The sequence below is a fragment of the Parafrankia soli genome (assembly GCF_001854695.1).
Lineage (GTDB): Bacteria > Actinomycetota > Actinomycetes > Frankiales > Frankiaceae > Parafrankia > Parafrankia soli.
On sequence record NZ_MAXA01000252.1, the window covers coordinates 1 to 43,016 of the forward strand.

At 72.3% G+C, this 43,016-nt stretch carries 36 protein-coding genes and 4 pseudogenes; 12 read left to right on the plus strand and 28 right to left on the minus strand.

Annotated elements, in window-relative coordinates:
- Positions 1 to 454: 454 nt before the first annotated feature.
- The 3 genes and pseudogenes from BBK14_RS28620 to BBK14_RS42455 all read left to right on the plus strand — a co-directional run.
- A complete protein-coding gene (locus BBK14_RS28620) occupies positions 455 to 1,807 on the plus strand; it encodes a PhoX family protein (RefSeq protein ID WP_071066315.1) in 1,353 nt (450 codons plus the stop codon).
- 173 nt (positions 1,808 to 1,980) lie between these two features.
- A complete protein-coding gene (locus BBK14_RS28625) occupies positions 1,981 to 2,619 on the plus strand; it encodes a DDE-type integrase/transposase/recombinase (protein WP_071066335.1) in 639 nt (212 codons plus the stop codon).
- A gap of 55 nt (positions 2,620 to 2,674) precedes the next feature.
- Positions 2,675 to 2,881, plus strand: a pseudogene (locus tag BBK14_RS42455) (GNAT family N-acetyltransferase); the annotation flags it as partial.
- Positions 2,882 to 2,896: 15 nt separating this feature from the next.
- Here the strand turns inward: BBK14_RS42455 and BBK14_RS28630 are convergent.
- The 7 genes from BBK14_RS28630 to BBK14_RS28660 form a co-directional block, all read right to left on the minus strand.
- A complete protein-coding gene (locus BBK14_RS28630) occupies positions 2,897 to 3,253 on the minus strand; it encodes an ArsR/SmtB family transcription factor (RefSeq protein ID WP_198541462.1) in 357 nt (118 codons plus the stop codon).
- Positions 3,254 to 3,335: 82 nt separating this feature from the next.
- Positions 3,336 to 3,458, minus strand: coding sequence for a hypothetical protein (locus BBK14_RS41480; protein WP_255565658.1), 123 nt, complete (start codon positions 3,456 to 3,458; stop codon positions 3,336 to 3,338).
- A 101-nt stretch (positions 3,459 to 3,559) separates the two neighbouring features.
- Positions 3,560 to 4,756, minus strand: a complete 1,197-nt coding sequence (gene fahA, locus BBK14_RS28640) for a fumarylacetoacetase (RefSeq protein ID WP_071066318.1) — start codon at positions 4,754 to 4,756, stop codon at positions 3,560 to 3,562.
- A complete protein-coding gene (locus BBK14_RS28645; protein WP_071066336.1) occupies positions 4,753 to 5,664 on the minus strand; it encodes a hypothetical protein in 912 nt (303 codons plus the stop codon). The genes fahA and BBK14_RS28645 overlap by 4 nt, the downstream gene beginning before the upstream one ends.
- On the minus strand, positions 5,661 to 6,884 hold the full coding sequence (locus BBK14_RS28650; RefSeq protein ID WP_071066319.1) for a homogentisate 1,2-dioxygenase: 1,224 nt from the start codon (positions 6,882 to 6,884) through the stop codon (positions 5,661 to 5,663). Before BBK14_RS28650 ends, BBK14_RS28645 begins: the two co-directional genes overlap by 4 nt.
- Positions 6,885 to 6,954: 70 nt before the next feature.
- A complete protein-coding gene (hppD, locus tag BBK14_RS28655) occupies positions 6,955 to 8,160 on the minus strand; it encodes a 4-hydroxyphenylpyruvate dioxygenase (RefSeq protein ID WP_071066320.1) in 1,206 nt (401 codons plus the stop codon).
- 128 nt (positions 8,161 to 8,288) lie between these two features.
- A complete protein-coding gene (locus tag BBK14_RS28660) occupies positions 8,289 to 9,146 on the minus strand; it encodes an MmyB family transcriptional regulator (RefSeq protein ID WP_071066321.1) in 858 nt (285 codons plus the stop codon).
- A gap of 53 nt (positions 9,147 to 9,199) precedes the next feature.
- Between BBK14_RS28660 and BBK14_RS28665 the strand changes: the two genes are divergently transcribed.
- Together BBK14_RS28665 and BBK14_RS28670 are read left to right on the plus strand one after the other, a co-directional pair.
- Positions 9,200 to 10,261: an aldo/keto reductase gene (locus BBK14_RS28665; protein WP_241831916.1), complete on the plus strand. Its 1,062-nt coding sequence runs from the start codon at positions 9,200 to 9,202 to the stop codon at positions 10,259 to 10,261.
- A 114-nt stretch (positions 10,262 to 10,375) separates the two neighbouring features.
- Positions 10,376 to 11,350 (plus strand): intradiol ring-cleavage dioxygenase, encoded by a 975-nt coding sequence (locus BBK14_RS28670; RefSeq protein WP_071066322.1) that lies wholly within the window; start codon positions 10,376 to 10,378, stop codon positions 11,348 to 11,350.
- 12 nt (positions 11,351 to 11,362) lie between these two features.
- On the opposite strand, the gene BBK14_RS40790 is transcribed toward BBK14_RS28670, so the two are convergent.
- The 6 genes from BBK14_RS40790 to BBK14_RS28700 form a co-directional block, all read right to left on the minus strand.
- On the minus strand, positions 11,363 to 12,277 hold the full coding sequence (locus BBK14_RS40790; protein WP_241831917.1) for a hypothetical protein: 915 nt from the start codon (positions 12,275 to 12,277) through the stop codon (positions 11,363 to 11,365).
- The gene (locus BBK14_RS28680) at positions 12,256 to 13,194 is read right to left on the minus strand and encodes an NAD(P)-dependent oxidoreductase (protein WP_241831918.1); all 939 of its coding nucleotides are present in this window, start codon (positions 13,192 to 13,194) and stop codon (positions 12,256 to 12,258) included. The genes BBK14_RS40790 and BBK14_RS28680 overlap by 22 nt, the downstream gene beginning before the upstream one ends.
- A gap of 136 nt (positions 13,195 to 13,330) precedes the next feature.
- On the minus strand, positions 13,331 to 14,398 hold the full coding sequence (locus tag BBK14_RS28685) for a hypothetical protein (protein WP_241831919.1): 1,068 nt from the start codon (positions 14,396 to 14,398) through the stop codon (positions 13,331 to 13,333).
- Complete coding sequence (locus BBK14_RS28690; RefSeq protein ID WP_071066323.1) at positions 14,395 to 17,724, minus strand: AAA family ATPase; 3,330 nt, start codon at positions 17,722 to 17,724, stop codon at positions 14,395 to 14,397. The genes BBK14_RS28685 and BBK14_RS28690 overlap by 4 nt, the downstream gene beginning before the upstream one ends.
- Positions 17,725 to 17,803: 79 nt before the next feature.
- Positions 17,804 to 18,967 carry an exonuclease SbcCD subunit D gene (locus tag BBK14_RS28695; protein WP_071066324.1) on the minus strand — a complete coding sequence of 388 codons (1,164 nt, stop codon included), beginning with the start codon at positions 18,965 to 18,967 and terminating at the stop codon, positions 17,804 to 17,806.
- A 22-nt stretch (positions 18,968 to 18,989) separates the two neighbouring features.
- Positions 18,990 to 20,816, minus strand: coding sequence for an ATP-binding protein (locus BBK14_RS28700; RefSeq protein WP_198541463.1), 1,827 nt, complete (start codon positions 20,814 to 20,816; stop codon positions 18,990 to 18,992).
- 314 nt (positions 20,817 to 21,130) lie between these two features.
- Here BBK14_RS28700 and BBK14_RS28705 point away from each other — a divergent pair, with 314 nt between their 5' ends.
- Positions 21,131 to 21,565, plus strand: coding sequence for a hypothetical protein (locus BBK14_RS28705; protein WP_131802442.1), 435 nt, complete (start codon positions 21,131 to 21,133; stop codon positions 21,563 to 21,565).
- 267 nt (positions 21,566 to 21,832) lie between these two features.
- Positions 21,833 to 23,050, plus strand: a complete 1,218-nt coding sequence (locus BBK14_RS28710) for a WD40 repeat domain-containing protein (protein WP_020461304.1) — start codon at positions 21,833 to 21,835, stop codon at positions 23,048 to 23,050.
- Positions 23,051 to 23,081: 31 nt separating this feature from the next.
- On the opposite strand, the gene BBK14_RS28715 is transcribed toward BBK14_RS28710, so the two are convergent.
- The gene (locus BBK14_RS28715) at positions 23,082 to 23,396 is read right to left on the minus strand and encodes a hypothetical protein (protein WP_198541464.1); all 315 of its coding nucleotides are present in this window, start codon (positions 23,394 to 23,396) and stop codon (positions 23,082 to 23,084) included.
- Between the two features lie 175 nt (positions 23,397 to 23,571).
- On the opposite strand from BBK14_RS28715, the gene BBK14_RS28720 reads away from it, so the two are divergent.
- The gene (locus BBK14_RS28720; protein ID WP_071066326.1) at positions 23,572 to 23,913 is read left to right on the plus strand and encodes a hypothetical protein; all 342 of its coding nucleotides are present in this window, start codon (positions 23,572 to 23,574) and stop codon (positions 23,911 to 23,913) included.
- Between the two features lie 273 nt (positions 23,914 to 24,186).
- Here BBK14_RS28720 and BBK14_RS37895 read toward each other — a convergent pair whose 3' ends face one another.
- Positions 24,187 to 24,435 carry a hypothetical protein gene (locus BBK14_RS37895; RefSeq protein WP_157904357.1) on the minus strand — a complete coding sequence of 83 codons (249 nt, stop codon included), beginning with the start codon at positions 24,433 to 24,435 and terminating at the stop codon, positions 24,187 to 24,189.
- Between the two features lie 345 nt (positions 24,436 to 24,780).
- On the opposite strand from BBK14_RS37895, the pseudogene BBK14_RS28730 reads away from it, so the two are divergent.
- Positions 24,781 to 25,987 (plus strand): annotated as a pseudogene (locus tag BBK14_RS28730) (RNA-guided endonuclease InsQ/TnpB family protein).
- A 36-nt stretch (positions 25,988 to 26,023) separates the two neighbouring features.
- Here the strand turns inward: BBK14_RS28730 and BBK14_RS28735 are convergent.
- From BBK14_RS28735 to BBK14_RS40795, 8 genes are all read right to left on the minus strand, one after another.
- Positions 26,024 to 27,148 (minus strand): restriction endonuclease subunit S, encoded by a 1,125-nt coding sequence (locus tag BBK14_RS28735; protein WP_071066328.1) that lies wholly within the window; start codon positions 27,146 to 27,148, stop codon positions 26,024 to 26,026.
- Positions 27,141 to 28,835, minus strand: coding sequence for a class I SAM-dependent DNA methyltransferase (locus BBK14_RS28740; RefSeq protein WP_071066329.1), 1,695 nt, complete (start codon positions 28,833 to 28,835; stop codon positions 27,141 to 27,143). Before BBK14_RS28740 ends, BBK14_RS28735 begins: the two co-directional genes overlap by 8 nt.
- A gap of 77 nt (positions 28,836 to 28,912) precedes the next feature.
- Positions 28,913 to 29,386 carry a hydrogenase maturation protease gene (locus tag BBK14_RS28745; protein WP_071066330.1) on the minus strand — a complete coding sequence of 158 codons (474 nt, stop codon included), beginning with the start codon at positions 29,384 to 29,386 and terminating at the stop codon, positions 28,913 to 28,915.
- A complete protein-coding gene (locus BBK14_RS28750) occupies positions 29,377 to 30,666 on the minus strand; it encodes a Ni/Fe hydrogenase subunit alpha (RefSeq protein ID WP_071066331.1) in 1,290 nt (429 codons plus the stop codon). The genes BBK14_RS28745 and BBK14_RS28750 overlap by 10 nt, the downstream gene beginning before the upstream one ends.
- Positions 30,656 to 31,321, minus strand: a complete 666-nt coding sequence (locus tag BBK14_RS28755; protein ID WP_241831920.1) for a ferredoxin reductase domain-containing protein — start codon at positions 31,319 to 31,321, stop codon at positions 30,656 to 30,658. The genes BBK14_RS28750 and BBK14_RS28755 overlap by 11 nt, the downstream gene beginning before the upstream one ends.
- On the minus strand, positions 31,293 to 31,580 hold the full coding sequence (locus BBK14_RS28760; RefSeq protein WP_071066342.1) for a hypothetical protein: 288 nt from the start codon (positions 31,578 to 31,580) through the stop codon (positions 31,293 to 31,295). The genes BBK14_RS28755 and BBK14_RS28760 overlap by 29 nt, the downstream gene beginning before the upstream one ends.
- On the minus strand, positions 31,567 to 32,613 hold the full coding sequence (locus BBK14_RS28765) for a 4Fe-4S dicluster domain-containing protein (protein WP_241831921.1): 1,047 nt from the start codon (positions 32,611 to 32,613) through the stop codon (positions 31,567 to 31,569). Before BBK14_RS28765 ends, BBK14_RS28760 begins: the two co-directional genes overlap by 14 nt.
- Positions 32,540 to 32,752, minus strand: coding sequence for a hypothetical protein (locus BBK14_RS40795; RefSeq protein ID WP_241831922.1), 213 nt, complete (start codon positions 32,750 to 32,752; stop codon positions 32,540 to 32,542). The genes BBK14_RS28765 and BBK14_RS40795 overlap by 74 nt, the downstream gene beginning before the upstream one ends.
- Positions 32,753 to 33,012: 260 nt before the next feature.
- On the opposite strand from BBK14_RS40795, the gene BBK14_RS28770 reads away from it, so the two are divergent.
- Complete coding sequence (locus tag BBK14_RS28770) at positions 33,013 to 34,401, plus strand: phosphoribosyltransferase family protein (protein WP_071066332.1); 1,389 nt, start codon at positions 33,013 to 33,015, stop codon at positions 34,399 to 34,401.
- 34 nt (positions 34,402 to 34,435) lie between these two features.
- Here the strand turns inward: BBK14_RS28770 and BBK14_RS28775 are convergent, their stop codons facing one another.
- Together BBK14_RS28775 and BBK14_RS41800 are read right to left on the minus strand one after the other, a co-directional pair.
- Positions 34,436 to 35,482, minus strand: coding sequence for a fructose 1,6-bisphosphatase (locus tag BBK14_RS28775; protein ID WP_083391314.1), 1,047 nt, complete (start codon positions 35,480 to 35,482; stop codon positions 34,436 to 34,438).
- Positions 35,410 to 36,105: pseudogene (locus BBK14_RS41800) on the minus strand (PEP/pyruvate-binding domain-containing protein); the annotation flags it as partial. The gene BBK14_RS28775 and the pseudogene BBK14_RS41800, both read right to left, overlap by 73 nt.
- On the opposite strand from BBK14_RS41800, the gene BBK14_RS28780 reads away from it, so the two are divergent.
- Positions 36,096 to 36,536, plus strand: a complete 441-nt coding sequence (locus tag BBK14_RS28780; RefSeq protein WP_071066333.1) for a DUF2267 domain-containing protein — start codon at positions 36,096 to 36,098, stop codon at positions 36,534 to 36,536. The pseudogene BBK14_RS41800 and the gene BBK14_RS28780 overlap by 10 nt on opposite strands.
- Here BBK14_RS28780 and BBK14_RS28785 read toward each other — a convergent pair.
- The 3 genes from BBK14_RS28785 to BBK14_RS28795 are packed head-to-tail and all read right to left on the minus strand — an operon-like array spanning position 36,457 to position 41,400.
- Positions 36,457 to 37,623 (minus strand): LLM class flavin-dependent oxidoreductase, encoded by a 1,167-nt coding sequence (locus tag BBK14_RS28785; RefSeq protein ID WP_157904358.1) that lies wholly within the window; start codon positions 37,621 to 37,623, stop codon positions 36,457 to 36,459. The genes BBK14_RS28780 and BBK14_RS28785 overlap by 80 nt on opposite strands.
- The gene (locus BBK14_RS28790; protein ID WP_071066334.1) at positions 37,620 to 39,476 is read right to left on the minus strand and encodes an ABC transporter ATP-binding protein; all 1,857 of its coding nucleotides are present in this window, start codon (positions 39,474 to 39,476) and stop codon (positions 37,620 to 37,622) included. The genes BBK14_RS28785 and BBK14_RS28790 overlap by 4 nt, the downstream gene beginning before the upstream one ends.
- A complete protein-coding gene (locus BBK14_RS28795; protein WP_071066343.1) occupies positions 39,469 to 41,400 on the minus strand; it encodes an ABC transporter ATP-binding protein in 1,932 nt (643 codons plus the stop codon). Before BBK14_RS28795 ends, BBK14_RS28790 begins: the two co-directional genes overlap by 8 nt.
- Before the next feature lie 1,405 nt (positions 41,401 to 42,805).
- Between BBK14_RS28795 and BBK14_RS39330 the strand changes: the two are divergent.
- Positions 42,806 to 43,016: pseudogene (locus tag BBK14_RS39330) on the plus strand (transposase family protein); the annotation flags it as partial.

Consider the following 43,016-nt stretch of genomic DNA (forward strand, 5'->3'; position numbering starts at 1 on the left):
GGTGATGACGGGGCGGATCAGCTCCCACGCCTCGTCCGATAGGTCACTGGGGTACGGCCTGCGCTCGCTCACGCCTTCCAGCGGAACGCACCGACCGCCGAGCGCAAGACGACCAGCCCCACACCCAGAGATCAACTCAAGCTGAGGCCCGGCGAAAGCGTGCAGAACACCCACCGAGAGCCTGGCCTGCCACCCTTTCCCGGGACACAACAGCCCCTACCGAAGCACCCAAAGTCGGGTAACGTAAAAGTTACTCACCGCATAACCGGGATCCAAGGGTGCAGGGAGTCATCGCTTGTATATAAATCTGCTATACATATTTTCTCCTTTGAAGAAAATATGTATACTGTACATCGTTGCAACATCGGACGTTCGGCGTGTGTTAAACAAGGATTCCTAGGTTTACCCATCGGACTCGGACGGGAGTTCGCTAATTCAACAGGGGAGTCATTCGATGRCAGAAGATTCGCAGGTCGGGCCGCAGCGGCGTGGGCTTCTAAAGGGAATGGCAGTGCTGGGCGGCGCCGCGCTGGCCGGGCCGTTCGGCTCGCTTTCCGCGCGTATTGCCTCCGCCGCCCCGGTCGCGGGAGGCGGGTATGGTCCGCTCTACCCGGCCGCCGACCGGACGACGGGACTCGAGCTGCTGCGGCTGCCCCGTGGCTTTGAGTACGTGACCTTCGGGTGGACCGGCGATCCGATGACGGACGGCACCGCGACTCCCGGCGCGCACGATGGAATGGCCGCTTTCCGACGCAACGGAAAGATTCACCTGGTCCGCAATCACGAGCGCGGCACCGGCGCTCCGATCGGCGAGGGTGGGATCCCGACCTACGACAGCACCGCCGCAGGCGGCACCACGACGGTTGTCTTCGACCCGGACCAGGCGAAGTACATCGAGACCCGGCCGAGCCTCGCCGGGACGATCCGCAACTGCGCGGGCGGTCCCACGCCCTGGGGCACCTGGCTCAGCTGCGAGGAGACGACGACCATCAGCCCGAAGCGGCACGGGTATGTGTTCGAGGTCCCGGCTGACGGAGTGTCCGACGCGATGCCGATACCCGCCATGGGGCGGTTCAGTCATGAGGCGACCGCGGTCGACCATCACGGCTATGTTTATATGAGCGAGGATGCCACGCCTGGCGGTTGGTACCGCTTCACGCCGAACACCCAAGGCCGGCTCGCCGACGGGGGGAAGCTGGAGATGCTCGCCATACGAGGCGAGTTCCGGAAGAACCTGCGTGGCGCGGTCGGCACCGGTACCACTCTGCCGGTGGAATGGGTACCGATCGCGAACCCCGACCCGGACACCGGCAACGGTGTGGTGCAGCAGGGTCTGGCACTGGGGGCCGCCGAGTTTGCCCGGCCGGAAGGCCTCTGGTACGGAAACCGGCTGGTCTACATGACCGCCACCAGCGGCGGTGCGGCCGGGCAGGGACAGGTCTTCGCCTACAACTCCGACGCGATGACCCTCACCTGTGTGTTCGAGTCACCGGCCGCCAACGTGCTCAACTTCCCCGATAACATCACGGTGAGCCCGCGCGGTGGCCTCGTCCTGTGCGAGGACGGGAGCGGCCGGGAGTTCCTGCACGGTTTGTCCACGGACGGTCTGATCTTCCAGTTCGCTGAGAACAACGTCGTGATCCCCGTCGACAAGGCAGTCAACGGCATCAGTGGCGACTTCACCGGTTCCGAATGGTGCGGGGCCTGCTTCGACAACGACGGCGGCGGAAACTGGCTGTTCGTGAACATCCAGTCGCCGGGCATCACCTTCGCCATCACCGGGCCRTGGCGTCAAGGCATCCTGTAGCATCTCGCACCTGACCGGGACGGCATCTCCTGCGAAACGGACCCGGCGCCAGGTGATCACCTGAACGGAGCGGGGGTCCGGGTCGAATCGGCCCGGGCCCACCCTTGTTAAAGCGGCTCTGTTGCCTCCGGCCAGGGCAGGACTTCGCGCTGGTGGTCGAGCATGATCAGGTGATGGGTCGAGGCGCGGTTGCTCCGCCGGTCTCGGAGTTCGCGGGGTTCCGGTTCCCACCGGAGATGATCGTTCTGGCGGTCCGGTGGTACCTGCGGTTCGCGCTGTCGTACCGGGATGTCGAGGAACTGCTCGCCGAACGCGGCACCGACGTCGATCACGTCACCGTTTACCGGTGGGTGCAACGGTTCACGCCCCTGCTCGTAGACGCGGCCCGGTGGACCTACCTGTACCGGGCCGTTGACCAGCACGGCCAGGTCATCGACGTCCTCGCCAGCACCCGCCGCGGCCAGGCCGCCGCCCGCCGGTTCTTCACCCAGGCGCTGTCTCATGGCCGCCGGCCGGTTGAGGTCACCACCGACAAAGCACCTGTCTACCCGAGGCTCCTCAACGAGCTGCTTCCCGAGGCCTGCCATGTCGACGCCGCCAGAGAGAACAATCGGATCGAAGCCGACCACGGCCGGCTGAAAGCACGGCTGCGGCCGATGCGCGGGCTGAAACGGCTGCGCTCTGTCCAGACGATCAGCGCCGGACACGCTCTGGTCCAGAACATCCGCCGCGRCCACTACGACCTCGCCACCCACACCGGCCCGCATCTGCGGCTGGCCGCCACATTCACCGAACTCGCCCAGGCCGTCTGACCACTGCTCACCGGGCCACTGGCATGCCCTGCTTCCTCCGAACGCGTCAGCGCCTCATCGAATCACTATTGACCCCGCGGCCGCCGACGACAGGGCGATCCGCTGCTACAAGAAGGTCGGTTTCCTGCCCGTCGGAATCATGCGCAGGTATGAGCGCGGGCCGGACGGTTCTTTCCGTGATGGGCTACTCATGGACCTGATCAGCGATGATTTGGAGGCTGGATACGGAGCGCGCCGCGGCGTGACCCTCCACCCTTCATAGCTTCCGCGGGAGGAGTCACCAGGTGTCCTCCTGCCGAGATCGCGGGGCAAGCCGCTCCCGTAGTGGCGCCGCGGTGTCAAGGTGGTGTTCCGGTGCGTCCGGGCGATCGTCCCAGTGAGCCCGGAACGGCTCGAGCCAGCGGGCGAGCTCCCGCAGCGGCGCGGGCTCCAGGAGGTAGAGCCGGCGCTGTCCGTCGGGGCGGACAGTGACGAGCCCGGCCTCACGCAGGATCCGCAGGTGCTTGGACACGCCGGGCTGGCTCAGCCCCAGCTGTTCGACCAGTTCGTTGACGGGCCGGGGGCCGGCGCGGAGCAGCTCGAGCACCCGGCGGCGGTGCGGGTCACCCACCGCGGCCCAGATCACAGGTTCCACAACTCGACTATCACCAAAAGGTTATATTGCTGTCAAGCGATTACTTTTCCGTGACGGACGTCCCGGAAAGTCGTCTGCGCCGCTATGCGTCCGCGGGCTCACCGATCTCGAAACTGAACGCCGTGTTCGCGCCGTCGACGGAGTCGACGGTGACGTCCACCGGATGGGTCGTGCCGTCCGCCGGGTCGATCAGCGCGCACTGCATCTCGACACCCTCGCGGAACGGCCCGTGTCCCGCCGGCGACAGGACCCGGGCAGGCGAGCTCCCTCGTCTGACGGGACCGGTGCCTGCCGGCCGGCGGGTGCTCACCGGGCCGGGCGGATCGTTCCCGTCACCTCACCGAAGCCGATGCGCACGCCGCTGTCGCCGGGGGCGGTGGCCCGGATGGTGATGGTGTCGCCGTCCTCGAGGAACGTCCGCTCGGTGCCGTCGGGCAGTCGCAGCGGCTCGGTGCCGTTCCAGGTGAGCTCCAGGAAGGACCCGCACTCGTCGCGGCGCGGGCCGGAGACGGTGCCCGAGGCGAAGAGGTCGCCGGTGCGCAGCGCCGCGCCGCCGACGGTGAGATGCGCCAGCTGCTGCGCGGGCGTCCAGTACATCTCGGCGAAGGGCGGGCGGCTGACCACGAAGCCGTTCCAGCTCACCTCCAGCCGCAGGTCGAGGCCCCACGCGCCGTTGTCCCGCAGGTAGGGCAGCGGTTCGGGCTCCCGCGGCGGCGGCTGGAACCGCGCGGCCGCCAGCGCGTCGAGCGGGACGACCCAGGGCGAGACCGACGTCGCGAAGGACTTCCCGAGGAACGGCCCGAGCGGCACGTACTCCCACGCCTGGATGTCCCGCGCCGACCAGTCGTTCACCAGCACCACGCCGAACACGTGGTCGGCGAACGCCGCCGGGGTGACCCGTTCACCGAGCGCCGACGGCGTCCCGACGACGAAGCCGACCTCCGCCTCGATGTCGAGGCGGGTCGTCGGGCCGAACGCCGGCGGCTGGCCGTCGGCGGGCCGGCGCTGCCCGCGCGGGCGGACGATCTCGGTTCCGGAGACGACGACCGTGCCGGAGCGGCCGTGGTAGCCGACAGGCAGGTGCCGCCAGTTCGGGTTCAGCGGATCACCGCCGGGGCGCAGGATCCGTCCGACGTTGCTGGCGTGGTGCTCGGAGGCGTAGAAGTCGACGTAGTCGGCCACGTCCACCGGCAGGTGCAGCCGGACCGCGTCACGCGGGATCAGGCTGGGCCGCGCCGCCGCTTTCTGGGCCGGGTCGGTCAGCAGGTCGGTGATCCGCGCGCGGACTGCCGTCCAGTGGCGCCGGCCCCGGCTGAGGAACTCGTTCAGCCGGGGCCGGGCGAACACCGGGTCCCCCAGCGCGGCGGCGAGGTCCAGCATGTGGTCGCCGATGGCGACGCCGATCCGGGGGCTCCCACCGTCGGCGGAGAAGGCGCCGTAGGGGAGGTTCTGCAGCGGGAAGTCCGAGCCCTTGGGTACCGGCACCCACGAGCGGGCCGTCACGCCGACGCCTCGGTCCCGGCCGACGCCGTCGCCCCGGACGGTGCCGCGGAGCTGACGAGGCCGAGTCGGCGCAGGTCGTCGACCGGTGCGTCTGTCCGGCACGAGCCGTATGCGACGAGGGCCCGGCGTGCGGCGCGGGCCAGCTCCGGCGGCACCGCGCGGGCCTCGGCGACGAGCGCGGCCTCGTCCGTGCGGTCGAGGATCTCGCTGACCGCCGGGAGGCCGGCGCCGTCGACCGCGCGGCAGGTGGCGAGCACCAGGTTGAGGAACCCGTGGTGGGTGAAGCCGGTTCGCCGGTCCCGGTAGGGCAGCGCGTGGTGGAGCCCGGCGGTCGCCTTGAACGGCACGCCGCCGCGCGCGCAGGCGACCACGAATCGGGCCACTTCCGCGGACGGGGGGAACTGTTCCGCGCGCGCCCCGCCGCACCGGATCTTGACCCCGTGGCCGGCGGCCGACACCCGCGCCAGGGCGTCGCGATCCCCGCGCGGCGTCTCGACGAAACAGGGCACGGACGGTGGCACCGCCGCCAGCGCGGCGAGGTCACCCAGCAGCCCCTCGACCCCGACCAGCTCGACGGGCGGGTCGCCCTCAAGGCGGGCCAGGGCGGTGTGGAGCGTGCTCGGCTCCAACGGGCTGACGAGGCCCAGCGCGAGACGCCCCTCGGCGGCGGTCCCGTCGAGACGCCCGCCAAAGGCTCCACGCCCGCGCGCACCGGCGGCGAGCGCTTCGAGGAGTTCGTCGACGCGGGACGCGGCGCACAGGAAGTGGCCGGTCAGGACGCCTGTGGGGTCCGCGCGGTCGTGCCGGTGCCGGCGGAGGGCGGCGGGCATGGGCAGTTCCTCGGGCGGGAACAGCCCGGCGTCGTCGACCAGCCCGGCGAACAAGCCCGGCGGCGGATGGCCGGTCACCCTGCGCCGCCCCGCGCCGCCGCGTTCGCCGCCCACGTCCAGGCGTAGTCGGGGTCCTCGCAGGCGAGGCCGCCCTCGCCGAGCTCGAGTGGGGCGAAGGTGTCGACCATGACCGCGAGCTCGTCGACGAACTCCACGCCGATGCTCGCCTGCACCGCCCCGGGCTGCGGGCCGTGGGTGTGCCCGGCGGGATGCAGCGAGAGGGAACCGGGCCCGATCCCGGAACCGCGGCGGGCTCCGTAGGCACCGCCGGTGTAGAAGATCACTTCGTCGGAGTCGATGTTGGCGTGGTAGTACGGCGTCGGGATCGCGTCGGGGTGGTAGTCGACCTTGCGGGGCACGAAGTTGCAGACGACGAAGTTACGGCCCTCGAAGACCTGGTGCACCGGCGGTGGCTGGTGCAACCGGCCGGTGATCGGCTCGAAGTCGCCGATGTTGAACAGGTACGGGTAGAGGCAGCCGTCCCAGCCGACGACGTCGAACGGGTGGGTCCGGTAGGTCAGCACCGTGCCGGCGACGCCGCCGGTCCCGGCCCCGGGCCCGCGGTGCTTCACGTACACCTCGACGTCCGTTCCCTCCTCGAGCAGCGGCCCGGCCGGGCGGCGCAGGTCGCGTTCGCAGTAGGGGGCGTGCTCGAGGAACTGGCCCGAGGCCGACAGGTAGCGCTTCGGCGGGCGGATGTGGCTGTTCGCCTCGATGATGTAGGCGCGCAGCGGCTCGTCGCCGCTCGGCGTCCACCGGTGCGTCGTGCCGCACGGGACGACGACGTAGTCGCCGGGGCCGGCCGGCAGTGTGCCGAACACGGTGTCGACGCGGGCGGTGCCGGCCTCGACGTAGACGCACTCGTCACCGGTGCCGTTGCGGTAGAGCGGTGAAGGCGCGCCGGCGGCGACGTAGCAGAGCCGGACGTCGGTGTTACCCAGGAGCAGCCGCCGCCCGGTGACGACGTCGAGGCTCCGCCATCCCTCGGCCGCGGTGAGGGTGTGGGTGCGCAGGTGTCGCGGCCGCAGCGGGTGGTTGGCGACAGTGCCGAGGGCGGGCGGCTCCCACGGCCGGGCCGCGCTGATCGCCGCCGGGATCTCCCGGTGGTACAGCAGTGACGAGTCCGCGGAGAAGCCCTCCGATCCCATCAGCTCCTCGCTGTACAGGCCGCCGTCGCCGCCGCGGTGCTGCGTGTGCCGTTTGGGCGGGACGTCCCCGGTCCGGGCGTAGTACGGCATCGTCGGGTCCTTTGCGTCGGGTCCTTTGCGTCGGCTCCTCAGAACATCTACTCCGCAGAACCTCGGCACCTCAGAGGTTTCCCCGCCGTTCCTGCTCGCGTTCGATCGCCTCGAAGAGGGCCTGGAAGTTGCCCTTGCCGAAGCCGAGCGATCCGTGCCGCTCGATGAGTTCGAAGAACACCGTCGGACGGTCCCCCAGCGGCCTGGTGAAGATCTGCAGGAGGTAGCCGTCCTCGTCGCGGTCGACCAGGATCCGGCGGCGCCGGAGCTCCTCGACCGGTGCCCGCACCTCGCCGACGCGGGCCCACAGCGCGGGGTCGTCGTAGTAGGTGTCGGGAGTGTCGAGGAACTCGACGCCCTCGGCCCGCATCGCGTCGACCGAGGCGAGGATGTCACCGGTCGCCAGGGCGAGGTGCTGCGCGCCGGGACCGCCGTGGAACTCCAGGTACTCCGCTATCTGCGACTTCCGCCGGCCGGGCGCGGGCTCGTTGAGCGGGAACTTGACCCGGTGGTTGCCACTGGCGACCACCTTGCTCATCAGCGCCGAGTACCGGGTGGCGATGTCGCCGCCGACGAACTCGGCCAGGTTCGTGAAGCCCATGACCCGGTTGTAGAACGCCACCCACTCGTCCATGGCGCCGAGCTCGACGTTGCCCACGACGTGGTCCAGGGCCTGGAACAGGCTGCGCGGCGCACCCGGCCGCCGGACGTGCCCGGAGCGGCGCTCGACGTAGCCCGGCAGGTAGCACCCGGAGTAGCGCGACCGGTCGACCAGGGTGTGCCGCGTCCGCCCGTAGGCGGCGATGGCGGCGAGACGCACGGCGCCGTGCTCGTCGCGCAGCTCGTGCGGCTCCTCGAGCACCCGCGCACCCTGGGCGCGGGCGTGCGCGATGCACCGGTCGACGTCGGGCACCTCCAGCGCGATGTCGACGACGCCGTCGCCGTGCCGGCGGTGGTGGTCGAGCAGGGGGCTGTCCGGGCTCACTCCCCCTTGGAGCACGAACCGCACCGCGCCGCTGGTGAGAACGTAGGAGCAGTGATCGGGCTGGCCCGTCTCCGGCCCGGAGTAGGCGACGAGGTCCATGCCGAACGCCGACTGGTAGTAGTGGGCCGCCTGGTTGGCGTTGCCGACCACCCACACCACCGCGTCCCAGCCGGACACCGGGAACGGGTCGCCGGCCGGGTCGTGCTCGACGAGACCGACCAGCTGTCGGAGCTGGTCGACGTCCAGCTCGGCCGAGCGCTCCTGGCCGGTCAGCGTCACTTCGGTGCTCATGGACGTCCTCTCGGCCGGGCGGGAGTCGAGGCGGCGGCGCTGGCGCGCGAACGCGAGAGTGACACTACCTTGAGTGACGCGACGCCCGCCTGATGTGACGACTCGCCGGGTGTGATGAGACGGGGTGGTCAGTGACCGGCGACCTCGCCGGTGGTCAGGTCCTGGGTTCCGATGACCCGCAGCAGATCGAGCTGGTCGCGCGCCGGGCTGCCCGGTCGCGGGTAGAGCACGACCAGCGTCTGGGTGCCCGCGTCGCTGGTCAGCGTCTCGCACAGCAGGTCCACGGCGCCCACCGCCGGATGGATGATCCGCTTGTGGTCGGCGCGGCGCACCATGACCTCGTGCTCCGCCCAGAGCCGCGCGAACTCCTCGCTGCGGCCCAGCAGATCGGCCACGAGATCCTCCACATCCGCGTCGCCGCGGCGCCGGCCGTGGGTCGCGCGCAGGTCCGCGACGTGCGTGCGGGACAGCCGCTCCCAGTCCTCGCGCGGGAACCGCGACCGGACGTCCGGCTCGGCGAACCAGAGCCAGGTGTTGTTGCGGGCCCGTCCCGGGCGGGCGGAGATGTCGCCGGACAACGCGACCGACATGCGGTTGCGCGCCAGGACCTCGCCGATGTCGGAGACGACGAACGCGGGAGTGTCGGTGAGCCGGTCGAGGATGTACAGCAGACCGGGCGAGACGTGCGCGGCGGTGGACGTCCGCGGCGGGGGCGGCTGGCCCGCGAGGTGGAACAGGTGGTCGCGTTCGTCGTCGCTCAGGCGCAGCGCCCGGGCCAGCGCGGCCAGCAGCGGCGCGGACGGCCGCGGCCCGCGGGACTGCTCGAGGCGGGTGTAGTAGTCGGTCGACATGACGGCGAGCGCGGCCACCTCGTCGCGGCGCAGCCCCGGGGTGCGCCGGCGCACCCCGGGGGGCAGGCCGACGTCCGATGGCTGCAGCTGCGCGCGGCGCCGGCGCAGGAAGTCGGCGAGCCCGGAGCGATCCATGCCACCAGCGTTCCCCACACCCGGCGGCCGAGCCAGGGACCGGCGATCCCACGATGAACGGTCCCTGCCGCGGCGTCGCCCGCCGCAGCAGACTGGCGGCCATGACGCGGACGGCGATGACGACAAGGCGGCTCGGGGCGACCGGGCCGGAGGTGGGTGCGCTCGGGCTCGGTTGCATGGGCATGTCCGGCATGTACGGGCCGGCCGACGACGACGAGAGCATCGCGACGATCCTCGCCGCGGTCGACGCGGGGATGACCCTGCTCGACACCGGCGACTTCTACGGCATGGGGCACAACGAGCTGCTGGTCGGCCGTGCCCTGCGCCAGCTCGACCGGGACGCGGTGACGGTGAGCGTGAAGTTCGGCGCGCTGCGCGACGCGGTCGGCGGCTGGGGTGGTTTCGACGCCCGGCCGGCGGCGCTGCGCAACTTCCTCGCCTACTCGCTGGTGCGCCTGGGCACCGACCATGTGGACATCTACCGGCCGGCCCGGCTCGACCCCGCCGTGCCGGTCGAGGACACCATCGGTGCCATCGCCGAGCAGGTCAAGGCCGGCCTGGTCCGGCACATCGGCCTGTCGGAGGTCGGCCCGGAGACGATCCGGCGGGCGGCGGCCGTGCACCCGATCTGCGACCTGCAGATCGAGTACTCGGTCCTCTCCCGCGGCATCGAGGACGAGATCCTGGCGACCTGCCGCGAACTGGGGATCGCGATCACCGCGTACGGGGTGCTCTCCCGCGGGCTGATCGCCGGCACCGGCCCGTCGGGGCACAGCAGTGACTTCCGGGCGCACAGCCCGCGCTTCCAGGGCGCGAACCTCGACCACAACCTGGGGCTCGTCGAGCGGCTGCGGCCGGTCGCCGAGCGCCACAACGTCTCCGTCGCGCAGCTGGCCATCGCCTGGGTCGCCGCCGCCGGTCCGGACGTCATCCCGCTGGTGGGGATGCGCCGCCGCAGCCGCATCGACGACGCCCTGGCCACCGCGGCCGTCACCCTGTCCGAGCAGGATCTGGCCGACGTCGACCGGGCGGTGCCCGCCGGGTCGGCCGCGGGGGGACGGTACGAGGACGCCCAGCTCGCCGCCCTCGACAGCGAGCGTCCCGCCGAGCGCTGACGCGGCCCGCCAGCCCGCCCACGCACAGGTGGTGCACAGGGAACGCACAGCGTAGGCATCGCCGGGCCCGCCATGATCGAGCCATCAGGTCAGCCGATCGCAGATGGAGGGCACATGGCGGATCACCGGAGTCCCAGCCGGACGCGGGCGTACGAGGGGCGCCCGCTGGCCCGGCCCCACGAGGAGATCGTCGACCAGGGCCTCGCCTTCGACGTCGGCACACTGCTGAGCCGGCGGCGGATGCTGGCCTTCTTCGGCCTCGGCGCCGCGTCCGCCGGCCTGGCGGCCTGCGGCTCGGACTCCGCCGGATCCACGGCCTCAGCCACCTCGGGGACGTCCACCTCGGGGACGTCGGCCGCGACAGCGAGCGCGGCGGCCGGGGAGATCCCCGAGGAGACCGCGGGCCCCTACCCGGGCGACGGGTCCAACGGGCCGGACGTCCTCGAGCAGAGCGGTGTGGTCCGCAGTGACATCCGGTCCAGCTTCGGCGACTCGACCGGCACCGCCGAGGGCGTCCCCATGACACTGGCGCTGACGGTTCGCGACCTCGCGAACGGCGGCACGCCCTTCGCCGGGGTGGCCGTGTACGTGTGGCACTGCGACCGCGAGGGCCGCTACTCGATGTACTCCGACGGCGTCACCGACCAGAACTACCTGCGCGGGGTCCAGGTTGCCGACTCCGCCGGCACGGTCCGCTTCACCAGCATCTTCCCGGCGTGCTACACGGGGCGCTGGCCGCACATCCACTTCGAGGTCTATCCCGACCAGGCCAGCATCACCGACTCGACGAAGGCCATCGCCACCTCGCAGGTCGCGCTGCCGCAGGACGTCTCCGAGAAGGTCTACGCGCAGACGGGCTACGCGGCCTCCGTGAACAACCTGGCGCAGGTCAGCCTGGACAGCGACGGGGTCTTCGGCGACGACGGGGCCGCCACCCAGCTCGCCACCGTGACCGGCGACGTCTCCGCCGGGTACGCGGTCTCCCTCACCCTGGGCGTCGACACGTCGACGGCCGCGGGCGGCGGCCAGGTCTCCGGCGGTGGGGCGCCGGGCGGCGCACCCGGTGGCCGGGCACCCGGCGGGCGCTGACGGCCGCCGGGATCAGCCGCGCAGCTCCCAGCCGTTGCCGGCCGGATCGCGGCAGATCACGATCCGCCGGCCGTCGAAGTCACCCGCGGTGAACGGGATGCCGGCCGCGCTCAGGCGGGCCTCGATCGCGGCGCAGTCGGCGCCGACCTCTATCGCCGTGTGCGCCTTGGCCGCGGGAACATGGTCGGGGTCGAGGCTCAGATGGACCTGTGTGCCGTCGTCGGCCTCGAACCACCGCGCACCGCGGCCCAGGGCCGCCGGCGGCGGCTCGAGCCGCCGGTAGCCGAGCACCCCCACCAGGAACTCCGCCTCGGCGTCGGCGGCATCCGGCGGGACCCCGAGGTTGGCATGATGAAATCTCGGCACACGCCGGAGTGTGACACAGAAACCGCCTCCGGCGGCGCGGGATCTCAGCCGCCGAGCGGGCGGCCGACGAGCCCGGCCCGCTCGGCGACGAACTCCTCGACGCTGCGCGCCGGCCGTCCCGTCACCTGTTCGACGGTCGTGGTCGCCCGGTCGTAGCGGTTCTGGCGGTGCAGGCGCGTCGTGGTCGCGGGTGAACGCGAACAGGTCCGTCTGGGGCGCCACCAGGTTCGCCCACTCGTCGGGCGGGACGTCCACGTAGGTCACCTGGCGGCCCAGCGCCCGGGAGAACTCCGCGGCGACCCCGTCCATGTCCTGCGAGCGCGGCCCGGTCAGCTCGTACACGTACTCGCGGTGCGCCGCCGGATCGGCCAGGATCTCCGCGGCGACCCGGGCGACGTCCGCGGCGGCGATCGGGGACGTCCGACCGCGGCCGAACGGGAGACGGATGGTCCCGTCGTCCGCGATGGACCGGGCGGCCAGGACCGTGTGGTCCGGGTCCGCTCCGGCGCGTCGCTCCGGCGTGTCCCGGCCGCCCCCGGTCAGGCCGGGTGCGGGGGCCATTCCAGGCCGGACAGCGAGGCCAGCGCGTGCACCAGTGCCTGGGCGCCGTCACGGCCGCGGTCCTGCGCCTGCAGGGCCACGTAGAGCTGGTTGGCGAGCGCCAGCCCCGGCAGGGCGAGCCTGGCCCGCCGCGCCTCGGCGAGCGCGATGCCGAGATCCTTGACCATGTGGTCGACGAAGAACCCGGGCGCGAAGTCGCCGCCCACCACCCGCGGGGCGAGGTTCGACAGCGACCAGCTGCCGGCGGCACCGCTGCCGACCGACTCCAGCACCCCGGCGACGTCCAGCCCGACGCGGCTGGCGTACAGCAGTCCCTCCGACATCGCGACCATGGTGCTGGCGATGAGGATCTGGTTCACCATCTTCGTGTGCTGACCGGCGCCGTGATCACCCTGCCGGACGATCGTGGCGCCCATCGCCTCGAGACCGGGGCGGACCGCCTCGAACACGCCGGCCGGGCCGCCGACCATGATCGAGAGTGTGGCGTTACGGGCGCCGACGTCGCCGCCCGACACCGGCGCGTCCAGCGCGTGCACCCCGATCTCCCCGGCGACCCGGCCGATCTCGACCGCGAGCGCGGGCTCACTCGTCGTCATGTCGACGAGAACCGCCCCGGGCCCGGCACCGACGAGCGCGCCGGCGGGGCCGAGCAGCACCTCGCGGACGTCCGCGGGCAGGCCCACCATCGAGAACACGACGTCGCTGCCGGCCGCCACCTCGGCGGGCGAGTCGGCCCAGGTCGCCCCCGCGGCGAGCAGGCCGTCCGCGCTGTCCCGGCTGCGGGTCGTGACCGTCACCCGGTAGCCGCGGCGCAGCAGGTGCCCGCACATGGACGCCCCCATCACCCCGGTGCCGATCCACCCGACCCGGGTCGACTCGGGTGACATCGACTCGGGTGACATCGACTCGGGCGACACCGGCGAGGAACCTGCGACGGACAAGACGACCCGCTTCCTGTGCGACCACGCACGACTGCGTCCCACTGCCACCTCGTACGACCCCGTACGACCCATGAGTTCGTACCACCCGGCCCCGCCGCCGGGGGCGGCCGGCTCAGGCCACCGCGGCGCGGCGCAGCGCGCGGTACAGCAGCTGGGGATCGCCCATCCGGCGGCGCAGCGCCCGTTCCAGACCGGCGATCGGGTAGAGGTTCTGGGGGGCGCGGGCGTCCTTGAACTCGGTGGAGGCGAAGCGGCGCAGCGTCACCTGGCTCTGGTCGGCCAGCGCGATCGCCTCGGCGGCGGACATGTCCGCGCCGCACTCGACCCGCACCACACCGGCCCACGGCGCGCCCGGCCCGCCGGGCAGCCGCAGGTACCAGCTGTGCCTGTCCCAGCTGGAACCCATCAGGAAGACCGGGGTGCGCTGGCCCGGGCCGAGGGTGCCGACCATCGCGTGCTGGCGCGGCGGAAGGTATGCCGACTGATGGGTCTTGACGAAGCCCAGGGTCCGCGGCAGGTGCTGGCGCCCGCGCAGCGGGCCGTCGACGACCAGCAGGTCGGTGCCGGCGTGGTGGCCGGCGCCGGTCGTGTGGTCGCCGAGCCGGGCGCGGGCCGCGGCGGCCGACTCCACCTCGAGCTCACCGAGGGCCCGCTGCAACGCCAGGCTCAGCCCGACCGGGTCGGTCGCGCGCGTCCGGCGGACGGGATAGTCGCCGGCGGTCGTCCGGACGTCCCCGGCATGCTCGGCGGCGGTGAACGTCCCCCGGTTCACCGCCGCGACGGCCAGGTGGGCCCCGGCCTCGCAGCAGCAGACGACGCCACTGGCATAGGAGGCGCACAGGGCCGGCAGCGCCGACGTCGCCTGCTCGCCGGCGGGCACGCTGTCGTGGATCCAGGCGCGTGCCTCGACGCGGCGCACCCCGTCGACGAACAGCACCGCGCCCGGCGGGGCCGTGCCGGGAGCGGGGTCACGCGGCGCCCACGCCGACTCGGGCACCTCGACGTCCAGCACGACCGGGGCGCTGGACTCGACGAGCTCCTCCTCGCCGAGGCTCGTCCCGTAGCCGGGGTCCCAGGCGTCGACGCTGAACTTCATCCGGCCCGCCGGCACTGCGGGGGCGGCGAGCGGGGCGGGTACGGCCGGCGTGGCCGGCCCCGGGCGTGGTGGTGCCTCGGTCAAGTGCGCTCCCTGACGACGGTCGACGTCCGCTGGTCCCGGTTCACCGCGAAGCGTACGGGGACCCGCTCGGCCAGCGCCTGGACGTGGGTGACCAGGCCGACCATCCGGCCGCCGCCGCTCGCAAGGCTCTCCAGGGTGCTCGCGACGACGTCCAGGGTGGCCTCGTCGAGGGTGCCGAAGCCCTCGTCGAGGAACAGCGAGTCGAGCGTGGCCGCGCCGCCGGCCGCCATCGCCCGCAGCTGGGAGGACAACGCGAGAGCCAACGCCAGGCTGGCCTGGAACGTCTCACCGCCGGACAGGGTCCGCACCGGCCGACGCGAGTCGGCGTCGGCATGGTCGACGACCACAAACTCGCCGTCCTCGTGGGTCAACTCGAACTGCCCACCGGACAGCTCCGACAGCGTCACCGACGCCTCCTCGACCAGGAGGTCCAGCGCGGCGGCCACCATCCAGCGCGGGAACCGGTCGGAGCGCAGCAGCTGGCCGAGCTGGCGGGCGACCTGGTCCGCCTCGCGCGCCGTCGCGACCTCGGCGGTGAGCCGGGCGGCCTCGGCACGGCGCTCGACGACCCGGCCAAGCTCCGCGCGGGCCCGTGCCAGCCCTTCCGCCACGGCGGCGGACGCACCGGCCGAGGCCGGCCCCCCGGCGGGGTCAGGCTCGGGGCCGTCGGGGCGAAGGTCGTGGGCGGCGAGCAGCTCGCCCAGCGCGGTGTCGGCGTCGTCACGGCGCCGGCGGGTGGCCTCGGCCTCGACGGTGGCCGCGGTGAGCAGGTGGTCGCGGGCCGTCGCCTGCGCGCGGGACCAGTCGGTCAGCTCCGTCCAACCAGCCAAAACGTCCTCGCCGTCGACCGCGGGGGCGCCGAGCGGGACGAGGCCGTCGCGGGCCGCGGCCAGCGCGGCGCCGGCCGCGCCGAGCGCGTCCCGGGCCTGCTCGAACGCCCGCTCGGCGGCGTCGGCTTCCGCCCGGGCGCCGCGTAGCCGCTGGTCGGCCTGGCCGGCCGCGGCGGTGAGCCGGTCGAGCTCGGCGAGCGCGGCCGCGACCTCGACGGCGCTCGGCGCGCCGGCGAGCGCGGCACGCAGCGCCTCGGTCTGGTCGTCGAGGGTCGCGACGCGGGTGGCGGCCCGCTGCTGGGCCCGGGCCGCGGCGATCCGCTCCTCGTCCGCCCGGGCCTGCCCGGCGGTGGCGAGCGACAGTGCCTGCCGCGCGGCGGCGAGAGACGCCGCGGCGGCGGCCGACCGCTCGGCGGCGGCGTCACGCTGACCGGCCCGGTCACGGGCGAGGCCGGCGGCCCAGGTGACGAGCGCGGCCCAGTCGGCCTCCAGGTCGGTGCCCGCCAGGCCGGGAACGCCGAGGGAGACCAGCGGGTCCCGGGCGGTGTCGAGCGCCCGCCGTGCCCCGGCCGCCTCGTCCCGGCAACGGGTGACGACCGTCTCGGCGGCCGCCGCGGCGTCGCGGGCCTGGCGCAGGGCCAGGTCGGCGCCGGTGACGGCGCCGTCGAGCCGCTCGACGTCCGCGAGGAGGTCGGCGGCGCGGCGGGCGTCCGGCGCGTCGGCGAGCGCGCGGCGCAGCTCCTCGACCCGTTTGGTCAGCTCCGCGAGCCGGGCCTCGGATTCCAGCGCCGCCCGGGTGGCGGCGGTCGCCTCGGCGGTGCGGGCGGCGACCTCACCCTCGGCGGCGGTGACCGCCTCGTCGGCCGCACCGATGCCGAGGGCCGGCAGCGGCGGCGGCAGGGTCGCGACGGGCCGCGCGCAGACCGGGCAGTCCTCCCCCACGGCCAGGTGCGGTCGCAACGCGGCGGCCAGATCGGCGCGGGCGGCGGTGTCCCGGGCGGCGGCCGCGCGGTGCCGGGCGTGGCGGGCCGTGTCCAGGGCGGTCTCGGCCCGGCCGAGCGCGTCCCGGGCTGCGGCGTGCGCGGCTGCCGTGCCAGCCTGGCCGGTCAGCAGCTCGGCGAGCAGCTCGTGATCGCGCAGGGCCCGTTCCAGCGGGCCGCGCGGCGGTGCGGCGGCCCGCTCCTCGCGGACGGCGGTGTCGGCCCGCTCGGCCGCCTCCCGGCGCTCGACGGCCTCGGCCCGCGCCGCCTCTGCGCCGCGCAGCCGATCGGTCAGCGCCGCCAGCCCGACCGGCGGGCGCACACCGGCGAGCAGCCCCAGCTCGGCTTCGAGCCGGCTCATCTCGGCGGCGGCGGCCTCGGCGGTCTGCTCGGCCGCGCGTTCGGTGGTGGTCGCCGACGCCAGCCCGCCGCGCGCCTGCGCGAGCGCGGCGTCCGCGGCGGCGAGGGCCGCCCCGGCCGCGGTCTGCTCGGTGACGGCTTCCGGTCGGGCCGCGAGCAGGCCGGCGAGTGCCTCGTGGTCGTGGGCGTACCGGTCGAGCGGGCCGCGGGACGGCGCCGCGGCGAGCCGTTCCCGGGCGGTGCTGTCCGCCCGCTCGGCCTCCTCGCGGTGCCGGCGGGCGTCCGCGGCGGCGGCCCGGGCGGCGTGCAGCCGGCCGGTGAGATCCGCCAGCCCGTCCGGCGGTCGGACGGCGGCGAGCCGGTCACGCTCAGCGGCCAGCCGGGTGACCTGGGCGGCGGCGTCGGCGGCGGCGGTGTCCAGCCAGGCCAGCTCCGCCAGCGCGGCGGCCACCTCGGCGGCGAGCCGGGTGAGCGCGCCGACCTGGTCGGCCGCGGTGGCCTCGGCGGCGGCGGTCGCGTCCGAGTACCCGGCGAGCTGCTCGGCGAGGACGTCCGCGCGCTGGCGCTGGTCACTCGCGCGGGCGTTCGCCGCCGCGCGGATCGTGTCGTAGACACCCAGCCCGAGCAGCCGGGTGAGGATCGCCTGCCGCTCGCTCGGCTTCGCCCGCAGGAACTCCGCGAACTCGCCCTGCGGGAGCACCACGCAGGTGCAGAAGTGCTCGAAGGTGAGCCCGAGCAGCTCCTCGACCGCCGCCGTGACGGCGGGCGCGCCCGCGGCGAGGACCTCCGTCGGCTCCCCCGGCCCGCCAGCGCCGGCCGGGTCGACCAGCCGCTCGAACCGGGCGTTGCGCACGGTCACCCCGCCGCGGGMGGAGCGGCGCAGCTCCCGCGCCACCACGTAGCGGGCACCGGCCGCGTCGAAGACGAGCCGCACCGTGCCCCGGGCCGCGGTCGGCGCGAGCGCCAGGTGCACCGTCGCGCGGTTGTTCCAGCGCGGCACCGAACCGAACAGCGCGAACGTCAGCGCGTCGATCAGCGTCGACTTGCCGGCGCCGGTCGGGCCCACCAGCGCGAAGTAGTCGGCGTCGGTGAGGTCCAGCACCGCCGGTTCCCGGAACGACCCGAAACCGGCGAGGTCCAGCTGTACCGGGCGCATTCAGTCCCCTCCCAGATCCCTCGGCCGGCGCCGGCTCGGACGTCCCATCAGTCGCTTGGTCACTCGGTCACTCGGCCACTTATTCGCCGCTGGAGACCTCGTCGTGCAGCCGGGCGAACAGCGCCTCGACCCGGGGGTCGTCGAACTGTTCGGCGGCGCAGTACTCCCGGAACAGGTCCGCGGGGCTGCGCCGGGCCAGCGCCGCGGCGCTGGGGCGCGATCCACCGAGGGCCACCCGGAACTCCGGGTCGATGCCGACCTCGAGCGCGTTCGGCAGCAGCTCCTGGACCTCGTCGCGCAGCCCCGCGCGGGCCGGTTCGCGCACGACCACCCGCAGCAGGTCCTCTGCGAGCTCCGGGGCCTGCGCGGCGAGCTCCGCGACGGTGCCCCGGACCGTCCGCAGCCGCCGGCCGGCCGTCAGCGCGATGTCGGTGACCCGGGCGGGGACGCCGGGGCTCGCCTCGACGAGGCACACCACGTTCGTGTTCTCCTGCTCCCCGAAGTCGACGGCGAGCGGCGCGCCGGAGTACACCACCGGGCACGGCGCGGCGAGGGTCTGCCGCCGGTGCAGATGTCCCAGCGCCACGTAGTGGGCGTCGGCGGGGAACGCCGCCGCGGACACGTGATACTCGAAAATCGACTGGGCCAGCCGCTCCCCGCCGCCGAACAGGCCGTTGGTCACCGTCAGGTGGGCCAGGACAAGGTTCACCGCGTTGTCGTCGAAGCCGGCGCGCAGCTGTTCCAGCAGGGCGCGCACGACCTGGTCGTAGCGGGCCGCGGTCTGGTCGGGCGTCTGGGTGACCAGGTCGGCGGCGCGGACGGCGTACCGCTGGGAGACGAACGGCAGCGCCGCCACGGTCACCGGTTCACCGGTGCCGGGGGCGCGGAAGGTMACCACCCCGCCGTCGGCGGCGGTGCGCGGCGTTCCTACCAGGGTGATCCCGGCGGCGGACATCAGCGGCCGGTAGGCGTCGAAGGTCGGCTGGTGGTCGTGGTTGCCGGCGATCACGACCACCTCGGCCCCCGTGCCGCGCAACGCGACGAGCGCCTGCACGGCGAGCTGCTGGGCCGCCGCCGGCGGGGCCGCGCTGTCGTAGACGTCCCCGGCGACGAGCACCGCGTCGACCTCGTGCTCCCGGGCGATCCCGATGATCTCCCCGAGCACCGCGCGCTGCTCGTCGAGCCGGTTACGTCCCTTGAGCGTCTTGCCGAGGTGCCAGTCCGAGGTGTGCAGGAACTTCATGGCGGTTCCTAACGGCCGGAGGTCAGAACGGCGGAACCTCGTCGGAGGGGTTGGGTAGAAGGTCGAACGGATTGCGGGGAATCGTGCCGGGCGCCGGTTTCCCGGGCTGGCCGGGAACCGAGCCGGACGGCGGGCCGGCGGTTTCGGGGGGAGGGCCCGCGGTCTCGGAGTGCCGGGTCGCCCAGGCGGGGAACGGGAACTCCACCGCGAGCGGCACCGGGATCTCCGGCTGCGAGACGAACATCGTGCCCGGCTTGGCCAGTGTGGCCCGGGCGCGCTGCCCGGGCGGCAGGAACCCGTACTCGGGCCGGCCCGCCTCGGCCGAGTCGAGCCGGCCGACCACCTTGATCGAACTGTTGGCGATGATCCGCCGCTCGACCTCGCTCGCCGTCTGCTGCGCGCCGATCAGGATGATGCCCAGCGAGCGGCCGCGCTCGGCGATGTCGAGCAGCACCTCCTTGATCGGGCTCGCGCCCTCCCGCGGGGCGTACTTGTTCAACTCGTCGATCATCGTGAACAGCAGGCTGCCGGGACCCGCCTCCTCCTTGCGCCGCGTCTCCGCGGCGAGCACCACCCCGACGACGAACCGCTGCGCCCGCTCCGGCAGGTTGTGCAGGTCGACCACGGTCACCTGCTGGTCGGCCGTGGAGACCTTGCGACGCGGGCTGTCCGCCAGATCCGCCCGGATCAGTGACCGCAGTGAACGCAACGACGAGCGGAGCCGGCGGACGAACGCGTTGACCGTCCCGGCGCCCGTCACCGGCCCGGCCCAGTCCCGGCGCGTCTCCTCGTCGGTCAGCCGGTCGACGATCAGGTCGACCAGCTCGGAGTAGGTCCGCACCAGCTGGCCGTCGATGCTGACCGCCCCGTCGGCGCCGGCGGGCACCGCGTCCGTGCGCAGCCGCAGGGCCACCTGGTGGACGACGATCGTGTACTGGTTGCGGTCGTCCTCGGCGTCGGCGAACACGTACGGCAGCAGCTCGCCCGCGCAGAACTCCTGGATCGTCCACCAGAACGCGGCCACCCCGGTCTTCCTGGAGGCGACGTTCGGCTGGCCGGAGATGTCGTCGGGCAGCGGCGGGGCGAAGAAGCCGACCGAACGGAACGGCTCGGCGGGCAGATCGAGCCGGCCGTAGGCGGCGCGCTTGTCCTCGTCCAACCGGGAGTTGGCGTGGTCGAGGAACAGCAGATCCTCGCCCTTCACCGAGAACACCAGCGCCTTGGTGTTCACCGCCGCCCGCCCGAGCACGCCACAGCGGAAGATCGAGTGCAGCAGGAACAGCGCGAAGCTGGTCTTGGTGGCGACCCCCGAGATACCGCTGATGGAGACGTGCGCGCCCCGGGTACCGTCGAGGAACTCCAGGTTGACGTAGATCGGGTTGCCGTCCCGTCCGATGCCGACCGGGATCCGCTTGTCCATCATGTCGAAGTACAGCGCCGTCGCCCGCTCGTCGCCGGTCGCCCGCCGCACCTGCTCGCCGGGCAGCGGCGGTACGTAGACCTCCGGCTCCACCCGGGTCGTGGTGATCTCGGCGATCTCCTGCACCTGGGCGGGTAGGACGCCGTCGGCGATCAGGAAGACGTCCGAGCCGAACGACGCGCCCTCGTGCCGGGCTCGCACCTGGGTGACGATGCCGGCGGTCATCACCGGCCCGACGCCGGGCACCGCGCGGATGGTGACGACGACGTCGTCGAGCTGCAGATAGCTGCCCTCGAGCAGGGCGACGTGGAACAGCAGCGGGGTGTTCTCCTCGGTGCCGAGCACCCGGCCGACCGGCGCCACGGCCGCCGCCTCCCGCGCCGGGCCGGCGGTACGCCTGCCGTTGGACCCGCCGACCTCGACCGTCATGCACGAACCCCCAACCGACTGCCCCTACCAACCTGCTCCTGCCGGCCTGCCACGACCGGCCTGCGACTGCCGGCCTGCCAATGCCAATGCCATGGCCATGCAGCGCCCGACACCCGACACCCTCCGTCACAGGCGATCGCCCGGCGCATCCGGCGACCGGCCGCCACCAGGCTAGCCGTGAGGTCCGACACCCAGCCGGTGCCACCTCGACCAGCGGCCTCCAACGCGTTCGCCGCCCGGCCGGGAGATAGCCGAGCCATAGTCGTCGGATGGCCCGTCTCATGCTCGTACTGGGTGCCGTGCTCGTCTCCTGCATGGCGACGACGTCCTGCGGGCCGGCCTCGGACGGGCCGGGGTCGGGGCCGGTACCGCCCTGCAGCCTGCTGACAGTGCCGGAGATTCGAGCCGCGATCGACGCGGCCTGGAGCCCGGGCAGGCAGCAGGTCTCTGAAGGGGACACGGATGCGATCGGATGCGCCTTCAGTTCACCGAAAGGGTTCGTCATCCTCTGGAGTTCCGCGCAGGACGCCGAGGCAGGCTATCGGTCATCGCGCGCGGCTCCGACCCAACAGCCGCAGCAGGATCTGAGCGGTGTCGGCTACGAGGGTTACGCATACACCAGCCCCGGCAACGTCCAGGAAGTCCACCTGCTGAAGGGTGACGCGTACGTCTCGGTCGCCGTCGGGGCAGGAGCCCCGCCGGGCACCGCCCGCCATTTCGGTGATCTTGTCGTTGCCGGACTCCCCTGACCGCCCGGTGCCTGCCGAGACGACCTGCACCTCCGATCAAGATCGACAACGGACGGGGTGTCGTCAACGCGGTTGATTATCTTGAGGATAATTCAAGACTAAGAGGTCAAACCCCCGGCACGTCACGGTGATCCGGACACGGCATAGGCAACCAGGGCGCCTACCGGCGTGAAGGCGGCCGAATCGCCGTCATCATCGTTGACCATCCGGGGGATCGTTCCCGTGCGGAAGCGGGCGGATCCCCTGCGGCGCTAGGGTGATCGCATTATGACGAGAGCGATCAGGGGCGATCAGAACGAGGCGTCGGCGCCTCAGCACAACATGATCACCGAGTGGCTCGAGGCCGACGCCGAGCCGCGGCCGTGGCGGAAGCCAAGACGGCGGAAGGTCCTGTTCGCGCTGGCCACGGTCCTGCTGATCTCACTGACCGCGCTGACCGCGCTGCTCTGGCCCGGCAGTGAAGCGGATGCCCCCCTGCCCAGTGCGACCCCCGAGGAGTGGTCCCACGCCGCCCCGCTCGAAAAGACCCTCTACGGCCATACCGGCTGGGTGCGGTCGGTGGTGTTCTCCCCGGACGGGCGCACGCTGGCCAGCGGCTCCGACGATGACACGGTGCGGTTCTGGGACATGTCCGACCCCACCGACCCCACCCCCCTCGGCAAGCCCCTCACCGGCCACACCGACCCGATAGCGGCGGTCGCGTACTCCCCCGACGGACGCACCCTCGCGACCAGCTCCACCGACCGCACGGTGCGGTTCTGGGACATGTCCGACCGCGCCGACCCCACCCCCCTCGGCAAGCCCCTGACCCGCCACTCCACGGACCCCACGAGCTGGGTGGCCGCGATGGCGTACTCGCCTGATGGCCGCACCCTCGCCACCGGCGGCCTCGACAACACGCTACGGCTGTGGGACGTCACCGACCGTACCAACCCCACCCCGCTCGGCCCGCCCCTCACCGGCCACACCAAAACAGTGGCGTTCCTGGCGTACTCCCCGGACGGGCGCACCCTCGCCACCGGCTCCTACGACCGCACGGTGCGGTTGTGGGACGTCTCCGACCGCACCAGTCCCGCCCCCCTCGGCCCACCCCTCACCGGCCACACCAACCCGCTGATGTCGCTCGCGTACTCCCCCGACGGGCGCACCCTGGCCACCAGCGCCTCCGACTACTCGACGCGGTTCTGGGACGTGTCCGACCGCACCAGGCCCACTCCCCTGGGCGAACCGATCTTCCTGGGCGACAGCCCGAGCGTCTGGTGGGTGGTGGGTCTGGCCTACTCCCCTGATGGGCACACCCTCGCCACCATCTCCGGCGACCGGCTGGTGCGCTTCTGGGATGTCACCGACCGCACCAGACCCACCCTCCGCGGTCAAACCCTCACCGACCAGACCGACCGACTGGAGTCCGTGGCGTTCTCCCCGGACGGACGCACCCTCGCGACCAGCTCCGATGACGGCACGGTGCGGTTGTTGACGCCGTGAGCAGACCCCTCGCCCGTGGAGCGCCCCACAGTCACCGTGCCAGGCGACGRCCGAACTCAGCCAGCCCCAACAGTCCCACCAGCACAGCCAGTACCAGGAAGAGGGGCCACAGGGGACCGTTGTCACCAACGAACCTCGGCCCGCCGACGCCGGTCAACAGCAACAGAGTCGTGGCGGCAATCTGAACGCGACGCCCAGTGCGCCGCCGTCTGGTCAGGCTGTTCTGCTGCACAGCATCCGTGACTACCTGACGGTGTTCACGCAACCAACGGCCAGGATCGTCGAAATGGCTGCCCCCGGCCGCGACGATGGACCGATGCAGCGCCGCAGGGTTGTCGGCACGCAACAGGATCCCGTCGACGTGAGCTTCCGGACGGCAGCGGGAAGGCACACCGCGCCTGGCTCGCCGAGCGCGACGGGTGATCCAAGGGTGTTCTGATGTCCCGTTAAGGCTTGTTTAGGACGGCGGCGCTGTGATGGTCGGAGCCGGCTGAAGCCGGATCCTTCGGGAGGGGCGTCTGATGAGTTGGCGGGATCGGTTGTTGCTGCGCCGGTACGGCCAGGGCCGTTCGAAGAGCCGGGCCACACTGCTCGATCGGGAGGCCAGCCCCACGGACCTCGCCGACCTGCGGGCCTTCGTCGCGGAGCGGACCGGGGTGGAGTTCTACGTCGAGCCGGAGACGACCGCGACCGACACGACGGTTGTCGCGGTGGACCGGGACGGCGACTGGATCCGCCGGCGAGTCGGGACCCCGACCGTCGCCGCCAAGCTGGCGAGGTCGGTGGGCGTGCCCGTGTACGACGCCGCGGTGCTCGGGTATCCGCGACGGATGCGGGAACGGAACCGAAACCACCGGAGGTGACCCCGTGGCCGGTCGGCCCCCGGCTGTGCCGGGTGCGTCGGATGGTGGTGGTGAGTGCCACCTATGCCAGGCTGGCCCGTCTCCCGGGCGGAGGAATCGGCCGGTTGGTGCGGTAATGAGTCGAACGGCTGGTGGGGGGCCTGCGGATCACCCACCGTGACCAGCCGTGTCGGATCGCACCGCGCGGAAGGTGTCCTCAATAGTGATCTTTATTGTGCTGGCGTTTCCCTTCGCACTCATGTTGATGATGTTGGCGATGCACGCGATCGAGCTTCACCTCGACGCGCCGTCGACGCCGGCGCTCAGCCCGGCACGCCGCCGGTCGGCGGTCGCCGCGGCGAGGCCGGCACCACTGCCACTGCCCGCCCTGTCCCCCGCGCGCCCGTCGCTCCCCGCGCCGATCGCCACGACGATCCCCGGTCTGCACGCACTGCCCCCGTTGCCGGTGCTGCCCGCACTCCCAGCCCCACGCTCGGCGACCTCGGCGACCTCGGCAACCACAGCGACCGTGCCGATGGTCATCGCGACCGTGGCGGTCGCGGCGCCTGTCACGGGATAGGACGGCGGCCAGCGGGTCGCAGCCGCCGCCGATGCCGGCGGACCCGCCCCTCCTCCGTCACCAGAACTCCCGGAGGATGCCCCGACCTTCAGGCCGGGAGGAATCCGGTGTCCCGCGGAGCGGGGCAGGGGCAGGCGATCCGCCGCCAGGCAGACCGCCGTCGAAAAGCGCAATTCAACAGGTGGATGATCTCGCTGTTGAGAAAGTAGATGTCTTATTTCGCGATTTTGGCGAGATGGGTGCGAGGGTCGTCCGGTAGCGGGATGTTTGGATTCTTCGTCGTTGTGCGGCGATGTTATGGTGTGATCGTGTCCAGGTTCCGGTTGTATCCCGATGCGGTGCAGGAACAGGCCCTGCTGGTGCACTGTGGGCATGCCCGGTTCGTGTGGAATCTCGCTGTCGAACAGCAGTCGTGGTATCGGCCATGGCGTGGCCGGGTACCGGGCTATGCGGAGCAGAACCGGCAGTTGACCGAGGCCCGGTCGGCCAGTCCGTGGCTGGCCGGCGGGCAGTGTCATCGTGCAGCAGCAGGCTTTGCGTGACTTCGCGACGGCGATGGGGAACTTCTTCCACGGTTCGCATCGCAGGCCCACTTTCCGTAGGCGTGGGCGTGGTGAGGGGTTCCGGATCGTGGCGGTGAAACCGGGCGACGTGCGGCGGGTGAATCGCCGGTGGGCGCGGGTGCGTGTCCCGAAGGTCGGCTGGGTGAGGTTCCGCTGGACCCGTGAGGTGTCGGGCGCGCGGTCGTATCGGGTGACGCGGGATCGTGCGGGCCGCTGGCATGTCGCGTTCGCCGTGACCCCCGCTCCGATCCCCGCGCCGGGCACCCGTGCGGTCGTCGGGGTGGACCGTGGGGTGGTGGTGTCGGCGGCTCTGTCGACCGGGGAGCTGCTGTCCTGTCCCGGTCTGGGAGCTGGGGAACGGGCGCGGCTGGTCCGGTTACAGCGCCGGCTGTCGAGGGCCCGGCGTGGGTCGCAGCGGCGCGGGCGTCTCAAGGTGCGGATCGCACGCTTGCGTGCCCGGGAGGTTGACCGGCGCAAGGACTGGGTCGAGAAGACCGGTACCGATCTCGCTCGCCGGTTCGACGTGATCCGCGTCGAGGACCTGAAGATCAGGCGGATGACCCGCTCGGCCCGGGGCAGCGTCGACGCGCCGGGAACAAACGTGCGGCAGAAGGCCGGATTGAACCGGGGCATCCTCGCTCAGAGCTGGGGTCTGCTCGTCGCCCGGTTGAAGGAGAAGGCCCCCGGCCGGGTCGAGAAGGTCCCCGCCGCGTACACGAGTCAGCGGTGTTCTGCCTGCGGGCAGGTGGCGCCGGGGAACCGCGAGAGCCAAGCGGTCTTCCGGTGCGTGGTCTGCGGGCACACGGCCAACGCCGACGTCAACGCGGCGATGAACATCGCGCTTGGGGACATCGCGGCCGGACGGGCCGTGACCGCGCGGGGAGGCGCGGCATTGGCCGGGCCCGTGAACCGCGAACCTCAACACCACGCACCGATTCCAACGGGTGTGTAGGAGTTGGAATCCCCCGCATTCACGCGGAGGAGGACGTCAAACCAGGCTCTCCATGGTTCGCTCCGCGTCCCGGACGCGGATCTCCCCGGACATCAGCTTCGGCGACAGCGCGTCCCGCAGCCGGGCCAGCGCCGCCGACTCCGCGTGCGCCGCCTCGCCGCGCGCGTCCAGCGCCGCCAGCTCGGCGCCGATCCCGGCACACCGCTCGGCCGCCGGCACCGCGATCACCAGGTCGTTCAGCTTGGCCCTGCTCAGCTCGGTCTGGCCGGTGCTGCCCTCGCCCATCGACGCGATCCGCGGCTGCGCGGCCAGCAGGGCGAACGCCCCGCACACCGGGTCCAGCCGGTCCGGCGCGAGCCGGACGACGGTGACATGCGAGTCGACGGTCGCCCGCGTCGCGTGCACCCACCTGGCCACTCGGCCCAGGGTGCCGATACCCGTCGAGTTGACCAGGACGTCGTCCGCTCTGAGCCGCTTCGCGGCGGGGACCGTGGCCGGATCCGTCCCGCGGGCCGGTGCGAGGTCGACCCGGCCGGCGCGCACACACTTCTGGTTGAGCACGACGAGCGCGGAGTCGTCCGCCGTGTACCGGGGCGTGATCCCCCGGGTCAGCGTCTCGACCAGGTCACCGAGCCTGAGCTCCCGGCGGCCCGGCCCGCGCGTCGCCGCCGCGTACCGTGCCTCGGCGAGCTCCCGGGCGGTCGAGGCAAGCCGATGGTTCAGCGCGATCTTGTCGTCGAGGGCGCCCAGCACCGCCGCGATCGCCCGCTGTTCGGGATACGCCGGCGCCCGCAGCTCGACGGCGGCTATGTAGTTGCGGTTCAGCGACGGCTGCGCGCTCCCCGAGTTGAACCGGGCAAAGTCGATCGTCCGCAGCAGAAAGTAGAGGAAACGCGGATCGTTGCCCTGGAAGTCCTCGACGAACAGCACGGTGTTCAACGGCCAGTAGTCAGACGGCACGTACGTCACCGTTCCGATTGACGAACCACTGCGCCCGAGAGTGATCCCCGGCCCGGCGATCGGCCCCCGGTCGTGCCACCCGCTGACCCCGGCGGAGCCGACCACCGGAAAACAACCAGCCCGGCGTTCCGGCGCCGGCAGGTCGAATCCCCGCCGCAGCCGAACCAGGTCAGCGAGCGAGCTGCGCCGCCATTCAGGCATCGAGGCGCTCCAGTTGGCTGCGAACTTCCTTTTCCAGGCGAGCGGACTCTTCGAAGTGGATGAAGAGTTCCTTGGCGAGACGCTCGATCTTCTCGGCCACCGGCTCGTCGTTGGAAATGTCGGCTTCGGCGGCGCCTACGTAGCGGCCCGGGGTCAGGACGTGGTCGTGGGTGCGGATCTCCTCGGTGGAGGCCGAATAGCAGAAGCCGGGAATGTTCTCGTAGGCCAGGCCCTTGTCGCGGGCCGACTTCGCGCCACGCCAGGCGCGGTAAGTGCCGGTGATCTTCTCGAGGTCACCGTCGGTGAGGATGCGCTCGGTGCGGTCGATCATCGTGCCCATGTTGCGGGCGTCGATGAACAGCGTCTCGCCGCGCCGTCCGGCGAGCCGGCGGGCGCCCGGCTGGCCCTTGTCCTTCGCGAAGAACCACAGGCAGGCCGGGATCTGGGTGGTGCGGAACAGCTGCGGCGGCAGCGCGATCATGCAGGCCACCAGATCGGCCTCGACCAGCGCGGCACGGATCTCACCCTCGCCGGACTGTTTCGACGACATCGAGCCGTTCGCCATCACCACGCCGGCGGTCCCGCGGGAGCCCAGCTTGGCGATGATGTGCTGCAGCCAGGCGAAGTTCGCGTTGCCGGTCGGTGGGGTCCCGTACCGCCAGCGCTGGTCGTCGACGGTGCGCGCCCAGTCGGACATGTTGAAGGGCGGGTTCGCCAGGATGAAGTCGGCCCGCAGGTCCGGATGCCGGTCGTTGCGGAAGGTGTCGTCCCACCGGGCGCTCAGATCGCCGGTGATCCCGTGGATGGCGAGGTTCATCTTCGCCAGCCGCCAGGTCCGTTCGTTCGACTCCTGGCCGTAGACGGCGATGTCGCCGGAGTGGGTGAGCCCTCGGTGCGCGACGACGAACTTCTCCGCCTGGACGAACATGCCGCCCGAACCGCAGCAGGGATCGTAGACCCGGCCCTCGTAGGGCTCCAGCATCTCCACGAGCAGCCGGACCACGCTGGCCGGGGTGTAGAACTCACCACCGCGCCTGCCCTCGGTGCGAGCGAAGCGCTCCAGGAAGTACTCGTACACCTCCCCCAGCACGTCCCGCGCCGGCCGGGTCGCCGCTTCCGTCGGAACTCCGGCGGCGGATTCGCCGAAAAGCGCACCGTCCTCGCCAGTAGGCGTGGACGCGGGCCGCTCGGTCGCCCGGTGGCCGGTGAAGCGGGCGTCACCGAGCAGGTCGACGAGCTCGCCGAGCCGGTGCTGGTCGACGCCCTCGCCGTTGAAGATCCGTGGGAGGACGCCGGTGAGCGCCGGGTTCGTCTTCATCACGGCGTCCATCGCCGCGTTCAGCAGTTCCCCGATGCCGGCGCTTCTCGCGTTCGCCGCGATGTGCTCCCATCGGGCCTGCCCCGGCACCCAGAACACACCCTGCCCGGCGTACTCGTCGACGTCGTCGAGGAACTCCTCGGCCCGGGACTCGTCGATCCCGTCGGCGAGCACGTCCTGCCGGATCTGCTCGCGCCGCTCGGCGAACGCGTCCGAGACGTACTTGAGGAAGATCAGGCCGAGGACGAAGTCCTTGTACTGGGCGGCGTCCATCGAGCCGCGCAGCTTGTCGGCCGTCTTCCACAGCGTCTCGCGCAACTGGGCCATGGTGGGCGGTCCGGCCTGAGCGGACTTCCTCCGCGGGGGCATGGATCTCCTTGCGATCGTGGAACCGGCTGGTCAGGGGGTCGGGTTCGGGGCGTCGATCAGGGTAAGCGTGCCGTCGGTCAGCCCATAGACGGCGGTGCGGCATGGTTCGCCGTCTCGGCATGAACCGCGGCGGTCACCGTCCGGGCGGCCGCGGCGACGTCCGGGTCGAGGCCTTCGCCGGCGGAGAAGTCGCGGCCGGAGATCGCGTAGATCACGACGTGCTTCGGTAGTCGGCCGAGGCCCCGTCCGATCTCGACGGTGTCGGCGAGGCCGAGCGCGTGGGTCGACGCGGCGCCCACGTCCCGTGGCAGCGCGTGGTCGTCGGCCTCGACGCGGTGCACGGTTCCGGGCGGGGCCGCCGAGTCGGCGGCGTCGATGATCCAGACCGCGTCGGCCCCCTCCCACGCGAGGAGCAGGCTCGTCGGTTCGCCCTCGGACTCGAGCACGTCCACACCCGGCGGGGGCCGGCGGCGGAGCAGGCGGGCGACCTCCAGGCCGACGGCGTCGTCGTGCCGGTAGAGATTGCCGATCCCGATGACCGTCAGTCGCATTCGAGGTGGAGGGTCAGGAAGTGGGTCGCGCAGGAGATGCAGGGATCGTAGTTGCGGACGGCCTGTTCGCAGCGCCGGACGAGTTCGGCTTCGGGCAGGTCCAGGCCGCGTTCGACGACTCCGCGCAGGTCCTCCTCGATCGAGCGCTGGTTCTGGGAGGTCGGCGGAACGATCTTGGCGTCGAGAACGGTGCCGTCCTGATCGGTCGTGTAGCGGTGGTAGAGCAGGCCGCGGGGCGCCTCGGTGGCGCCGTACCCGGTTCCCGCCCGGGGCCGGGATTCCAGTGCGGGGAGGTCGGGCTCGGTGTAGTCACCGATGATCCGCAGTGCCTCGTCGGCCGCGTGGACCATCTCGACGCAGCGGACGATGATGGCGCGGTACGGGTTGCGCTCGGGTGGGCGCAGGCCGATGTCGGCGGCCGTCTCGCGCGCCGCGGGTGCCAGCCACCGTGCGTTCAGCGCGAAGCGGGCCAGCGGTCCGACGAGGTAGGAGCCGCCCGTGGCGAGGGTGGAGTGCAACGCGTTCGACCAGGGGACCTGCTCTTCGGTGAAGTGCCGGTCGTAGTCGGCGGCGGCGATGTCGAGCCCGTCGGTCGAGACGATCCGGCCACGTTCGACGGGATACTCACCGGGTTGGTGAAGGGCGACGAAGGTCTGGGGGATCTCGTCGTCGGGGAAGTCCAGGCCGGCGGTGAACCCGGCGGCGTCCCGGGCGATGTCCCGGGCCCGTTCGAGCTGGGGGACGAGGCCGGTCAGCTCGCGCCGGCGGGGTGCCCGGTACCAGCCGCCGACCCGCGCGTTGACGGGGTGGACCGACCGGCCCCCGATGACGGTCATGAGGCTGTTGCCGGCCTTCTTCAGTGCGAGCGCGTTCTCCACCAGGGCGGGGTCGTCCTGGGCGAGGTGGATCGCGCTGTCGTAGCCGAGGAAGTCCGGCAGGTGCAGGAGGAAGACGTGCAGGGCGTGGCTCTCGATCCACTCGCCGCAGTAGATGAGCCGTCGCAGCGCGGCTGCCGGGCCCTCGACGTCGAGGCCGCAGCTCCGTTCGATGGCCGCGAGCGCGCTCATCTGGTAGGCGACGGGGCAGATGCCGCAGATGCGGGCGGTGATGTCGGGGGGCTCGGTGTAGGCGCGGCCGCGCAGCAGTGCCTCGAAGAACCGCGGCGGCTCGAAGATCTTTAGGCGGACCTCGGTGGCACGCCCGTCGACGATCCTGATCAGCAGCATTCCCTCGCCCTCCACCCGAGCCAGCGGCGGGGGCGTGATGGTCCTAGTCGTCATGATCGGACCTCCCGCCACCCTCGTTGCCGCCGCCCTCGCTGCCGCCGGACGCGGCGCGGAACGCGGGCTCGCCGCCGTCGACGGTGACCAGGGCCTGCAGGTCGGCCCGCTCCTGCCAACCGGCCAGCTCCCTCCGGTGGAGGAGGTCCGCGGGGGTGCGGCTGCCGACCAGGACGGCCACCTCGCCGTAGTCGTCCCGCCGGCGCAGGATCGCCCGGATCAGCGGGCGCAGCGGCGCCAGGCCGAGCCCGCCCGCGACGACGACGACGTCCGAGCCGGCGGCCGCGCTCAGCGGCCAGCCTCGCCCGAACGGACCACGCACCCCGAGGACGTCGCCCGGGCGGGCGGCGCAGATCGCCTCCGTCACCGCCCCGACCGCCCGGACGGTGTGCACCAGCGGCCCGTCGTCGCCCGCCGGCCCGTCACCGCCGGCCGGCCCGGGACAGCCCGCCACGGACAGCGGCACCTCGCCGACACCGAAGGCATAGACCATCGTGAACTGGCCGGGCTCCGCGCCGAGCGGGGCACCGCGGAGCGGTTCGAGCTCCAGGGTCCAGGTGTCACGTGTCTCCTGGCGGCGGCGCGTGACGCGGAACGGCCGCGGGGTCATCTCCCCGGCCACGCCGTCAGCCCCGGTCCGGGCTTCCGTAGACATCGAGCAGTCGAAGACGGGTCGCCCGCAGGCGCTCGACGAGCACCTGCGCGAGGTGGGACAGCACGTCGTAGCCCAGCGCCGGGTCCTGCTCGAACCTGTGTCGCAGGCAGGAGCCGTCGACGGCGCTCGCCCGGACGAGGGAGAGCGCGCGGGCGTCGAACGCCGCGTCGCGGGCGCATCGAGCGAGCAGCGCGAGGTGATCCGGGCGCATGCCGGCGAACACGCCTGCCTCGCCCAGGGGTGTCTCAACGGATGTCATCGCCGGCCTCCCCCGCCGGACCACGGATCAGCGTCTCCGGGTCGCCGGCCGCCGAGTTCGCGCGGATGGCGGTCAGTTCCTCGGTCACGTCGATGCCGACCGGGCACCAGGTGACGCACCGGCCGCAGCCGACGCACCCGGATGTGCCGAACTGGTCATGCCAGGTGCCGAACTTGTGTGTCAGCCACTGGCGGTAGCGGGAGCGTCCGGAGGCGCGGACGTCGCCGCCGTGGGTGTGGGAGTGGTCCAGTGAGAAGCACGACTCCCAGCTGCGCCAGCGCTCCGCCGTGCCGCCGGTGAGGTCGCTGACGTCCTCCACCGAGGTGCAGTAGCAGGTCGGGCACACCATGGTGCAGTTGCCGCAGCTCAGGCACCGCTGCGCCACCTCGTCCCAGCGCGGGTGTTCGAGGTTGTCCGCGAGCAGGTCGCGCAGGTCGGCCGCGTCGACGGTGCGCCCCATCCGGTCGGCGGCGCCGTCCACCGCCGACCGGCCCGCGGCCCGGTCGGACGCCTCGGCCGCCCGTCCGCCCAGCTCTTCCAGCACCTCGACGCCCCGCGGGGTGCCAGCCTCGAGGAGGATCCGGTGCTCACCGTCCAGGATCTCGCTGAGGACCAGGTCGTAGCCCTCCCGCACCGCGGGGCCGGTGTTCATCGACACGCAGAAGCAGGTGCCGCCCGGCTCGTGGCAGTTCACCGCGATGACGAACACCTCGCCGCGCCGGGCGGCGTAGTCACGGTCGGTGTGACGTCCACCGAGCAGCACCCGGTCCTGGATCGCGATCGCGTGCAGCTCACACGAACGCACGCCGAGGAACGCCACCGCGCCGCGCGGCCCCGGCTCCTCCTCCACCTCGAACCCGCCGTCGCCGTCCCGTCGGGTCGTGAGCAGGCGCAGCCGGGGCGGCAGCAGGTGCTGCTTCCACGAGTGCGGCCCGACCGCGTAGCCGAACAGCGCCGCGTCACGACGGCGCTCGAGCCGGGGAGCTGCCGGCGTCCTGGACGTCTGTCCAGCCCACCGGCAGCTCCCCGGCACCGCGGATCTCGTCGTAGACGATGGCGCCGTCGCGCACGGTGGGGCCGACGACCTGGTAGCCACGCGCCCGCAGCACGTCGATCAGGGTCCCGACCGTCGCCGGCCCGACGACGGCGTCGGTCACACCTGTGTGCGTCACCCTGCCCCCTCATCCACCCGGACAGCGACAACCTTCTGTAGCGGGTTCCATACCCTTCGCTTTCGCCAGGGAACATCGACGTCAGGCGGAGATCTCCGACGCGACGACCCGAGCCGAGAAGGCTGTGCCGACGACGGCGAGCGGTGCGTGATCAGAAACGTTCGGACGGCCGGAAGCCGGGCAGGAAGAAAGCGTGAGGAACCGGCTACCAGACGCTTACGGGGGCGGGCACCGCTCCGCGGGCGGAAGGGCGGTGTGACGTGCTTTTCCGTGATCGTATGGACGCGGGCCGGCAGCTCGGCCAGAGGCTGGCGCATCTCCGTGGGCTGGACGTCGTGGTTGTCGGGCTCACCCGCGGCGGGATTCCGGTCGCCTACCAGGTCGCGCGGGCGCTGGGCGCCCCGCTGGACGTCATCCTGGTCCGCAAGCTCGGCGTCCCCTTCCAGCCGGAGCTCGCGATGGGCGCAATCGCCGAAGGGGACGTTCGGGTCATCAACCCCGAGACGCGGCTGATGGCCGACATCGGCCCGGACGAGCTGGCCGCGGTCGAAGCCCGCGAGCGGCTGGAGCTGGACCGCCGGATCCGCCGGTTCCGGGGCGCCCGGCCGCGTGTTCCACTGGCCGGTCGCACCGTGGTCGTGGTGGACGACGGGATCGCCACCGGGGCGACGGCGTCCGCCGCCTGCCAGGCGGCCCGCGCCGCCGGCGCCACCCGGATCGTGTTGGCGGCTCCCGTCGCACCGCCGGACCGGATCGGATGGCTGCGCCGGGACGCCGACGAGGTCGTGTGCCTGCACACTCCGGACCGGTTCTTCGCCATCGGCACGTTCTACACCGACTTCACCCAGACGTCCGACGACGAGGTGACGGACCTGCTGCGCAGGGCGGCGGTCCTGGCACCGCAGGCACCTACGGCCGCACCGGCCGCACCGGCCGGGACGCACGAGACGCACGAGACGCACGGAGCGGCCACGCCGGGCGCGACGCCCAACCCGCCGGGGCGCGAGGTCGAGGTCGACATCCCTGCCGTCCCGGTCCGGCTGACCGGGCAGCTCACGGTTCCGGAGAAGGCCGGCGGTCTGGTCGTGTTCGCCCACGGCAGCGGCAGCAGCCGACACAGTCCCCGTAACCGGTACGTGGCCGACGTCCTGGGCGCCGCCGGACTCGCCACCCTGCTGTTCGATCTGCTCACCCCCGCCGAGGAGATCGACCGGGCCAACGTGTTCGACATCGGGCTGCTCGCCCACCGCCTGGTGGACGTCACCGGCTGGCTGCGCGGCCAGCCGGGCGTGTCGCACCTCCCGGTCGGCTACTTCGGGGCCAGCACCGGAGCCGCCGCCGCGCTGTGGGCCGCGGCCGAACCCGGCTCCCGCATCGCCGCCGTCGTCTCCCGCGGCGGCCGGCCGGACCTGGCCGCCTCGAAACTGGCCGCGGTGGCGGCCCCGACCCTGCTCGTCGTGGGCGAGCACGATGACCTCGTCATCGACCTCAACCGGCAGGCCCAGGCCCGGCTGCGGTGCGAGAACCGGCTCACGGTGGTCCCGCGGGCCACCCATCTGTTCGCCGAACCGGGCGCGCTGGAGACGGTGGCCGCGCTCGCCCGTGACTGGTTCGTCCACCACCTGACCCTGGTCACGCACCGCGGCTGACCCCGTCGCGCACCGGCCGGCGGCGGGCCGGGCTCTAACGGCGGCCCGCCGCCGCGGCATGACGTTCGGCGGCGGCCGCCGGCGTGGTGACCGGTGTGGCCGCCGTGGGCAGAGGCTGCCAGCGGTCCGAGAGACGGTCCTCCAGAGCGGGCATGGTGGTGTACTCGAGCTCGTCGAGGCCGAGCCGGTGCGGTTCGAAGGGACCGTGCCGGCGCAGGTAGTCCATCACCTCGTTGGCCTGCGCCCGGGCGCGGTCGAACGCCGGGTCGTCGAACATGTCGCGGGGGCCGATGAGCCGTCCGCCGGAGATCTGGAAGCCGAGGCACACCACCCGGGGTGGGCCGTCGAACCGGGACGGGTGCGCCTGCCCGGCGGCGACCGGCATGAGCGGCGCGTGGTGCGAGCCGCGCATGCTGCCGGCGACCGTGTAGGCCAGGGCGAACGGTTCGAGGGCCTCGCCGACCGCGGGCAGGCCGGACTGGCAGCGCACGATCATCACCGGGTCGTCCTTGCCGACATACCTGCCGGCGATCAGGGACAGCCGCTGGGTGCTGGTCGCCACCGCCTGCTCGGCCGAGGTCTTCGAGGTGACGCTGTGCAGGACGTAGCGGGCCGGCGCGCCGATGTACATCAGCAGGTCGTACATGTCGGCCGGGCAGTCGAAGACGATCCGCTTCTCCTGGTACAGGTCGTACACCTCGAACTGGAAACCGGCGTGCATCTTCGCGTCGATCACCAGCCCGGCGGTGGTGAACGGGTCGGCGAACATCCGGAACAGCGGGAGGTTCCAGGCTCCCGGCTCGGTCTTGTCCGCCAGGAAGCACAGCACCGTCTCGGACGGCCGTTCGGTGAACTCCAGCTCGGCGTAGCCGGGACCCATGCCCCGCAGGTTCCCGGAGAAGGCGTCGGAGAGCAGGTCCTGCCCGGTCCCGTAGAGCCCCAGATCCCGAGGGAGGCCCAGCAGTCCCGGACCCGGTCGAGCAGGTCGCCGCCCGAGGTGTTGGTGAAGGTCCGGTTCATACCGGCGAACGAGGCCCCGGCGGTGTCCTCCTCCGTGGCCGACGAGCGGACCGCCACCCACTCGGCACCGAGCCGCTCGTAGGCGTCCAGGACGGCCCGGCGAACCGTGTCGGGCAGTTCGACGGCACCGACCCGCTTCGCCAACTCGTCCGCCACGGCCGCGCACGCCGCCGGATCATCCGGGTCGAGGCCCGCGGTGCGCGCCGCGAGCTCGGCACGCAGACCCGCCCGTTCCACCGTCTGCAGGTAGGCCGATGCCGTGATGACAAATCCCGGCGGGACCGGCAGACCAGCCCGGACCAGTTCTCCCAGGTTTGCGCCTTTTCCCCCGGCCAGCGCCGTATCGCGCACGGACAACTCGTCGAACCAGGCCACCAGCGGTGTATCAGCCTCCATCAACGTCACCTCACCAGAGCTGCGCAACAAACCTGACCGCGCTACTCCAGACCTTTCTCTCAGCCATACCCATGACCGGATCGGCTGACCGCCTGCCGCTGTCAGGCCATCCCGGTTCGCAGCCGATACACTTCTCAGCCGGCGGCCAAATCGGGCCGAGGCCGGATTGATACCTGGCGCAATCGTAATTTCTGACCCATTGCGACCTTGGCTGACATCTCTGACGTCACCAAAAATGGTGGTAGTTCCGGTCGAAGGACGTTCGACGGGAGGAACCGATGCCCGCATCCGGCGTCACGATGATCGAACGAAGCGTCGACAAGACCTACGAGTGGCTCAACCAGCTCGCTGACGCGCTTGGTAGTCCCGGTGACCGCCACTATGCGTACCGGGTGTTGCGGGCGGTCCTGCACACGCTGCGTAACCGGCTGCCGGTGGACGCGGCGGCGCATCTCGGCGCTCAGCTGCCCGAGCTGATCCGCGGGATCTACTACGAGGCCTGGCGGCCATCGGCCACCCCGCAGCCGTATCACCACGCGGCGCAGTTCCTCGACCGGGTCGCCGCCGAAGCAGGTCTGACCGGGGAGACCCAGGCCGGCTATGCCGTGGCGGCAGCCGCCCGGGTGCTACGTCAGCACATCACCGCCGGCGAGCTGGATCATGTGTGCGCCGCGCTACCGACCGAGATCTCCGCTCTGCTGACCGACGCGAAGTCCTGAGCGAGCTGCTGGATGATCTCCTTCGGCCAACGCCGGCGCCGGCGGCGGGCCAGCACGTCCGGCCCGTAGACAACCAGCCGCCGGGCCGCCTTCCGCCGATCACAACGGCGTCGCCGGCGCCCAGCCGAGGTGGGGGGCGACGGTTTCGGCGATGTCCTCGAGCAGGCGCAGGTTGTCGCGCAGCCCGAAGGCGGGCGGCAGGAACGCGATGAGCTCGTCGCTGACCGCCAGGCTCGGGTCGGCGAGCAGCTGGTCGACGACGGCGGACGGGGCGCCGTGGTGCACGGTCGTCGTAGGCCGCGTAGCCGCGGGCGAGCTCCGGCGACGTGGCGGGCAGCACGGAGCGTGCGATGGCGACGCGCGAGGGCGAGGTTCCGGTGTAGGCGGCGCGGTAGGCCTCGACGGCGCGGGCCAGTTCGGCGCCGTAGTCGTCGATCTGGCCGTGCAGGATGGTGCTGAGCAGCAGTCGCAGCCCCTGGCGGCCGACCCGTTCGGCGGAGGCCACCGAGCCGCCGCCGTACCAGACCCGGTCCGGCAGCGTGGGGCTGGTCGGGCGGACGAACAGCCCGGTGCCCGCGGCGACGAGCCCGGCGGGGTCGGTCACCTCGCCCAGCTTCTCGCCGCGGATGCCACGCAGGAACGTGGCGAGCCGGGCCTGGGACTGGTCCCGCCCGTCGTTCGGCTCCTGGCCGAAGATGTGGTCGTAGCCGCCCTGGCCGGTGCCGAGGCCGAGCTGCAGACGTCCGCCGCTGAGCAGGTCGGCCGTGCCGGCGGCCTCGGCGAGCAGCACGGGATCCTCGTAGCGGGCGCCGATGATGGCGGTGCCGAGGCCGATGCGCTCGGTGTGCTGCGCGACAGCCGCGTGGAACACCAGCGGCGACGCGAGGTAGTTGTCGAAGTGACGCTGGTAGACCCAGCCGGTGTCGTAGCCGAGCTGCTCGGCCACCCGGAACAGCTCGATGCCGTCCCGCAGCCCTTCGGCGGCGTGCCCGGCGGGGAAGGCGATGCGGGAGTTGAAGCCGAGCCGGAGCCGGCGCGCCTCCCCCGCGGCCGTGGTGGCGGTGTCGTTGACTGCAACGGTCGTCACGGGGTGCTCCCGTCGTTGTGGTGGAGGAGGGTCTGGTGGCGCTCGTCGGCGCCGGCGGTGTGCTCGACCCAGGCCGCGTGCAGTCGGGCGTAGTGGCCGGGGACGCCGACGAGCTCGTCGTGCCGCCCGCTCTGGACGAGACGCCCGTGGTCGAAGACGAAGACGAGGACGCGGTCGGCGCGCTCGGCCGTCACCATGCGGTGGGCGATCGAGACCGTGGTACGCCCGACCGTGAGCGCGCCGAGCGCGTGCTGCACGCGGACGTCGGTCGCGGGGTCGACGCCGCTGGTCGCCTCGTCGAGCACGAGCAGGTCGGGGTCGACCAGGGCGGTGCGGGCGAGGGCGACGAGCTGGCGCTCACCGGCGGAGAGCCGGTCGCCGCGTGTGCCGACGCGGGTGTCGAGGCCCTCGGGCAGGGTGTCGATCCACGGCCGCAGGCCGAGCGAGTCGACGATCTCGTCGAGCGCCCCGGCGTCGCCGCGGACCCCGGCGAGGATGTTGTCGGCGATCGTGGCGTCGAACAGGAACGGGTCCTGCGGGACGACCGCGACGCGGCGCTGGAAGGACAGGTCCGACACCTGGCCGGCCGGGAGGCCGCCGAGCAGGACACGGCCGTGGCGTGGCGCGATCTGCCTGGTCAGCAGCCGGGCGAACGTGCTCTTGCCCGAGCCGGTCTCGCCGACGACGGCGACGTGCTCGCCCGCGGCGATGCCGACGGTCAGCTCCCGCAGCACGGGCGGGCCGTCCCCGTAGGCGGCGGCGACGTCGTGCAGGTCGACGGCGACCGGCCCGGCGGGCAGCTCGCGGGCGTCCCCGCCTTCGACGACACCCGACGGCGTGGCGAGGATCTCCAGCGCCCGGCGCCAGCCGACGACGGCGTTCTGGGCCTCGCCGAGCATCTGGACCAGCATCTGCAGGGGCCGGACGAAGAAGGTGACGAGCAGGAGCATCGCCACCAGCTCACCGGCCGACAGGTGCAGCGTCGGCTCCCACCGGGTGTGGGCGGTCGACCAGCGGACGCCCGCGACGATCACCACCACGGTGACGAACGAGATCGCGATCTCACCGAAGGCGGTGTTGAAGTGCAACGGGACGAGGGTGCGGCGCTGCGCCGACGCCGTGTGCTCGACGGCCTCCTCGACCATGGCGCGGCTGCGTGCCTCGGTGCCGGTCGAGCGGATGACGCTGATGCCGGTGACGGCTTCACCCACGGTGGACTGCAGCGCTGACACGCTCTCCCGGACCACGGTGAACCGGCGCGCCACCAGCGCCTGCACGCGACGCATCGCGACGAACAGCAGCACCGCCGTCGCCAGCACGGGCACCGCCAGCTGCCAGGAGTACACCGCGATCAGCACACCGGCGATGATCATCTGGGTGACGTTGACGAGCAGCATGAGGCCGCCGTTCTGCACGAAGGTCGTGACGGCGTCGACGTCGCCGGTGAGCCGGCTGACGAGGTCGGCGCTGCCGGTGCGCGCGAACGTCTCCGCGGCCATCTCGTGGATGCGCGCGACGCCGGCCGCGCGCAGCTCGGCGAGCGCGGCCTCCGTACGCCGGTAGACACGCCGGTTCAGCCACCAGGAGGCGAGCACCGCCGTGACGGTCGCCGCGGCACCGACACCGGCGGCGCGCGCGACCACGCCGGCGGTTCCCTCGTGCGGCTCGAGCAGGCCGTGGTCCAGGGCGTACTGGACGGTCAGCGGCGTCACGATCCGGCCGGCACCGGCGACGAACGCCAGCAGCAGGGTGAGCGGCAGGCCGACGGTGAGGACGGGCGTGGTGGAGGCGATCAGCCGGCCCAGCTCGCGCGCCCGGGCCCGCCCGAGGTCGGCGAGGCCGCGCTCACTCATCGGCCGGGTCCGATCCCGCCGGGTCCGATCCCGCCGCGTCCGGGTCCGCCCCGTGGGTGCCGTACGCGCCGAGAATCCGGCGGTAGTCGGGCTCGGCGCCGAGCAGCTCCGTGTGGGTGCCGACGGCGACGAGCCGCCCCGCGCGCAGGAAGGCGACCCGGTCGGCGACCGCGACCGAGCTGGGACGTCCGCCGACGATCAGCACGGTCGTCCGCCCGCGCAGGCCGGCCAGCCCGCCGAGCACCCGGCGTTCCACGGCGGGATCGAGGGCCGAGGTGGCGTCGTCCAGCAGCAGCACGCCGGGCTCGCGCAGCAGCGCGCGGGCCAGGCACAGCCGCTGCCGCTGGCCGCCGGAGAGCCGGGCGCCGCGCTCGCCGACCCGGGTGTCGAGGCCGTTGGGCAGGTCACGGACGACGTCATCGGCGCCGGCGGCGGCCAGCGCCCGCCAGATCTCACCGGCGGTGTAGGGACGCCGTTCGCGGGGATGGCCGTCGAGCTGAAGGTTGGCGTGGACGCTGCCGCCGAACAGCCACGAGGTCTGCCCGACGACGGCCAGCCGGGACGAGATCTCCCCGCGGGCGAGGTCGGTGGCGCGGACTCCGCCGATCTCGACGACGCCGTCGGTGGGGTCGTCCTGGCGGCTGAGGAGCTCGACCAGGGTGGTCTTGCCCGAGCCGGTCGGCCCGACGAGGGCGACGATCTCGCCGGGGCGCACCTCGATGTCGACGTCCGCGAGAAGGCTCGTACCGCCACGGATGAGCCCGACGCCCCGCGCCCGCAGCCCCAGCGCGGGGGCGGGCACGGGCACGGGCGGATCGCTCACCTGCCGTCCCGGCGCCCGCGGAGCAGGCGCCCGCGGGCCGGGAGCGGCGGCGCCGGGCAGGACGCGGTCTCCGTGGGCGGTGGTCTCGGCGGCGTCGAGCACGGCGGCGACGCGGGTGCGGCCGGCCACCGAGACCGGCAGCATCCCCAGGAAGCGGCTGATCACGTTGAGCGGGATGGAGATGGTCAGCAGCAGGTAGACGACCTCGACGAGGACGCCGACGCTGAGGTCGCCGGTCTCGACCCGGCGCGAGCCGACGACGAGGACGGCCAGGACCGCGGCGGTCGGCAGCACCTCCAGGAGCGGGTCGAACACCGAGCTGAGGTCGCCCGCCGCGGTGGTGGCCGCGCGCAGCCAGAGCGCCGCGGCACCGACCCGGGCCCGCTCGCGGTCGGCGATGCCGAGGGTCCGGACGACCTGGCCGCCCTCGATGCTCTCCAGCGCGAGCGCGCCGAACTCGCCGCGGCTGTCCTGCACCGCCCGGGCGCGCGGGCTGAGCAGGCGCTGGTAGAGCAGGTTCACGCCGAGGACGGAGCCGACGAGGCCGACCCCGACCAGCCCGAGCGCGGTGTCGTGCCCGAAAAGCTGGACGATCGCGACGACCAGCATGACGATCATCCCGAGCGCGAAGTAGAAGAACGTCATCGGGAACCACAGCGCGTCCACGTCGGACACCGCGGTGGACAGCAGACGCCCGGGCGGATGCCGGCGGTGCCAGGCCAGGTCGAGCTCGAGATACCGGCCGACGACGGACCGCCGGACCCGCGCCTGCGAGCCGTGCTGCACGTACCCGGTCGCGATGCCGCGGATGACGATGGTCACCCAGCGCACCGTGGAGACGCCGAGGATCGCGCCGACCGCGATCCACCAGGTGGCGCGGGCGACGTGGCCTCCGGCGAGGGCCGGGACGATCAGATGGTCGGTGACCCAGCCGATGGCGGCGGCACCGAGGATCATGGTGGTCCCATTGACGATGCCGGCGAGGGTGGCGATCAGGGCCGGCCGCGGGTGGGCGAGGGAGCCCTCCAGCATCGTCCGCAGCCCTGGCCACAGGGTCGCGCCGCCGCGCGCTTCCCCATCCAGGTTCCTACGTATGTTCATCAGGATGGTGAAGAATAGTGTCACCGTCCAGCCTGCAGCCGCGATCGAACCGATCAGGAATCGCGATAGATCACTGCCCGGCGAGCCCCGGATGCGCCCCAGCCCACGCCTCAGGCCGAAGGACGATTGGCCCTGGCATGTCGTGCGTCACAGCGCGACAGCTCGGATACCTCCGAGTCGCGGCACCCGACCCGGCCGGATCGCCGCCGTCGGACTCACCCGGCCGGCCGGTCCCATCAGCAGCGAGACGACCGCGGCCATCGCGGCTGTCGCCACGCCGACGAACTCCGCGAGCGAGGGCCGACGTGGCCTTCCGTGGACCAGGAAAGGACTACACGCCCAGCATGTACGCATCCGCGACCCGCACGACGACATCACGCGGAAGCAGTACGTGCCCCAGGACGGCCCGGCCGATGTTGCTTCGCTACAAACATGGCTACGTCGGCGCGGGCCCGAAACTCAATTCTCGCCACACCCAAACTCGCACACGATGCGAAACCGGCCCGTCACAAATTGTTCGACATTCGACGGGGTGCTGGTCCAGACCCAGTTTGACCCCGGGGAGGTCGACCCCCGGGGATCCGAACGGTCCGATCAACGGCCACTTGCCGTTGATGGCCAGATAGGTATTCTGGGCACGGCCGTATGGGGGTGGGATGGTGCGATCCGTGGTCGACGCGACGCTGCGCGCCTCGTCGGCGAGGGCGTGCAGGCAAGGAGCCCGACTCACCGCCCGACACTTTCACCTTGTTCCGGGAAGAGGACCGCCATGCTTCCCCTCGAGTCCGACGTCAACCCCGGCATACGTCGTGGTCCCGGAAGGACTTATCGCGGACATGCAGGATCGGCGACTCGGCTTCCTACAGGCCGACAGCATGTTTCATGCCCCTCGATCCACTGAGGTCGACGGCCGGCTCAGCGGTTGAGTGGCGTCACTACGAGCACGACGAGAAAAATCCCGACCAGTGCGGCCGCGAAGAGAAAGGCTCCAGCCGGAAGTCGCCCCCCGAACGGAATCCTTGAAGCTGCTTGCTCTTCGTCCTTCGAGTGTTCGGACCCGCAGGTGAATGGTTCGACATCCGCGAACGACGCCTGGCCACCCTCACCACCTCTGCGGGAAGGCGTCGAAGTCGACTCCCCCTTCGAGGTTGCTGGTATCTGCGCTGCCCTCGTCATCGCCGTCTCCCCCGACCGCCCCACCCGCACGCCCCGGTTTCCAGGGTCTTCGAAGTTAACCGGGGTGGGGCACGGTGACCTGACCGGGGCTGGTGACCGTGCGTGATGTTGGCTCGTCGTGGCTTTGTATGCCCCGCGTGGGACGCTGGCATGTCGTGACATGAAAAGACCCGCAACCCGGGCGATCTTGATTGTTCTCACGCAATCCAGACGCCACGGGGTTACGGGCTTGAACGATCATAGTAGTGCGGCGACGTTGCTGTTGGAGCTGGACGGTCTGGTGGTGCAGCGCGTCGAGCGGCAGGCCGACGGATCACGGCTGGCATGGCTTGCGACCGTGGACGAGACGGCGCGGGCATGTCCGGGCTGCGGAGTGTTCGCGCATCGGGTCAAGGGCATCGTGACCACCCGGCCGCGTGACCTGCCTTGCGGCTCCACCC

Excerpts from the sequence above, each read along its gene's own strand:
- BBK14_RS41480 (WP_255565658.1), bottom strand. The coding sequence starts at position 3,458 with ATGCAGTGCGCGCTGATCGACCCGGCGGACGGCACGACCCATCCGGTG.
- BBK14_RS28650 (WP_071066319.1), bottom strand. The coding sequence starts at position 6,884 with ATGCCGTACTACGCCCGGACCGGGGACGTCCCGCCCAAACGGCACACG.
- hppD (WP_071066320.1), bottom strand. The coding sequence starts at position 8,160 with ATGAGCACCGAAGTGACGCTGACCGGCCAGGAGCGCTCGGCCGAGCTG.
- BBK14_RS28660 (WP_071066321.1), bottom strand. The coding sequence starts at position 9,146 with ATGGATCGCTCCGGGCTCGCCGACTTCCTGCGCCGGCGCCGCGCGCAG.
- BBK14_RS28665 (WP_241831916.1), top strand. The coding sequence starts at position 9,200 with ATGAACGGTCCCTGCCGCGGCGTCGCCCGCCGCAGCAGACTGGCGGCC.
- BBK14_RS28670 (WP_071066322.1), top strand. The coding sequence starts at position 10,376 with ATGGCGGATCACCGGAGTCCCAGCCGGACGCGGGCGTACGAGGGGCGC.
- BBK14_RS40790 (WP_241831917.1), bottom strand. The coding sequence starts at position 12,277 with ATGGCCCCCGCACCCGGCCTGACCGGGGGCGGCCGGGACACGCCGGAG.
- BBK14_RS28700 (WP_198541463.1), bottom strand. The coding sequence starts at position 20,816 with ATGACGGTCGAGGTCGGCGGGTCCAACGGCAGGCGTACCGCCGGCCCG.
- BBK14_RS28705 (WP_131802442.1), top strand. The coding sequence starts at position 21,131 with ATGGCGACGACGTCCTGCGGGCCGGCCTCGGACGGGCCGGGGTCGGGG.
- BBK14_RS28710 (WP_020461304.1), top strand. The coding sequence starts at position 21,833 with ATGACGAGAGCGATCAGGGGCGATCAGAACGAGGCGTCGGCGCCTCAG.
- BBK14_RS28720 (WP_071066326.1), top strand. The coding sequence starts at position 23,572 with ATGAGTTGGCGGGATCGGTTGTTGCTGCGCCGGTACGGCCAGGGCCGT.
- BBK14_RS37895 (WP_157904357.1), bottom strand. The coding sequence starts at position 24,435 with ATGACCATCGGCACGGTCGCTGTGGTTGCCGAGGTCGCCGAGGTCGCC.
- BBK14_RS28735 (WP_071066328.1), bottom strand. The coding sequence starts at position 27,148 with ATGCCTGAATGGCGGCGCAGCTCGCTCGCTGACCTGGTTCGGCTGCGG.
- BBK14_RS28740 (WP_071066329.1), bottom strand. The coding sequence starts at position 28,835 with ATGCCCCCGCGGAGGAAGTCCGCTCAGGCCGGACCGCCCACCATGGCC.
- BBK14_RS28745 (WP_071066330.1), bottom strand. The coding sequence starts at position 29,386 with ATGCGACTGACGGTCATCGGGATCGGCAATCTCTACCGGCACGACGAC.
- BBK14_RS28750 (WP_071066331.1), bottom strand. The coding sequence starts at position 30,666 with ATGACGACTAGGACCATCACGCCCCCGCCGCTGGCTCGGGTGGAGGGC.
- BBK14_RS28755 (WP_241831920.1), bottom strand. The coding sequence starts at position 31,321 with ATGTCTACGGAAGCCCGGACCGGGGCTGACGGCGTGGCCGGGGAGATG.
- BBK14_RS28760 (WP_071066342.1), bottom strand. The coding sequence starts at position 31,580 with ATGACATCCGTTGAGACACCCCTGGGCGAGGCAGGCGTGTTCGCCGGC.
- BBK14_RS28780 (WP_071066333.1), top strand. The coding sequence starts at position 36,096 with ATGCCCGCATCCGGCGTCACGATGATCGAACGAAGCGTCGACAAGACC.
- BBK14_RS28790 (WP_071066334.1), bottom strand. The coding sequence starts at position 39,476 with ATGAGTGAGCGCGGCCTCGCCGACCTCGGGCGGGCCCGGGCGCGCGAG.
- BBK14_RS28795 (WP_071066343.1), bottom strand. The coding sequence starts at position 41,400 with ATGAACATACGTAGGAACCTGGATGGGGAAGCGCGCGGCGGCGCGACC.